The sequence below is a fragment of the Microbulbifer sp. ABF4_107 genome (genome assembly GCF_056312215.1).
Window position 1 is genome coordinate 985531 of record NZ_CM149983.1, and the last position, 57671, is coordinate 1043201.

General features: G+C 56.3%; 52 protein-coding genes and 2 tRNA genes (1 of these 54 running past the window's edge). 48 read left to right on the plus strand and 6 right to left on the minus strand.

The genetic code is table 11. The annotated features are described in order from the left end of the window. Positions 1-854, minus strand: partial view of an adenylate/guanylate cyclase domain-containing protein gene (locus ACYX4K_RS04025; protein WP_475093395.1) — the 5' portion only. Its footprint begins 541 nt before the window's first position; the window shows 854 of its 1395 coding nt (coding positions 1-854); its start codon is at positions 852-854; its stop codon lies beyond the left edge, outside the window. Positions 855-1186: 332 nt separating this feature from the next. Here ACYX4K_RS04025 and ACYX4K_RS04030 point away from each other — a divergent pair, with 332 nt between their 5' ends. Both ACYX4K_RS04030 and ACYX4K_RS04035 read left to right on the plus strand, forming a co-directional pair. Next, a complete protein-coding gene (locus ACYX4K_RS04030) occupies positions 1187-1747 on the plus strand; it encodes a nitroreductase family protein (protein ID WP_475093394.1) in 561 nt (186 codons plus the stop codon). Positions 1748-1993: 246 nt separating this feature from the next. After that, a tRNA-Ser gene (locus tag ACYX4K_RS04035) sits at positions 1994-2081 on the plus strand. Positions 2082-2314: 233 nt separating this feature from the next. Here ACYX4K_RS04035 and ACYX4K_RS04040 read toward each other — a convergent pair. After that, positions 2315-2632 (minus strand): hypothetical protein, encoded by a 318-nt coding sequence (locus tag ACYX4K_RS04040; RefSeq protein ID WP_475093393.1) that lies wholly within the window; start codon positions 2630-2632, stop codon positions 2315-2317. 164 nt (positions 2633-2796) lie between these two features. On the opposite strand from ACYX4K_RS04040, the gene ACYX4K_RS04045 reads away from it, so the two are divergent. After that, a complete protein-coding gene (locus ACYX4K_RS04045) occupies positions 2797-4074 on the plus strand; it encodes a Xaa-Pro dipeptidase (RefSeq protein WP_475093392.1) in 1278 nt (425 codons plus the stop codon). A gap of 85 nt (positions 4075-4159) precedes the next feature. Here the strand turns inward: ACYX4K_RS04045 and ACYX4K_RS04050 are convergent, their stop codons facing one another. Beyond that, complete coding sequence (locus tag ACYX4K_RS04050) at positions 4160-7324, minus strand: efflux RND transporter permease subunit (RefSeq protein ID WP_475093391.1); 3165 nt, start codon at positions 7322-7324, stop codon at positions 4160-4162. Between the two features lie 11 nt (positions 7325-7335). Further along, positions 7336-8511, minus strand: coding sequence for an efflux RND transporter periplasmic adaptor subunit (locus ACYX4K_RS04055; RefSeq protein WP_475093390.1), 1176 nt, complete (start codon positions 8509-8511; stop codon positions 7336-7338). Between the two features lie 267 nt (positions 8512-8778). Between ACYX4K_RS04055 and ACYX4K_RS04060 the strand changes: the two genes are divergently transcribed. From ACYX4K_RS04060 to ACYX4K_RS04100, 9 genes are all read left to right on the plus strand, one after another. Beyond that, a complete protein-coding gene (locus ACYX4K_RS04060) occupies positions 8779-11187 on the plus strand; it encodes a TonB-dependent receptor domain-containing protein (RefSeq protein WP_475093389.1) in 2409 nt (802 codons plus the stop codon). Positions 11188-11509: 322 nt separating this feature from the next. Next, positions 11510-12841, plus strand: coding sequence for an efflux transporter outer membrane subunit (locus ACYX4K_RS04065; RefSeq protein ID WP_476178766.1), 1332 nt, complete (start codon positions 11510-11512; stop codon positions 12839-12841). Positions 12842-12856: 15 nt separating this feature from the next. Beyond that, positions 12857-14359: an efflux RND transporter periplasmic adaptor subunit gene (locus ACYX4K_RS04070; protein ID WP_476178767.1), complete on the plus strand. Its 1503-nt coding sequence runs from the start codon at positions 12857-12859 to the stop codon at positions 14357-14359. Beyond that, positions 14356-15087, plus strand: coding sequence for an ABC transporter ATP-binding protein (locus tag ACYX4K_RS04075; RefSeq protein WP_475093386.1), 732 nt, complete (start codon positions 14356-14358; stop codon positions 15085-15087). The genes ACYX4K_RS04070 and ACYX4K_RS04075 overlap by 4 nt, the downstream gene beginning before the upstream one ends. Further along, positions 15074-16294, plus strand: a complete 1221-nt coding sequence (locus ACYX4K_RS04080) for an ABC transporter permease (RefSeq protein WP_475093385.1) — start codon at positions 15074-15076, stop codon at positions 16292-16294. The genes ACYX4K_RS04075 and ACYX4K_RS04080 overlap by 14 nt, the downstream gene beginning before the upstream one ends. A gap of 241 nt (positions 16295-16535) precedes the next feature. Continuing rightward, on the plus strand, positions 16536-17606 hold the full coding sequence (locus ACYX4K_RS04085; RefSeq protein ID WP_475093384.1) for an efflux RND transporter periplasmic adaptor subunit: 1071 nt from the start codon (positions 16536-16538) through the stop codon (positions 17604-17606). A 4-nt stretch (positions 17607-17610) separates the two neighbouring features. Next, entirely contained in the window at positions 17611-20751 is a 3141-nt protein-coding gene (locus tag ACYX4K_RS04090) for an efflux RND transporter permease subunit (RefSeq protein ID WP_475093383.1), read from the plus strand. A gap of 66 nt (positions 20752-20817) precedes the next feature. After that, a complete protein-coding gene (locus ACYX4K_RS04095) occupies positions 20818-22050 on the plus strand; it encodes an MFS transporter (RefSeq protein WP_475093382.1) in 1233 nt (410 codons plus the stop codon). A gap of 119 nt (positions 22051-22169) precedes the next feature. Further along, positions 22170-22868, plus strand: coding sequence for an alpha/beta fold hydrolase (locus ACYX4K_RS04100; protein WP_475093381.1), 699 nt, complete (start codon positions 22170-22172; stop codon positions 22866-22868). A gap of 10 nt (positions 22869-22878) precedes the next feature. On the opposite strand, the gene ACYX4K_RS04105 is transcribed toward ACYX4K_RS04100, so the two are convergent. Then, the gene (locus ACYX4K_RS04105) at positions 22879-24261 is read right to left on the minus strand and encodes a Na+/H+ antiporter NhaC family protein (protein WP_475093380.1); all 1383 of its coding nucleotides are present in this window, start codon (positions 24259-24261) and stop codon (positions 22879-22881) included. Between the two features lie 334 nt (positions 24262-24595). Here ACYX4K_RS04105 and ACYX4K_RS04110 point away from each other — a divergent pair, with 334 nt between their 5' ends. The 6 genes from ACYX4K_RS04110 (at position 24596) to ACYX4K_RS04135 (ending at position 30382) form a co-directional block, all read left to right on the plus strand. Then, positions 24596-25204, plus strand: a complete 609-nt coding sequence (locus tag ACYX4K_RS04110; protein WP_475093379.1) for a PepSY-associated TM helix domain-containing protein — start codon at positions 24596-24598, stop codon at positions 25202-25204. Between the two features lie 19 nt (positions 25205-25223). Further along, complete coding sequence (locus ACYX4K_RS04115) at positions 25224-25787, plus strand: DUF2271 domain-containing protein (RefSeq protein WP_475093378.1); 564 nt, start codon at positions 25224-25226, stop codon at positions 25785-25787. A gap of 75 nt (positions 25788-25862) precedes the next feature. Continuing rightward, the gene (locus ACYX4K_RS04120) at positions 25863-26693 is read left to right on the plus strand and encodes a DUF4198 domain-containing protein (RefSeq protein WP_475093377.1); all 831 of its coding nucleotides are present in this window, start codon (positions 25863-25865) and stop codon (positions 26691-26693) included. 60 nt (positions 26694-26753) lie between these two features. Beyond that, positions 26754-28328 (plus strand): NADPH cytochrome P450 oxidoreductase family protein, encoded by a 1575-nt coding sequence (locus ACYX4K_RS04125; RefSeq protein ID WP_475093376.1) that lies wholly within the window; start codon positions 26754-26756, stop codon positions 28326-28328. 73 nt (positions 28329-28401) lie between these two features. Beyond that, positions 28402-29310 (plus strand): dienelactone hydrolase family protein, encoded by a 909-nt coding sequence (locus ACYX4K_RS04130; protein ID WP_475093375.1) that lies wholly within the window; start codon positions 28402-28404, stop codon positions 29308-29310. 85 nt (positions 29311-29395) lie between these two features. Next, positions 29396-30382 carry an isoaspartyl peptidase/L-asparaginase family protein gene (locus ACYX4K_RS04135; RefSeq protein WP_475093374.1) on the plus strand — a complete coding sequence of 329 codons (987 nt, stop codon included), beginning with the start codon at positions 29396-29398 and terminating at the stop codon, positions 30380-30382. Between the two features lie 10 nt (positions 30383-30392). Here ACYX4K_RS04135 and ACYX4K_RS04140 read toward each other — a convergent pair. Then, positions 30393-30468: transfer RNA gene (locus ACYX4K_RS04140), tRNA-Arg, on the minus strand. 505 nt (positions 30469-30973) lie between these two features. Between ACYX4K_RS04140 and ACYX4K_RS04145 the strand changes: the two genes are divergently transcribed. From ACYX4K_RS04145 to ACYX4K_RS04290, 30 genes are all read left to right on the plus strand, one after another. Continuing rightward, on the plus strand, positions 30974-31147 hold the full coding sequence (locus tag ACYX4K_RS04145; protein ID WP_475093373.1) for a PA3496 family putative envelope integrity protein: 174 nt from the start codon (positions 30974-30976) through the stop codon (positions 31145-31147). A 344-nt stretch (positions 31148-31491) separates the two neighbouring features. After that, on the plus strand, positions 31492-31806 hold the full coding sequence (locus ACYX4K_RS04150; RefSeq protein WP_475093372.1) for an STAS domain-containing protein: 315 nt from the start codon (positions 31492-31494) through the stop codon (positions 31804-31806). Between the two features lie 16 nt (positions 31807-31822). Continuing rightward, complete coding sequence (locus tag ACYX4K_RS04155) at positions 31823-33631, plus strand: ATP-binding SpoIIE family protein phosphatase (protein ID WP_475093371.1); 1809 nt, start codon at positions 31823-31825, stop codon at positions 33629-33631. A gap of 33 nt (positions 33632-33664) precedes the next feature. Further along, positions 33665-34384 (plus strand): cytochrome c biogenesis heme-transporting ATPase CcmA, encoded by a 720-nt coding sequence (ccmA, locus tag ACYX4K_RS04160; RefSeq protein ID WP_475093370.1) that lies wholly within the window; start codon positions 33665-33667, stop codon positions 34382-34384. Beyond that, positions 34377-35105, plus strand: a complete 729-nt coding sequence (gene ccmB / locus ACYX4K_RS04165) for a heme exporter protein CcmB (RefSeq protein WP_475093369.1) — start codon at positions 34377-34379, stop codon at positions 35103-35105. Before ccmA ends, ccmB begins: the two co-directional genes overlap by 8 nt. Positions 35106-35172: 67 nt before the next feature. Further along, on the plus strand, positions 35173-35928 hold the full coding sequence (locus ACYX4K_RS04170; RefSeq protein ID WP_475093368.1) for a heme ABC transporter permease: 756 nt from the start codon (positions 35173-35175) through the stop codon (positions 35926-35928). 22 nt (positions 35929-35950) lie between these two features. Further along, positions 35951-36187, plus strand: coding sequence for a heme exporter protein CcmD (gene ccmD, locus ACYX4K_RS04175; protein WP_475093367.1), 237 nt, complete (start codon positions 35951-35953; stop codon positions 36185-36187). Positions 36188-36261: 74 nt separating this feature from the next. Further along, positions 36262-36711, plus strand: a complete 450-nt coding sequence (gene ccmE, locus ACYX4K_RS04180; protein ID WP_475093366.1) for a cytochrome c maturation protein CcmE — start codon at positions 36262-36264, stop codon at positions 36709-36711. After that, positions 36708-38708 carry a heme lyase CcmF/NrfE family subunit gene (locus ACYX4K_RS04185; RefSeq protein ID WP_475093365.1) on the plus strand — a complete coding sequence of 667 codons (2001 nt, stop codon included), beginning with the start codon at positions 36708-36710 and terminating at the stop codon, positions 38706-38708. Before ccmE ends, ACYX4K_RS04185 begins: the two co-directional genes overlap by 4 nt. A 55-nt stretch (positions 38709-38763) precedes the next feature. Further along, positions 38764-39345: a DsbE family thiol:disulfide interchange protein gene (locus tag ACYX4K_RS04190; RefSeq protein WP_475093364.1), complete on the plus strand. Its 582-nt coding sequence runs from the start codon at positions 38764-38766 to the stop codon at positions 39343-39345. After that, positions 39308-39901 carry an IMPACT family protein gene (locus tag ACYX4K_RS04195; protein WP_475093363.1) on the plus strand — a complete coding sequence of 198 codons (594 nt, stop codon included), beginning with the start codon at positions 39308-39310 and terminating at the stop codon, positions 39899-39901. The genes ACYX4K_RS04190 and ACYX4K_RS04195 overlap by 38 nt, the downstream gene beginning before the upstream one ends. 337 nt (positions 39902-40238) lie before the next feature. Beyond that, positions 40239-42740, plus strand: coding sequence for a glycosyl hydrolase family 18 protein (locus tag ACYX4K_RS04200; RefSeq protein WP_475093362.1), 2502 nt, complete (start codon positions 40239-40241; stop codon positions 42738-42740). An 87-nt stretch (positions 42741-42827) separates the two neighbouring features. Further along, positions 42828-44465 (plus strand): glycosyl hydrolase family 18 protein, encoded by a 1638-nt coding sequence (locus ACYX4K_RS04205; RefSeq protein ID WP_475093361.1) that lies wholly within the window; start codon positions 42828-42830, stop codon positions 44463-44465. Positions 44466-44880: 415 nt separating this feature from the next. After that, positions 44881-46167, plus strand: a complete 1287-nt coding sequence (locus ACYX4K_RS04210) for a tyrosine-type recombinase/integrase (RefSeq protein ID WP_475093360.1) — start codon at positions 44881-44883, stop codon at positions 46165-46167. 284 nt (positions 46168-46451) lie between these two features. After that, positions 46452-46658, plus strand: a complete 207-nt coding sequence (locus tag ACYX4K_RS04215; RefSeq protein WP_475093359.1) for a hypothetical protein — start codon at positions 46452-46454, stop codon at positions 46656-46658. A 124-nt stretch (positions 46659-46782) separates the two neighbouring features. Next, entirely contained in the window at positions 46783-47430 is a 648-nt protein-coding gene (locus ACYX4K_RS04220) for a hypothetical protein (RefSeq protein ID WP_475093358.1), read from the plus strand. Then, entirely contained in the window at positions 47417-48094 is a 678-nt protein-coding gene (locus ACYX4K_RS04225; protein WP_475093357.1) for a hypothetical protein, read from the plus strand. The genes ACYX4K_RS04220 and ACYX4K_RS04225 overlap by 14 nt, the downstream gene beginning before the upstream one ends. 9 nt (positions 48095-48103) lie before the next feature. Next, a complete protein-coding gene (locus tag ACYX4K_RS04230; RefSeq protein WP_475093356.1) occupies positions 48104-48325 on the plus strand; it encodes a hypothetical protein in 222 nt (73 codons plus the stop codon). Positions 48326-48530: 205 nt separating this feature from the next. Beyond that, on the plus strand, positions 48531-48713 hold the full coding sequence (locus ACYX4K_RS04235; protein WP_475093355.1) for a hypothetical protein: 183 nt from the start codon (positions 48531-48533) through the stop codon (positions 48711-48713). A 31-nt stretch (positions 48714-48744) separates the two neighbouring features. Beyond that, positions 48745-49185 (plus strand): hypothetical protein, encoded by a 441-nt coding sequence (locus tag ACYX4K_RS04240; RefSeq protein ID WP_475093354.1) that lies wholly within the window; start codon positions 48745-48747, stop codon positions 49183-49185. Between the two features lie 98 nt (positions 49186-49283). After that, positions 49284-49958: a hypothetical protein gene (locus ACYX4K_RS04245; protein WP_475093353.1), complete on the plus strand. Its 675-nt coding sequence runs from the start codon at positions 49284-49286 to the stop codon at positions 49956-49958. A 55-nt stretch (positions 49959-50013) separates the two neighbouring features. Continuing rightward, positions 50014-50433, plus strand: coding sequence for a hypothetical protein (locus tag ACYX4K_RS04250; RefSeq protein ID WP_475093352.1), 420 nt, complete (start codon positions 50014-50016; stop codon positions 50431-50433). A 109-nt stretch (positions 50434-50542) separates the two neighbouring features. Then, the gene (locus ACYX4K_RS04255; RefSeq protein WP_475093351.1) at positions 50543-51019 is read left to right on the plus strand and encodes a hypothetical protein; all 477 of its coding nucleotides are present in this window, start codon (positions 50543-50545) and stop codon (positions 51017-51019) included. After that, complete coding sequence (gene terL, locus ACYX4K_RS04260; protein WP_475093350.1) at positions 51016-52545, plus strand: phage terminase large subunit; 1530 nt, start codon at positions 51016-51018, stop codon at positions 52543-52545. Before ACYX4K_RS04255 ends, terL begins: the two co-directional genes overlap by 4 nt. After that, complete coding sequence (locus tag ACYX4K_RS04265; RefSeq protein ID WP_475093349.1) at positions 52542-53393, plus strand: hypothetical protein; 852 nt, start codon at positions 52542-52544, stop codon at positions 53391-53393. Before terL ends, ACYX4K_RS04265 begins: the two co-directional genes overlap by 4 nt. Further along, positions 53383-53682, plus strand: coding sequence for a hypothetical protein (locus tag ACYX4K_RS04270; protein ID WP_475093348.1), 300 nt, complete (start codon positions 53383-53385; stop codon positions 53680-53682). Before ACYX4K_RS04265 ends, ACYX4K_RS04270 begins: the two co-directional genes overlap by 11 nt. Before the next feature lie 4 nt (positions 53683-53686). Continuing rightward, complete coding sequence (locus tag ACYX4K_RS04275) at positions 53687-54619, plus strand: hypothetical protein (protein WP_475093347.1); 933 nt, start codon at positions 53687-53689, stop codon at positions 54617-54619. Between the two features lie 2 nt (positions 54620-54621). Next, on the plus strand, positions 54622-56613 hold the full coding sequence (locus ACYX4K_RS04280; RefSeq protein WP_475093346.1) for a hypothetical protein: 1992 nt from the start codon (positions 54622-54624) through the stop codon (positions 56611-56613). After that, the gene (locus ACYX4K_RS04285; protein WP_475093345.1) at positions 56610-56864 is read left to right on the plus strand and encodes a hypothetical protein; all 255 of its coding nucleotides are present in this window, start codon (positions 56610-56612) and stop codon (positions 56862-56864) included. The genes ACYX4K_RS04280 and ACYX4K_RS04285 overlap by 4 nt, the downstream gene beginning before the upstream one ends. Positions 56865-56917: 53 nt before the next feature. After that, on the plus strand, positions 56918-57349 hold the full coding sequence (locus ACYX4K_RS04290) for a hypothetical protein (protein WP_476178768.1): 432 nt from the start codon (positions 56918-56920) through the stop codon (positions 57347-57349). Positions 57350-57671: the final 322 nt, after the last annotated feature.

A 57671-nucleotide genomic window follows, 5' to 3' on the forward strand; every position in this document is an offset into this window, starting at 1 on the left:
AATACCACCATGACGGCATCACCAATAAACTTGTCGATGGTGCCACCGTAGTGGGCGACGATTCGCGACATTTCAGTCAAATAGCTATTCAACAGGCGCGTCAGAGTTTCCGCTTCCATCTCTTCGGTCAGCTGACTGAAGTCCTTGATGTCGGAAAAGAAGACGGTGAGCAGCTTGCGCTCGGTGACGATCTCTTTCTCTTTGCCGGTGGTTACCGCACGCCAGAGACGATTTGGGAGGTAGCGGGAGAGTTTGTAACTGGCGAGGTTGGCGATGCGCTGCTCTTTCTGCAGTTGTTCATTGTTGCGCTTGAGGGTTGAGATCTGCTTGAACATGTAAAACGCGTGGCAGCAGAAATAGGTAAACACACCAATCAGGCTTGCAGCACTAATATTCAGGTCCGCATTGACCACCAGCGCAGGGCGGTGCACCAGATAACCGATACCCACGCCGAGCAACATCGCGGTGTTGTGCTCGAACCAGCTCCGGCCGCCACCGAGGGTCAGCGCGTTGAATTGCACCATGGTCAGGAAAAGCAGGCTTGGCAGCAGGCTGAAGTTCGAAAGTGCCATGGCCATGCCGACCAGTAGCGCATCCGTAAACGAAAGCCAGCGGTGCACCTCTTCCTGGCTCTCTGGGGCTGCGCGGCGGGAAATCTGGTAGGCGATGGGAATATAAGCAAGCAGTAACACTGCCATGCCCAGCGGGAGAAGTGCGCCCTGCGAGAACAGCGAGGACCAGGTAATACTGTTCAGAAGCGTCCCGGAGGCCGCGAAACAGATTAAAGCGCGAAAATACAGCGGGTACCGGGAATCGGACTTTGTGCTGTTGGTTTCTTCAGGCTGGTTCTGCATGAACGCTGGGTCTTACTAAAGCTGTGCTGCAAAAAACGGATCAGGTGATAATCGTCATTTGCAGGAGTTAAATGGGAGCTTGTTGTTTTCTTCTTGTCCGCATCGGCGCTGGCGCCAGAGAACCCCATCTCTTTTTAGTTGGTACTGTTTTTATTAGAAATGCGTGGCTCAGGTCACTGACAGGCGCAAAGTTTACCCTTATCTGGTAGTGAAAGCGACGCTAAATGAGGGGGTGATCCTAAAGGTGGACGATCGTCCACGATAATGGTGGCCCGCCAATAGGGTAGAATCGCCTGTCTGCATTCATTCATTTGGTATTTCAGGAGGCACAGATGGACGCGTTGGACGCACTGCACAACCGGGTTTCGATTGGTGTATTGACCGAGCCCGCGCCCGACGGTCACCAGCGCGAAAGAATATTCCGGGCGGCCCTGCGGGCAGCGGACCATGGCAACCTTCGCCCCTGGCGTTTTTTAACGGTCGAAGGCTCCGCAAGGGACAGGCTAGGGCAGATTTATCTCGCCGCTAGCGAGGGGCAGGAAGAGCTGAGTGAGGCCCAGAAAGAGCGCATTTCTGCCATGCCGCTCCGCGCTCCTCTGGTGATCGTCGCCATTACCCGGCTCCAGGAGCATCCCAAGGTCCCCTTCAACGAGCAGCGCATGTCCACCGCGGGTGCGGTGCAAGCGATGCTTACCGCTGCATTTGCACAAAATATAGGCGCATACTGGCGCACCGGTGCCCTCGCTGAGAACCGGCAGGTCGCGGAAGCTTTGGGCCTGGCAGATAACGAAGAAATCAGTGGTTTCATTTATATGGGTACCCCCTCCAAGCCCGCGAGACCCGCACCAGACCTCGCCGTTGAAGACTTCTTTGCCGAGTGGAGCGGCGAGTAACCGCGCAAACAGAATCGCTTGGCGGGTTTTTTTGCCGAATACACTTGCACCCGCCGCCGCCATTCTGTAAAGTTCGCGCTCGCTGATCGGGGCGCTATGTTACTGATTAGCAAGACAATTTGGTGATGCCTCTGAATGGTCGAGCCGTAGCAAAGCGGAGACCATGCCCAACGGGCATCACGAGCACGCAGGCGTGCGGACTGGAAGCTCGTAAAAATTCCAGAAAGAAACGCAACAATCAGTTTTGGTGAGGTGTCCGAGTGGCCGAAGGAGCACGCCTGGAAAGTGTGTATGTCGAAAGGCATCGAGGGTTCGAATCCCTCCCTCACCGCCATATACAAAAAAGCCCAGCTATATGCTGGGCTTTTTTGTATATGGCGGTGAGGGAGGGTGAGAACCCTCCGGTTCGATTAACTCGCGCCAGCGAGTTAAGACCGAGGCGCAGCCGAGCCCGCCAGGGTTGAAACACGCCCTAGCGTGTTTCAAGTCCATCCCGACCAGAGCCCAATTCCCGCACCGTTTCCGCTATCCGCTATCCGCTATCCGCTATCCGCTAAAAGTCAAAAATCACTCCGAATACCCCTCCGCCACCGGCAAATACTCCTCGTAACTAACCTCCAACCCCTTCGTCGTATTTAAAGGCAGCAACGCCGGAGCAGTAAGCCCCGCACCCTCAAGACTCTTCATCAATTTCGCCTGCCCGATCGCAAGAGATCTCAACACTTCCTCAGGATCCCCTGAGTTTATGGCTGCGTCATAGAGCGCGATCCGACCAGGCGCGTCATATACGAGGAAGTTAACAACCCCCTTCTCATATCCATACCTGACACCAAACGCAAAAGAGGGGAGAGCGGTAAGAACGGCTGTGAGCAGGTATTTCCGCATGGCAGGGCTCCAAGTCGGGTTTGAGAATTCGGAGTATAGCCAAGTGGTAATCCGCAGCGGCTTCCGGCCCAGAATTTGCCTGTATATGCCCGGAAGGTGACACGTCCGGCAAAAGCCAGTAAAACACCTCAAACAATGTTTATAACTGAAACCTTAGGGATCCTATGTCTCGTCTCAACAAATTGCGCTGCACCGCTATTTTCCTAGCCCTAATCTCCACCCAGGCCCTGGCCACAACCCACATCACCGCCGATCGCATGATCGACGTGGAAACAGGCAGGATCATCGAAGCCCCGGTAATCACCGTCGACGACAACCGCATTACCTCGGTCACTGCCAATGGCGAAGTGCCGGAAGGTGCCATTCGCCTGCCGGGCAGCACGTTGCTTCCGGGCCTTATGGACATGCATGTACACCTGACCGGGGATGCCCACACCCACGGCTACCGCCGCCTGGCGGTCTCCACCGTACGCTCCGCACTCACTGGTGCCAAAAATGCGCGGATTTCACTCGACTCCGGATTTACCACCATGCGCAACCTTGGAGCGGGTGGCTACGCCGATGTGGCCCTGCGGGATGCAATCAACGATGGCGATATTCCCGGCCCGCGCCTGTTTGTCTCCGGCCCGGCGATCGGCATAACCGGCGGCCATTGCGATAACAACTTGTTACCAGTGGAGTACAAAGCAGAAGGCGGTGGTGTAGCCGATGGCCCCTGGGCGGTGCGCGCGAAGGTGCGGGAAAATTTCAAATACGGCGCGGACCTGATCAAGCTGTGCGCGACCGGCGGTGTAATGTCCAAAGGGACAGAGCCGGGCGCGCAGCAGCTGGCGCTGGAAGAAATGCAGGCGGCGGTGACGGAGGCGCACAATCGCGGCACCACGGTTGCTGCCCATGCCCACGGTACTGCGGGAATCAACGCGGCCATTCGTGCCGGTGTTGACTCGGTGGAGCACGCCAGCTTCCTGGATAAAGAGACCATCCGCCTGGCGAAGAAGCACGGCACCGTGCTCTCCATGGATATTTATGTCACCGAGTACATTCTGTCTGAAGGTGAAAAGGCCGGTATCCTGCCGGAAAGCCTGGAGAAAGAGCGCCGTGTCGGTGGCCAGCAGCGGGAGAGTTTCCGTGCAGCAGTGGATGCCGGTGTGAAAATGGTGTTTGGCTCTGACGCCGCCGTTTACCCCCACGGTCAGAACGCGCGGCAGTTTTCCCGTATGGTCACATTCGGCATGACACCGCTGCAGGCATTGCAGGCCTCCACTATTAATGCGGCGCAGTTACTGGGTAAACAGGATGAGCTGGGCAGTATTAAAGAGGGCAAACTGGCGGATCTTGTTGCGGTACCTGGCAACCCGCTGGAGGATATTTCCGTACTGGAGCAGGTGCAGTTTGTAATGAAAGATGGCGAAGTGTTTAAAAATACGGCCAAAAATTTCTAAGTCATTCCAGTAAACAAAGTCCAGTAAACAAAAAGGCCCGTGGATGAAAATCCACGGGCCTTTTTAGTTGGCGTTGGGTGATTCGTTAGTTGGACAGAGAGTTCTCGGCATGGGCGGGTTGCGATTGGCCGCCCAGCTTCCCGATCACTTTTGCTTTACTGCGCGTCGCAAAGCGGCTGATATCCACACCAACCACATACATCGCCGGCACCAGCAGTAGCGTAACAAAGAACGCCACAAACACCCCGAACGCCAGCGCCACCACGATCGGCTGCAGGAAGGCCGCCTGAATACTCCGCTCCAGCATCATCGGCAGCAGGCCCACGATGGTGGTGACGGTGGTGAGCAGGATAGGGCGGAAGCGTGCTACGCCGGCTTCCACCACGGCTTTCATCGGTTCCAACCCTTTCTCCCGCAGGCGATTGCAGTGGTCCATCAATACCAGGTTGTCATTGACCACTACGCCAGCGGCAGCGGCGATTCCGAAGTAGCTGAAAATCGCCATGGTCATGCCCATCACGCCGTGACCGAGAATGGCGCCGACGAAGGCAAACGGAATGGCAATCAGGATCAGAATTGGCTGGAAATAGCTGCGGAACGCCACCGCCAGCAGGCTGTACATGGCGAAGAAGGCCATGGTGTACAACCCGAGTACCTCGGCAATAAAGCGTTTCTCACCTTCCGCCTGACCGACCGCGCCGCGCACAATACCCGGGTAGCGCTTTTCCCATTCCGGGAAAAAGTTTTCTTCCAGGTCCTTCATGATGTCACCGCGCACATCGTCTTTCAGATCCGCCATCACCCGTGCCGCGCGGTTGCCGTTCCAACGCTGAATGCGCTTGATACCCGGCGCATATTCCAGGTCGGCGATAGCGAGTAGCGGAACCTCGCGGCCGTCACTGGTGCGCACGCGAAAATCCTTCAGGCTGTCGATGGAGCGGCGCGATTCCAGCGGGTAGCGCACCATGACTTTTACATCCTGGCCGGCGCGGGGCAGGCGTTGCACTTCTTCGCCGAAATAGGCCTGGCGCACCTGGCGGTTGACTTCCGCCAGGGTCAGGCCCAGTTTGGTGGCGCCGGGTTTGAGGTCAATGCGGATTTCTTCCGATGCGCCTTCGAGGTTATTGCGCACGTCGTACAGGCTTTCGTAGGTGCGCAACTGGGACTCCAGGTCCGATGTGGCTTTGCGCAGTATCTCCAGGTCCGGATGGCGGATGGAAAGCTCGAAACCGGGACCATTGTTGTTATTGGTGTATTGAACGGAAACTTCCTTCGCGTCCGGTACGTCGCCCAGCAGTTCGCGCAGGCGCAGTGCGGCGTCTTTTGCCGACATCTCGCGCGTTTCCGGCGGCGCCAGTTGTACGATGGCAATGACGCTGTCGCGGCGGGAGCGCGTGTACCAGTTTTCGATCAATGCGCCCTCGCCGGATTTACCCTGTTCGGCAGCGCGCTGATTGACCTCTTCCTCCAGGCGCTTTTCCGCGTCCTGCAGTTGCGCCAGTACTTCCAGGGCACGACTGTACGGGGCGCCCTCCGGCATCACCACATTCACAATAATCTGGTCGGATTCAATATCCGGCATAAAGCTTTTCTTCACCCAGCCACTGCCGAAAGCGCCGAAGCCGATCATCATCACCGCCACGAAAATACTGACGGTGAGGTAGCGGCGATTTACCGCCCATTGGCCGGCGCGGCGGTAATGGTTTTGTGCAAAGTGCACAATGCCGTTGGCAATGCGCTGTTGAATCCGGCCAAAACGACCGGGGTTAGTCTGCGGCTTCAGATTGTTCAGGTGCGCCGGCAGGATAAACAAGGATTCGATCAGCGAGAACAGCAGGGCAAGAATCACCACCCAGGTAATATGCCGGGTGAATTCGCTGGTGGAGCCGCTGATAAAAATCCACGGCAGGAAGGCGAGAATCGTCGTTAGTACCGCAAAGATCACCGGCTTGGCCACCAGTTGGGTGCCGATCACCGCGGCGCTCAGGCTGCCGCCGGATTTTTGATGTTCCGGATTGTGGGATTCGCTGTGAATGCTTTCACCCACCACAATGGCATCGTCCACCACGATGCCGAGTACCAGCAGGAAGGCAAAGGTGGACAGCATATTCAGGGATACGCCCACGGTAGGCAGTAAAACAAAGGCGCCGGCGTAAGCGGTGCCGATGCCCACGGATACCCAGAAGGCCACTTTCGGGCGCAGGCTGAAAACCAGTACCAGCAGCACCAGCAGCAGGCCCATCAATGCGGAGCCGCTGATGGTTTCCATACGGCCTTTGAAGTCTTCCGCGTTGTCGGTCCACAGGGTGAGCTCCGCACCGGCGGGCAGGGTCTCACGGCGGTCGGCGATCCATTTGCGAATGGAATCCGAGGCGGTGACGATATCCATGGTTTCGGTGCTCATCACCTGCAGCAGAACTGCCGGCTCACCGTTCAGGGTGGCGAGGATCTCGTTGTCCTCAAAACCGTCCACTACCTTCGCCACATCGCCGACGCGGATGGTGCCGCCGTCGGCGGTCTGGCGCACGATGATATTGGCAAACTCCTGTTCGCTGTCCGCCTGGTTCCGCACCTTCAGTTGGTAGCTGCCCACTTCGGTACGCACGGTACCGGCGGACTGATTGATGGAGTTTGCACGAATGGCTTCCGCCAGTTCCTGGAAGGTCATGCCGTAGCGGCGCAGGGCCTGCTCGCTGACTTCAATGGAAACTTCTTCCATGCGTGTGCCGAAGAGTTCTACTACGGAAATAGCGGGCAGGGTGGCTACTTCACGACGCAGTTGTTCTGCCAGGCGTTTCAGTTCGCGCTCACCCAGGTCGCCGTGCACGGCCACGCGGATAAACTCGTTGCGGTTTACCCACTGGTGCACCTGCGGCGGTTCAATATCGCGGGGGAAGGAGGAGATACCATCCACACGGATTTTCACGTCGTTCATAAAACGGGAAAAATCCACGGTAGTTTCCGCGAGGATATACACCTCGCCAAAACCTTCGGACGATGTGGATCGTACCCAGTCGATATTGTCGAGGTCGCTCACCGCTTCCTCAATACGCGCAACGATCTGCTCTTCCACTTCCTGGGGCGCAGCGCCGGGCCAGGAAACGCGGATTTCCAATCCAGGGAAACGCACCTGCGGGTCCATTTCCCGTTCCATGCTGAAGAAACCAATCACGCCGGCTACAAGAATGCCGACCATGGCGAGGTTGGCGGCGACCCGGTTACGGGCCCACCATGCAATCAAACTGTTCATGGTGTGTTTCCTTAACGGCGGGCCAGGTGGGTGATGGGCTGCACTTCCATGCCGTCCACCGGATTGGCGACGGTGGAGGTCACCACGCGCTCGCCATCGGTCACACCGGCGGCAAGTACCACGCGATTGTCGGCAGTGGACAGCACCTCTACCGTACGGATATCCAGGCGGTTGTCGTCATCCACCACGTATACCTTGTCGGCACTGCGCAGGGCCTCGCGGGGAACGACGATGGCGTTCTGTTGCGCAGTGGATTCGGCCTGTGCGGTAACGAACAGGCCTACAGCCAGCGGTACGCCATTGCTGGCGCCTTTGCCATAAGGATCATTCACTTCAGCGACCGCATATATCAGGCGGGTCTGCGGGTCGATACTGGCCTGGGTACGCACGATACGACCTTGCCATTGCTGTTGACGGTTACCTACCAGTGCAGAAAGCGTGACTTCCGGGCCCGATGTCTTTTTGCTGGCGACAAAACCCAGGGGGAGATCGAGCTCCAGCAACTGGCTGTCGGTCAGTGGAAGTCGTACTTCGACACGATCGGTGGCAAACACGCGGCCAAGCGTTGTGCCGGCCGTCACGTACTGGCCAACACCTACCGCACGGTTCACCACGCGGCCGCGATAGGGCAGGCGGATTTTGGTGCGAGCAAGGTTGAGTTCCGCGTCGGCCAGTTCGGCCCTGGCGGCACGCAGATTTGCTTCTGCCTCCAAGACCTGGGGTTCGTTTACCTGTAGTGGTGTAGGTTCTTTATTGGGGTTCAGGGCGAGCCACTGCTTGCGTTTGATTGCCGCGGCGGCTTCCGCTTGTAATAAAAGTACTTCGGCCTGTGCAACGCGGGCTTTTGCCTGTGCAACATCCAGTTGGAAATCGGCATCGTCCAGCTGAATCAGGGTTTCACCGGCCTGAAAACCCGCACCTTCCGCGAAGCTGTCGGCGATGGCAGTAATTCGTCCAGAAATTTGCGGGGTCAGTTCAATCGAGGTGTGCGCGCGCACCTCCCCCTGTGTAGTGACTTGCAGCTGCACCGGCTCCGCACGGGCCTGTGACGTTACCAGCGATACCAGGCGCTGCTCTTCTTCTTTTTTCTCCGGTTGCGGTTTTGCCGCAGACATCCATTGCACTGCGCCAAATGCCGCAGCCAAGACGAGTACCGGTGCCATCACTTTCAATGGTTTCTTGTTCATTGTTTTTTCGCAGTTTTGTTGCGTAGTTTTCGGGAGGGTTGCCAGATGGACGGGGTGGTGTACCGAGATGGATGCAGGAGGGTAGAAAAAAATTTCGCCAGCGTGGGGAACTTTCTCATATAGTTATTGACGGGCACCTGATAATCATTATCATTACGCATCAAGTTTACAGCATGTTCATCATGTTTTACGGGGTGGTCGATGACAGGGGGGCGAAGGCTGACTTGGCAGCGACGTGAAGGATGATTAGAAAAGGGGTTTGAAAGGATGAAGGGCATCAAGAGCCAGGGTTTTAAATGGAATTTATTGGCGACCGCTGTTGTGGCGAGTCAGGTGGTGGCGGTAGCGCATGCCGAGGAGACGCTTTCGACGGAGTCGGCTACCGACGCCAGCATGGAAACTGTGGTAGTCACCGCCACCGGTTTTGAACAGAAAATAACCGATGCGCCCGCCAGTATCTCGGTAATCAGCGCCGACGATCTGAAAACACGTCAATTCACAAATCTTCTGGATGCGGTCAAATACCAGGAAGGTGTGGATATCGGCAGCACGCGGGACAAGACCGGCCAGGGCTCTATCAGCATGCGTGGCCTCACCGGCGAGTACACCCTGGTTCTGATCGACGGCAAGCGCCAGAACAACCACGGCGATATCTACCCGAATAACTTTGGCGGTAACCAGTTCAACCATATTCCCCCTCAAGACACCATTGAGCGCATCGAAGTGATTCGCGGTCCTGCGTCCACCCTTTATGGTGCAGACGCACTTGGTGGCGTAATCAATGTGATCACCAAGCGCCACTCCGATGAGTGGGGCGGCGGCATGACCTATGGTCGTAGTCTGCAGACCAACGATGATTTTGGTGACGACATCACTACCGATTTCGATGTGATCGGGCCAATCGTTCCCGGCGTTCTGACCTTGGGTCTGCACGGAAGCGTGTACGAGCAGATGGCTTCCAGCCCCGAGTTCCAGCCCGCCGTTGACCCGAATGGCGATGTGCACGTGCGCTCCATGGGCTTCGGTAGCGGTGGCCGTACGGTTGACAGCACTAGCGAGCAATACGGCTTCAGCTTGTCCTGGACTGCCAGCGACAACCAGTTTGTGCGCTTCGACTACGACACCTCCGAGCAGTCCTACGACAACACTCCGACTTTCGATATCAATACCGGTGAGATCAGCTACCCGCTGGGAACCAAAGACAATATTGAGTCCGTATGGCGGGACAGCCGCGGACAGGTCCAGCCGCGCACCGGCTACGCCGCGGATCAGGTATTTACCCGCGACTGGTGGTCTCTGAGCCACGAGGGTGAGTGGGGCTTTGCCACCAGCAGTGTTTCCCTGAGCTTTGTTGACACCAATAACGAAGGCCGCACCCTGCCGTTCACCGTGGCCGAGCGCCTGGAGCTTCAGGAAATGTACGACGGCACCGGTGAATACGCCGGCATGGATGAAGATGCGCGCAAGGCACTGGCGGAAGCCACATTCCTGCCGCGCCCGCAGCGTACACTCGCCAGCAGCCAGTACACTCTGGATGCGCGTGTGGATGTTCCCCTCAGCAATATGCTGGGTGAGCACATGCTAGTGATTGGTGGCCAGGTCATCGACGGTGAGCTGGAAGACGATGTCTTCGGCATGGAAGACAATGCGGCTGGTGGTGTTCAGGAGCAGCAAATGTACTCGCTGTTTGTTGAGGACAACTGGACGCCGGTTGGCGATATGACGGTAACTGCCGGTATTCGCTACGACGACCACGACACTTTCGGAAGCCAGGTTTCCCCGCGTCTTTACAGCGTTTACTCCCTGACCGACAGCTGGACCGTAAAAGGTGGTGTGAGCACCGGTTACAAAACCCCGCAAACCACCGATCTCTACGACGGTATCACCGGTTTTGGCGGCCAGGGTACTTCGCCGTTTGCAGGTAACCCGGATCTCAAGCCGGAAACCAGCGTCAATAGTGAGATCGCGGTTTACTGGACGGCACCGTCCGGCGCGCACAACTTCAACGCGACCCTGTTTCAGACAGACTTCGAAGACAAGATCGCCCGCGGTGACACCATCTTCAGCTGTGAGCGCACCGGTGGTGTTCGCCCCTGTGTGAATCTGGGTGAATATGACTCTCTGGGGTACGAGTCCTACAGCCAGAAAATCAATGTGGATGAGGTGGAAATTCGCGGTCTGGAACTGGCCGGGCAGGTATCTCTGGCGGCAGACTGGTCTTTGCGCGCCAACTATACCTGGACTGACAGTGAGCAATTAAGTGGTCCGGAAGAAGGTCAGCCGCTTACCAACACCGCAGAGCATATGGCCAACGCCACCCTGGATTGGCAGGCGACGGGAGATCTCTCTGTGTATCTGCAGGCCGAATTGCGCTCCGACCGCTACCGCAGCTGGGACAATGTGCTCGACAAGCCCCTGTACTTTGAAAACTACGAGGTATTGAATCTGGGTGCACAGTTGCAGATTAACGAGTACGTCTCGGTCAATGGTCGCATCAACAACCTGCTGGATGAGGACTTCACCTCTTACAGCACTTCCTATACCGACCTCGATGGCGACGGCGTGTACACCTATGCATCCGGTCGCGGTGCGGTTAGTGAAGTGGTATTTACCGATGACTACAATGTGAAGGACAAAGCGCGCAGCTTCTGGGTGGGCGTAAACGTATCCTTCTGATTGTGCCGGATGACGTCCCGCTGCGGACGTTGCTGAAGCAATAAAGATTTCCGAACTCTCTAGTGGGGATAGGAATCAGCCAAAGGCTGGCGGTTGTTATGAACCGCCGGCCTTTTTTATGGGCGATTCGGCAGCGGTTGCAGCGAAACTTTTAACGTAATTTACATCGAGTTAACCCTTCTTTACGGATAACTCGGCCATCATGTATCTCTCTATATAGCGCTCTACACAGTGCTCTATGTATGTCTCCTTAACTCCTTTTGATAAGAACCCAATTATCACCGTGCGCAACATTCCACACCGTCAACGGACGACAGCCACCTTGCTATTTGCAATGGCCGCGGCAGCAACCTTATCCGCCACCCCGGTATTTGCCGAATCCCCCCCTTCGGCTGAGGTTCCGGTGGCCACTGATGCGACAGTGCAGGGCGATATCGCCACTGCCGACTGGTGGCAGCAGTTCGACGACCCGCTTATGGTCGACCTGATTGGCCAGGCGCTTGCCGCCAATCCGGATCTGCAAAGCGCCCAGGCCGCCCTGCGAGTCTCCCGCTCCCAGGCGGTGATTACCGGTGCCGCGCTAAAGCCGGATGTGGGCGGTAGTTCTTCGGCATCCCGCAACGACGAGCGCAGCAGCTACGGTGCCGGTGTGGATGCGGGCTGGGAGCTGGATATTTTCGGTGGCAACCGCGACAGCCTGCGCGCCGCGGAAGCCGATCTGGCAGCGAGCACCGCCAATCTGCAGGATGTGCAGATTTCCCTCGCCGCAGAAGTGGCCATCAACTACATCAACCTGCGTCAGGCCCAGGCCCAGGCCGATATTCTCGCCCGCAACCTCGCCGCCCAGCAGGAAACTGCGGAGCTGATTGAAGCGCGCTATAACGTCGGGCTCGACAGCGAGCTGGAATTGACCCAGGTCAAATTGAGCGTAGGGCAGTTGCTGGCGCAGATACCGGAACAGCAAAAGGCGGTCAGCCAGTCCATGCATAGTTTGGCACTGCTCGCGGGCGAAGAACCGGATGCCCTCACTGCACGTTTGCACAAGGTCACCGGCGTGCCCTATATGGCGGACCTGCACGGGAACCAGGCAATCGATGCGGATCTGGTGCGTCGCCGCCCGGATCTGCGCGCGGCTGAGCATGCAGTGGCTGCCGCAGGTCATCGCCGGGATGCCGCAGAGGCAGATCGCTATCCCAGTTTTCGCCTCGGTGGCGCGTTGAATTTCAGCAGCCTGGATGCCGCCGACCTGTTCGACTCCGCAAGTCTTGCCCGTTCACTGCTCGGTTCCATCAGTGTGCCCCTGTTTAACGGTGGTCGCCTGAAGGAGCAGGTCAAGGTGCGCGATGCACAGCACGAGCAGGCCATGAATCAATATCGCAAAACACTGCTGGCGGCCCTCGGGGAAGTGGCGGATGCCCAGGTGGATATGGCCAGCAGCGAACAGCGAATCCCGCAGCTCTCAGAAAATCTGGTCATGGCCCGGGATACCCTGGACTTGGCCTTTACCCGTTATCAGGCCGGTGCGGTGAATTTTCAGACGGTGCTCGACAGCCAGCGCCAGGTGTTAAGCGCCGAGGAAACGCTGTTGCGTGCACGGGCAGCCAACTCTCTGGCCGCAATCAATCTGTACCGCGCGCTCGGCGGCAGCTGGTAATACGAGAATAAAGATATGGAGAATCAATCAATGAGTGATCGTCACCAGTCGGTTCAGGAAATGCTGGCACAGTCTGCCAATAAACGCGGATTTTTTACGGGGCTGAAATCGGGAGGGTCGGGAGGGAAGGCCGCGAGTTTTTCTCGTCGCAGTAAAATCGGACTGGGTGTCGTCGGTGCGGCCGCATTGGCCTACTGGGGGTGGAGCAGTTTCTTTGGTGCGGGCGACGCGCCGCAGTTCAGCACCGCAACCATTGGCCGTGGCAATCTGGAAGTTTCCGTAACCGCTACCGGTAATCTGCAGCCGGTCAATCAGGTGGATATCGGCACGGAAGTTTCCGGTACCGTGGAAACCGTTTCCGTGGACTACAACGATCATGTGAAAAAAGGCCAGGAGCTTGCCCGCCTGATCACTGTGCAGTGGCAGGATCAGGTGCGCAAAAGCTCTGCGGCACTGACGTCTTCCAAGGCGCGCCTGCAGCAGGCCGAGGCCTCGCAGATTGAAGCCGCGCAAAATTTGAAGCGCCTGCAGGATCTGAAGGAAGCCACCAATGGTCGCCTGCCATCGCGCGCGGAACTGGAGGCCGCCCAGGCCATGGACCGCCGCGCCCGCGCCGACTATGCGGTTGCCGAAGCCAATGTGGATTCCGCTTCTGCGGATCTGGCATCGGCGGAAACCAATCTGGCCAAGGCCATTATTGTCTCCCCGGTGGATGGCGTAGTGCTGTCCCGCGTAGTGGAGCCGGGGCAGACGGTAGCGGCTTCTCTCTCCGCGCCGGTTCTGTTCACCCTCGCGGAAGATCTGTCAAAAATGGAACTGGAAGTCAGCGTGGACGAGGCGGATATCGGCCAGATGTCCAAGGGGTTGAATGCGCGGTTTTCCGTTGATGCCTGGCCCGGTCGGGAATATCCCGCTGCGGTGACCCGGGTGAGCCTCGGTTCCAGTATCGTCGATAACGTGGTGTCTTATTCCACCCTGCTGTCCGTGGAGAACCCGGATCAAACCCTGCGCCCGGGTATGACCGCCACCGCCACGATTACCACAGAATCCCGCGAGGACGTTTTGCTCGTCCCCAATATCGCACTGCGTTTTACCCCACCGGCGGAATTGATGCCGGAAATGCCAGCGCGTGGTGAAGGTGGTGAACGACGGGGCGAAAATGGTGAGCGCCCACGCCGCGAAGGTATGGGCCCCGGAGCCCGAGATGGAATGGGCCCGCGCCCCGAGCGCGCTGCGGGTCGAGAAAATCGTCAGAACGATGCCCCCGGTGGCATGTTTTCCCAGTTGATTTCCGGCCCTCAGCGTGGTTTCCGCGGTCCGCGCAATCGCAATCAGGGTAATTCCTCCCCGGCGATGCCCAATCGCGGGCCACAGCGCGTGTGGGTTATGGAAAACGGCGAACTGAAATCCGTGCGTGTACGTACCGGTATCAGCGATGGCCGCTACACCGAAATTATCGGCGGCCGCCTGGAAGAGGGCGTCGAGGTGATCACCGGAATGACGGGAGCGCGCGGATGAGTGCGCTGCTGGAATTTTCCGGGGTCACCAAAAGTTATGGCCAGGGCAGTGCCGCATTTCAGGCGCTGCGCGGTGTGGATCTGAAAGTGGAAGAGGGCGATTTTGTTGCGGTAATGGGGCCCAGTGGTTCCGGTAAATCTACCGTGATGAATATTATCGGTTGCCTGGATATTCCCACCACCGGTGGCTATCGCTTCCGCGATGTGCAGGTGGAATCCCTGTCGCGCAATGAGCGCGCCCTGTTGCGCCGACATTTTCTCGGGTTTGTTTTCCAGGGATTCAATTTGCTGGCCCGCACCTCCGCCCAGGAAAATGTTGAATTGCCATTGCTGTATCGCGGTGAACCAGCAGATGTACGCGCAGCTGCCGCCAAACGTGCCCTGGCTCAGGTTGGGCTTGCGGGGTGGGAGCACCACACCCCGGCCGAGCTTTCCGGTGGCCAGCAACAGCGAGTGGCCATTGCCCGCGCCATCGTCACCAACCCCACTTTACTGCTCGCGGACGAACCCACCGGCAACCTGGATACATCCCGCAGCCACGAAATCATGGAACTGCTGGTTTCCCTGAACCGCGACAGTGGCATCACCGTATTGATGGTGACCCACGAGGAAGAAATGGCAGCCTACGCGCGCCGTATGGTGCACTTTGTCGATGGCCGTGTGGCCCGTGACGAAACGCAGGAATCACGCGCGCGAAAAACTGGGGAGCACGCCAATGTTGTGGAGTAGTCTGCTGCTGGCGGTGCGCGAAGTGCGCCGCAATATCCTGCGCTCCTTCCTCACCGTGCTCGGCATCGTGATCGGGGTTTCGGCGGTTATCACTATGGTGACCCTGGGCAATGGCGCCACGGAATCCGTGCGTGAACAGGTGGAAAAACTCGGCAGTAATCTGCTGATGCTGCGCCAGAGCCGATTCCGCCGCGGCCCTCCCGGTAGTGCCGGTTCTGTTGGGCCGCCACCGTTCAAACTGGACGACATCGACGCAATTCGATCCTACGTTTCCGGTGTAGCTGCGGTGGCACCAGAGCTGGAAGTGAATACCACCGTTGTGGCCTATTCGAACAACTGGTCCACGGAAGTTGTCGGCAGCAATACCGAATATTTTACTGCGGCCAACTGGGAGCTGGATACGGGGCGCTTTTTCAGTGAGGAAGAGGCGCAGATGGGATCTACTGTGTGTGTGATCGGTTCCACTATCCGCAACGAACTGTTTGGTGACGCCGCGACTCCGGTGGGCGATATTCTGCGGGTGAAAAACTTTTCCTGCGAAATCATCGGTGTGCTGAAAACCAAGGGGCAGGCGCCCATGGGGGACCAGGACGACAAGGTGATTATGCCCCTGGGCGCGGTGCAGCGCCGCCTTGCGGGTAGCCGTCGCAATATCGACACCATTCTGGTCTCCGTGGTGAGTGCAGAACAGATCGATCAGGTGAAAGACGAGGTCACCCAGTTGATGCGCGAGCGTCGGCGGCTGTCGCCTGGAGAAGACGACGATTTCAATGTGCTCGATACCCGCCAGATTGCCGATGCGCTTTCCGGTACCACCCAGGTGCTCACCGGTCTGTTGGCTGCGGTAGCCTCCGTGAGCCTGCTGGTGGGTGGTATCGGCATTATGAACATCATGCTGGTGTCGGTGACCGAACGCACCCGGGAGATTGGTATTCGGCTGGCCATTGGCGCACTGGAGCGGGAGGTGTTGCTGCAGTTTCTGATCGAGGCGGTGGTGCTGGCGGCACTCGGCGGGCTGCTGGGGATCATTCTCGCCACGCTGGCGTCTGTGGTGCTTTCCGCGCTGATGGGGTTGCCCTACCAGTTTGATGTGGCCATCAATCTGATTTCCTTTGTGTTCTCCGCCGGTATTGGTGTGCTGTTTGGCTATATGCCGGCCAAGCGGGCAGCGCAACTGGATCCTATTGATGCACTGAGACACGAATAAGGCAACTGGTCATACAGGTGGCGGTGGAAAACCGCCACAGAAATGGAAACGGCAATAAAGTGCGGGTAGTCTTGGACGCCTGTACGACAGTGCTAACAGTGCCAGTCGTATAAATTTATTTAATAAGCCAGATTAAGCCTTTCTATAGATCTGTGGCCGCTGACTCTCTAGTTGAGTGATCTCATTTAGCGACCTTATTTAGCGGTCTCAGATAACGATTTTAAAAACAGGTGCCTGCTCAATGCCTTCTTCCTTTCTGCCCTGCCGCGTTTGTCGTTCGCTGGGCGTAGCCGCTGCGTTGCTGACTACCTCTGTTCTGGTCGGGTGCAACCCCGACGAGCCTCGGCAGACTTCCGGTAATGCGGCGCCCGCAGCGCAGCCGGTAGTGACTGAGGTGGTGGAGTGGCAGGCTCGCAAGGTGCGCATTGAGGCGATGGGTACGTCGCGCGCGCTCAAGAGTGTCACAGTGCACCCGGAAGTTAGCGGCGAGGTTGTGGAAGTGAACTTTGCGGCCGGTGACAAGGTAAAGGCCGGGCAGACCATTGTGCGCCTGGACGATCGCGACCAGCGTCTCGCGGTACAAATTGCCCGTGTGGAACTGGAAGATGCCAAGCGCCTGCACAATCGCTACCAGCGCACCCGCGGCTCCGGCACCGTAACCGAGAGTGTACTGGACGATGCGCAGAGTGCGGTTGAGCGCGCGCGACTCAATCTCGACCGGGCAAAAGTAGCGTTGGATTACCGCAGTATCGAGGCGCCTTTTGACGGTTACCTGGGTATCAGCAATATCGATCCAGGCTCCCGTGTAGATACCGCCACCGCAATCACCACCATCGATGATCGCAGCAAGTTGCTGGTGACGTTTCAGGTGCCGGAACTGTTTCTCGGCCAGATCCAACAGGGGCAGGGGATCGCTGTTGCCACCTGGTCCAACGGCAGCGCGGCTCACACCGGCCAACTGGTAGAAATCGACAGCCGCGTCAATCCAGAGACCCGTACCTTTGCGGCCCGCGCCCTGGTGGAGAACGTCCGCGACCTGTTGCGCCCGGGGATGAGCTTCCGCGTATCCCTGGATCTGGAAGCCGGACGCTATCCGCTGATTCCGGAAGTGGCCCTGCAGTGGGGCAATGACGGTGCGTTTGTGTGGGGTGTGGACGGCGAAAAAGTCACGCGCATTCCCGCCACCATCGTGCAGCGGGTACCCGGCGCCATTCTGGTGGAGTCCGATCTGCCGGAGGGTATGCAGGTAGTGACCGAAGGTACCCAGCGCATGCGCGAAGGGTTGCGCGTTACCAATATCGCGGGGCTTTAACACCATGCGCGATCAAAACACGCCCTCACAAGAACTCACCAACTCGTCGAACCACACCGGCAATGATCTGGCCTCCCTTGCCATTCGCCGCCCGGTGTTGGTGCTGGTGCTGAATCTGTTGATTGCCATTGCCGGTATTGCCGCATTCAGCGCGGTGGAAGTGCGCGAGCTGCCGGATGTGGATGTGCCCATCGTTTCTGTGCGCGGCACCTTGCCCGGCGCCTCGCCGGAAACCCTGGATTCCGAAGTCACCAGTATTGTGGAAGGCGCGGTGGCGCGGGTTTCCGGCATTCGCCAGATTGAATCTTCCAGTGAGGAAAACAGCTTCCGCATCCATATCGAATTCAATTCCAATGTGGATCTGGATACCGCGGCCGCCGACGTGCGCGAAGCAGTCAGTCAGGCGGAGCGCAACCTGCCCAGTGATGTGGAGCAGCTGACGGTCGTCAAGGCCGCCGATCAGCCGGAGCCAGTAGTGCAACTGGCGGTCACCAGCGACACCCTGCGCGATGAAGCGCTGACCTATATCATCGAAAAAGACATCGTTCCCGAGCTGATTTCCATTAACGGCGTGGCGGACGTGCCCATCTCCGGACAGCGCCAGCGGGTACTGCGGGTAGTGTTGGATCCGTTGCGCCTGACAAGCTTTGGCCTTTCGGTGAGCGACGTGGCAGACGTACTGCGCAACGCGCCGCTGGATGTGCCCTCCGGCAGTTTCAATTCCGTGGACCAGCAATTACTGGTGCGCACCGACGCGTCCACGGTGACCGAAGAGCAGGTGCGTGAAACCACTGTCCGCGGCGATATCCGTATCGGCGATGTGGCCCACGTTTCGTTTGGGCCGGAAGATGTGCAGTCACTGGTGTATTTGAATGATCGCCCGGTGATTGGTCTGGGGGTGGTGCGCCAGGCCCAGAGTAATACCATCGAAATCAGTGATGCGGTGCATCGCAAAGTTGCGTCCCTGAACAAGCGCTTCAACAATCTTTCCATCACCGTTACCGAAGACCGCGCCGTATTTATCAAGGGCTCGGTGAAGGAAGTGGTCACCAGCCTGTTCTACACGGTGCTGATTGTAATCGCCGCCATTTGGCTGTTTTTCGGCAATATCCGCACCACCCTCGTTCCCAGTACCGCCATTCCCATCGCATTGATCGGTACGCTGGCGGGCATCTGGATGATGGGGTTCTCCATCAACATCCTGACCCTGCTGGCCATTGTGCTGGCCACCGGTCTGGTGGTGGATGATGCGATCGTGGTGCTGGAAAATATTCAGCGGCTACGTGGAATGGGAATGGGCGCGCGGGCGGCGGCAGTGCTCGGCACGCGCCAGGTCATTTTTGCGGTGCTGGCCACCACTGCGGTTCTGGTGAGCGTATTTATTCCTATCGCTTTATTGCCCAGTACCGCCGGGCGCATGTTCCGGGAATTCGGCATGGTACTGGCGACAGCCGTTGCGCTGTCATCCATTGTGGCGCTGACACTGGTGCCGATGCTCACCGCGCGGGTCACCCGCAACGAGCAGTCCCGGGGCGGCAATCAAATCTACCCGCGGATTGCGGCACTGGGTGAACGCCTAGCGAACATTTATCAGCGCAGTCTGGAAGCCTGCCTGCGCCGCGGCTGGATCAGTTTTGCGGTAGCCATGTTGCTCGCAGTGGGCGCCGGTGGCCTGTACACGGTGATCGGCAAAGAGCTATTGCCATCGGAAGACCGCGGCATTCTCTACGTGAATGCCACCGGCCCGGATGGGGTGGGGCAGAACTATATTGCCCGTCAGGCGGAACATATCGAGGATGTGGTGCGGCCACTGGTGGAGCGTGGCGATATCACCGACATCATGACCAAGATCGGTCAGTGGGATCCCAACCGTGCACAGATTACTTTGCCACTGGCGGACTGGGATAATCGGACGGTTTCGCAGCAGGATATCAAGCGGGAAATCCAGGGCCCACTGGAGGCAATCCCCGGTGCCCGTATCCGTGTGGGCAGCCCCAATAGCCTGTCGATTCGCGGCGGTGGCGGCGGTATTGAAGTGGCACTGCTGGGGAATGATTACGGGCGCATTTATCAGGCATCCAGAGACCTGGCCCGCGCCATGGAAGATCGGCTGCCGCATTTCGGTCGCCCGGAAATCAGCTACCGTCCCACGCAGCCACAGCTCTCCATCGAAATTGATCGTCGCCGCGCAGCGGATCTCGGTGTGCCTCTGGACAGTATCGCGACCACGTTGCGCACCGTCGTGGATGGCCTCGACGTGGTGGACCTGAATGTGGGCGATCAGGCGGTGCCCATCATGCTGGAAACCTCCAACACCACCGTTTCCTCACCGGAAGACCTGGTCAATCTCTACGTGAAAAGTGAACGCGGTGACCTGCTGCCACTTTCCAGTATGGTGAAACTGCGGGAAGAAAGTGTCGCTGCCGAACTGGACCGCCAGGGCCAGCGCCGTGCCATTGAGATTGATGCGGGTCTGGAGCCGGGGTACCCCCTGGCAAGCGCGGTGGAAGATATCCAGAAACTGGCGGACGAGATTCTGCCGGAAGATATCGGCCTCGCGTTTCTCGGTGAAGCGGATTCTCTGGAAGAAAGTTCCCGTGAAGTGGCCATGACCTACGCCATTGCCGCACTGGTGGTATTCCTGGTGCTGTGTGCGCAGTTTGAAGGCGTGAGCAGTGCGGTGATTGTGATGGTCACCGTGCCCTTCGGGTTGGCCGCGGCGGTGTATGCGCTGTTTTTTACCGGCACCACCATCAATATTTTCTCGCAGATTGGATTGGTGATGCTGATCGGGTTGATGGCCAAGAACGGCATTCTGTTAGTGGAATTTGCCGATCAGTTGCGGGACAAAGGCCACAGTGTCTATGACGCCGTAACCGAAGCGGCGCGGGTGCGCCTGCGCCCCATCGCCATGACCATGCTCTCCACCGTGCTGGGTGGTTTACCGCTGATTTTAAGTAGCGGCCCCGGCGCGGAAGCGCGCTCCGCCATTGGCTGGGTAATGTTTGGTGGCCTGGGGTTGGCTGCGCTGTTTACCCTGTATCTCACACCGGTGGTGTACCTCGGCCTCGGCCGATTCCACAAAGCGCGATCGGTGGAAAGCAGTTTGCTGGATACAGAGCTTGAAGATGCGCTGAAGGGGTGATTTCGGGCTCGCTTGTGGCGGAAATTCGGTATGCTTCGAGTTTCTGTCAGGAATTAAAGCAATCCCATGGCCTTTGAGGTTCTGAAAGACCGCAATTACGCGCTGTACCTGGGTGGGAATACTGTCTCCTGGATTGGTACCTGGATGCAGCGCACCGCCATCGGCTGGCTGTCGTGGGAGCTGACGGAATCCTCAAGCTGGGTGGGCTTTATTGTGCTCGCCCAGTACCTGCCTCTGGTATTTATCGCGCCGCTGTTCGGTGTGCTGATCGATCGCATGGATCGCCGCCGCTACGCCATCGCCTGCCTGCTGGTGCAGATCCTGTTCAATACCGGGCTCTTTGTTACCCACGCCCTGGGTTTCCTCACTATTCACGCACTGCTCGCCTGTTGCATATTACTGGGTATTGGCAACGCCGCCTATCAGCCGATCCGGCTGACACTGATTCACGATATCGCCCCGCGGGAATACCTGACCCAGGCTATCAGCCTCAATGCCGTAGTGTTCAATGTCACCCGCGTGGTGGGGCCGGCACTGGGTGGTATTTCCATCAGTACCATCGGTGTCGGCGGTACCTTTCTGATCAATACCCTGACCTTTCTCGGTACCTTGTTTTCATTGCTGGTGGTGCACATCCGCCCCACCGCGCGCAGTAGTACGGGCGGAGGAGTCCTTTTCCAGTTGTTGGAAGGCTTGCGCTACATCCAAAGCGTGCCGAAGTTTCTTGAGCTGTTTGTGCTCTCGGTGGCCATTGCCGCCTTTGGTCGCGGTGTTCTGGAGCTGTTGCCGGCGTTCGCCGGTGGTGTCTTCGAGCGCGGCAGCAGCGGGCTCGCGACATTGATGGCGGTGGCCGGTGCCGGCGGCATTGTGGCGGGGGTACTGTTGTCCGGAACGACCAAGCGCAGCACCCTGGTGACTTTCATTTCTGTGGGCTGTGCACTGCAGGGACTGTTTGTGACACTGCTTGGTTTCTCCAGTCTGTTTTTGCTGGCCGCACTCAGCATTTTTGGCATCGCCGCCATGTCTACCCTTGCCAGTATTGGCATGCAGGCAGCACTGCAGGCGGATCTCGATAGCGCATTTCGCGGTCGTGTGGTCAGTATCTGGGGGATGATTACCGTGGCGGGCCCGGCGCTGGGAGCGTCGATCCTCGGTGCACTGGCGCAGGTAACAGGCCTCCCGGCAGTCGCAATAATTAGTGGCGTGTTGTGCACACTGATCTGTATTGGCGTGATGTGGCGCAGCCGCTTTTTCCCACTGGGCGGCCGCGGCCTGAAGCGCACATCTGCTGCGCCTTGACTCTAGGAAAGGGCGCCACTCTGTCCGTCGAGACAAGGCACAACAGCTGCACGCTTCAGACCACGTCAGGGGTATTTCGGTAGCCTGCTAAACACTTATATTTTTGAATGGAGAGCCCCGTGCGTACTGCCGCCCCCGCAATTGCCCTTATTCCCGGTTTTATGCTGGATGAAACACTGTGGGATGAATTTCGGGATTATCTGCCCCGAGACTGGAGTGTTCATACCGCATCCCTCGGTGACGGGCCAACCATTCGCGATATGGCGGCCGACATTGCCGACCGCTTGCCACAGCGATTTGTCCTGATTGGTTTCTCTCTCGGTGGCTATATCGCAAGACAACTGGCCGCGGATTTTCCGGAGCGGGTGGAAGCGCTGGTGCTAGTTGCCAGCTCCCTGCGTGACGACACCGCGCAGCAGAGGAAAACGAAAATGCAGGCGGTGCAAGCGCTAAACCCGGAGCGATTCCGGGGACTGAGCAACAGCACCATCGCCCATTCGCTGCACCCGGATAATGCTGCAGACAAGACTTTGATTGCGACGATCAAGGAAATGAGTCGCCGCTTGGGCTACCAGGCGCTGGCGACGCAATCCGCGTTGGATCGCTCTCAGGTTCCGGCGTCAGCAATTGATTGTCCGACACTGGTGATCGCCAGCGCAAACGATGCCCTGCGATCACTGGAAGAAGCAGAAGAGCTGGCGGCAGCCATTTCCAACGCCGAACTTCAGCTGATTGGAGAGTGCGGCCATATGATTCCGCTGGAGCAGCCACGGGCGTTAGCGGAATCCATCCGGCGCTGGCTGGATCAGCACAGATAACGAATTAGTTTTAGTGTGCCGCGGGCTTTCCTGTAGACCGGCTGCTGAACAGCCCGGTCAAAATGGAAATCAACGCACTGATCCCCAGTAGCCAGCAGTAGTGAATACTGCCCGCCAGTGCCAGCGGCGAGACTTTTGCCAGAGACGATGCCAGCAGTATCTGTGCACCGTAGGGTAACAATCCCTGCACGGTGCAGGAATAAATATCCAGCAGGCTGGCGCTGCGACGGAGATCCACGCCGTAGCGGTTGGCCATCTCTTTTGCGAGCTGGCCGGTTAACAAAATAGCGACGGTATTGTTGGCGGTGCAGACGTTGGTCAATGCCACCGCGGTACTGATGCCCAGCTCGCCGGTTTTGCGCCCGGGTTTACCGCGGCTGCAAAGTTGACTGACTCGGTCGATTTGTCGGCCCAGCCAGGCCAGTCCGCCACCGGTATGCATCAGAGCGCCGAGTCCGCCGATTATCAGCGACAGAATCAGAATCTCCTGCATACCGGTATAGCCCGCGTAAATATCCTTGGACAGAGCCGCGATGGAATAGTCCGGCTGCAGTCCCAGCCCAATGGCGCCCGCCAGCAGAATCCCGATAAACAGAACCAGCAGTACATTCACGCCGCTGACTGCCAGCACCAGCACCACGATATAGGGCAGCACCCGAATCAATTCATAGTCCCCCGGTGCCGTGACCTGCGCGGTCGTGCCGGAGAAGTACAGCCAGATCAATGCAACCACCGCGGCGGGCAGGGCGATCAGCAGATTCATGCGGAATTTATCCCGCATTTTTACGCCCTGGGTGCGGGTGGCGGCGATGGTGGTGTCGGAAATAATCGACAGGTTGTCACCGAACATGGCCCCGCCCACCACGGTGCCGATGGTAAGCAGCATCGGCAATTCCGTCGCATCGCTGAGGCCGACTGCGATAGGAGCGATGGCAGCGATGGTGCCCATGGAGGTGCCCATGGCCGTCGCCACGAAAGCAGTGATCAGAAACAACCCGGGCAGAACCAGCGTGGGTGGAATGACACTCAAGCCAAAATTCACCGTGGCATCCACACCGCCAACGGCCTTGGCCACACTGGCAAACGCGCCGGCGAGCAGGTAGATCAGCACCATGGTGATAATGGTCGGGTCACCAACACCCTGGATAAAGGTATCGATACGTCGGCTCAGGGAGCCGTGGGCGAGCAGGATAGCCAGGGCAATGGCCGGCAGAATCGCCACCGGTGCGGATACCTGATAGAAGGCCATCTCAATGCCCTGGGACTGATACCAGAGGCCGGCCCCAACAAACAGCGTGAGGAACAGAAGTAGCGGCAGCAGGGCAAGTGCCGATGGGGTGGGGGACAAAGTGTTAGGGGAGGCCGGCGCCTGCTCCACGGATTGATATGTCATTGATACCGCTTTGACAGCTGGATTTGGTGGGGGCGATCGAAAGGGTGCGGATTCTAAACAGTATAGAGGCCTCGGGCTAGGAACTTACCGCCTTCGGCTGGTCACAATTCGTTATATAGGAAAACTGGAATCCGGTACGGATCTTGTCTTTACAGAATTTTACGATTTTGTGGGCCGCTACGCTTTGAAGTCGTTAATGAGATCGATTATCATTTTGAGTTTGCGATAACTTCTTGCAGAGCCCTCGATATACGCGCCCCATCACGGGAGTGCTATCGGGGCAGATTTACAAAACTTCGTATAAAAATCGGGCAGTTTCGGGGGCGAAACCATAGTGGCTATTTCTTTTGGGTCGGTGCGGCAGTGGCACTGGATCAGTTCCGCTGTCTGTTTGGTCGGTATGCTGCTGTTCGCTATCACCGGGATCACCCTGAACCACGCCGCTGAAATTCCCGCGACGCCAAAAATCGTTAGCCATGAAGGCCAGGTGCCTGATGCGCTATTGCAGGAATTGAGCGCGCTGAACGCCGAGGACGGTGAGAAGCTGCCCTTGCCGGTGTCCCTGAAAAAGTGGCTGGCATCGGAATACCAGATTCATGTGCCGCGCACGCGTGCCGGCGAATGGGACAGTGGCGAGCTTTATCTCGCCATGCCACGGCCCGGAGGTGACGCCTGGCTCTCAATGGATATCGAGAGCGGTGAGCTGATGTACGAAAGCACCGACCGCGGCTGGATTGCCTATTTCAACGATTTACATAAAGGGAGAGATACCGGCACCGCCTGGCGCTGGTACCTGGATATTTTCGCGGTTGCCTGCGTGGTGTTTTGCCTGACGGGGTTCTGGTTGCTGTGGCAGCAGTCTTCCCGACGAGTTTCTACCTGGCCGATTACGGCACTGGGGGTATTGATCCCCCTGGTAATTGCACTGGTTTTTATTCACTGACGGTTAATTTGGAAAAATCATGGAAAGAAAGTTGTTTGAAAGAGCGCTGATTAAAAGAACGTTATTTAAACGCCTGAGCGGCATCGCGGCCTTCGGAGCATTGTTCCTGGCCATGGGCGCACAAGCGCAAAGCCTGCAGGTAAGCATTGAAATTCCGCGTCTGAACGTGGCGGAATACCACAAGCCGTACGTGGCGGTTTGGCTGGAAGATGAATCCCGCAGCGCAACCCAGATTGCCGTGTGGTACGACCTGGAAATGCGCAATAACGAAGGCGAGAAATGGCTGAAGGATCTGCGCCAGTGGTGGCGCCGCGGCGGCCGCGCGCTGGATGTCCCTGTTGACGGTATTACCTCCGCAACCTACGGCCCCGGCGAGCACGCACTGGAAGTGGCCATTGCCGAGAGCGATCTCGCCAAACTGGCACCGGGCAAATACCGCTTGCGGGTTGAGGCAGCCCGTGAAGTGGGCGGTCGCGAGCTGGTGGAAATCCCGCTGACCTGGCCGTTGGAAAAATCCAGCCTGCCACTCTCGGCCAAAGGTAGTGAAGAACTGGGTAACGTGCGTGTTGTGCTGTTGCCCTAATGCTCCGGATGTTTTGAGCGAAACCTACTCCGAATAGTTAAGACTGAATCTTTAAAGACTGAAAAGGACATACACATGAAAAAGAATTTCACAGGCGTACTGATCGCAGGCCTGATGGCCGCCGGCGTTGCCATGCAGGCTGAAGCGCACCGTGTATGGATTCTGCCGAGCAGCACCGTGCTGTCTGGTGATGATCCCTATGTGACTTTCGATGCGGCCGTTTCCAACACCATTTTCTTCCCGGATCACGTAGCGATGGGTGTTGATGCCGTTACCGCGACCGCACCGAACGGTGAAAAAGTGGCTCTGGAAAATGCCGCCAAAGGCAAATACCGCTCCACCTTTGACGTGCAACTGAAGGAAGAGGGTACCTATAAGATCGGCCTCGCTTCTTCCGGCCTGCGCGCCTTCTGGAAAGATGCGGAAGGCAAACGCAAAATGTGGCCGGGCCGCGGTCAGCAGGCCAACGACGCCGAGTTCGAAACCGCTGTGCCGAAGGATGCGAAGGACCTGCGTGTCACTCAGAGCTCGCGCCGTATCGAAACCTTTGTCACTGCCGGTGCGCCCACCAACGACGTACTGCAGCCGGAAGGTGTTGGCCTGGAGCTGGTACCCGTTACCCACCCCAACGACCTCTACGCCGGCGAAGCGGCGAGCTTCAAGCTGCTGATCGATGGTGAGCCGGCAAAAGGTGCCGAAGTGGTACTGATCCCCGGTGGCAGCCGTTACCGCGATACCCAGGAGGAAATCAAAGTACAGGCGGATGCCAAGGGGCTGTTTAATGTGACCTGGCCGAACGCCGGTCAGTATTTTATGGAAGCGGAATACGAAGACTCGAAAGCCAATGCACCGGCGACCGTGCGCAGCGGCTCTTACTCCGCGACCTTTGAAGTCCTGCCGCTGTAAAGCAGCGGTAGAAAGAGCGGTAAAAAGAGCGAAAGATATAGAGGTGATGGGAGCCAGCCAGTGACCGAAACTCAGCGCATCGCACTTGCCTTTGGCTGCACACTGCTCTGGCTCCTGTGGGTTGTATTTCTGTATGTGCAGCACCGCCGCGCATTACATAGCACTCGTTGTCAGCAGCAGTCGCAAGCAGACGGCGGTGTTTTGATTGCGTACGCCAGTCAAAGTGGCACCGCCGCCACCCTGGCGCGCCAGAGTGCGGACCACCTGAGCGCATCGCAACCGGTGACCGTACTGCCGCTCAGTCAGGTTTCTTCAGAAACCCTGCAAACCGCGCGCAAGGCGCTGTTTGTGGTGGCCACCTATGGTGAAGGGGAGGCGCCGGACAACGGCCAGCGCTTTGCCCGAACATTCCTGGCAAAAGGCAACCTGGCCGGTGGTGGGGCGGCACTGGACCTCTCCCACCTCTCTTATTCCGTTGTCGCCCTGGGTGACAGCACCTACGAGCGCTTCTGTGCCTTCGGACAATTGATGTTTGATGGCATGGCGAAGCTGGGGGCAAAAGCCCTGGAACCGTTACATAAAGTCGACAGTGCCCTCGATGACACCAGCGGTGTTGCCAGCGCCATGCCCGCCTGGTTCCGCCAGTCATCCGCCACCGAGTCCGCCGTGATTGAGCCGGTTCAAAAGCCGGTTATCTGGTGGCGTCTGGCCGAACGTGTATTGCTGAATTCCGGCAGTCCCGGTGCCCCCCTGTTTGAACTGACCCTGCGTGCCGTTAGCGACTGGCCCAAATGGCGTGCCGGTGATGTTTTTGAACTGCAGCCACGCCAGCCTCGCGCGGTGGTGGCGGACTGGCTTGCCCAGCAGCAGCTGGATGCCAATGAATGGATCGTGGTTGGCGGGCGTGGCCAGACACTGCAGGCCTGGCTGCGTGAGCGCGCGCTGCCGGATGGGAGTTTTAATCGGGAAAAATTGCTGTGCGGCGATTTCTCCGAGTTTCCGCTGTTGCCGATGCGGGAGTATTCCGTTGCTTCGGGTCACTCCGAAAAAGTCCTCAAGCTGATCGTGCGTCAACAGTCCGATGTCAGTGGCAACCTCGGTTTGGGTTCCGGCTGGCTGACGGAGTTTTGTGAGTCTGGGGAGCTTTTCGGCGGGCGTTTGCGGGAAAACAGCAATTGCCACACTCCGGATCACAGTCGCCCACTACTGTTGATCGGCGCCGGCAGCGGTCTCGCCGGACTGCGTGCGCAACTAGCAGAGCGAGCCGCACAAGCGCGCTCTTCGTCCTCGCAGGGAAGTATTGGCCCGGTGTGGATGGTGTTTGGCGAGCGCTGCCCGGATGCGGATCGCCCGCTAGCCCGCGAGGTGGAGACCTGGCTGAAGCAGGGCACGCTTGCCCGTTGTGATCGAATTTTCTCCCGCGCTGACACCGATGGCCCCGGTTATGTGCAGGATTTCCTAGCTCAGCAATCGCCAGAATTGCGTGGATTTATTTCCCGCGATGCGGATATTTATATCTGCGGAAACCGCAGCGGCATGGGCGAGGGCGTGGATGGTGTTCTGCGGCAACTGCTGGGCGACGACGAAGTGGAATCGCTCCTCGACAGCGGTCGCTACCGCCGGGATCTGTACTGAGTTCGGTATTTCCAGTAGGGTTCAGTGAAATCAATAACGGCCACTCTCAAGGCCATTTGAAAGGGAGTCGGGTATGTGTGACGAGCTGAACACCAAAGATGCAGAGGCCTATTTTCTGCAACACGGACTCGGCAAAGGGGTAAGCCGCCGCGGATTTGGGCGCCTGGGTATTGGTGCTGGCCTGCTGGCCATGTTGCCATGGTCCGTCTCTGCCGAGAGCAGCGTAAAAGTCAGCGAAAACCGAGTCACTGTGCCGACACCGGATGGCGAGGCCGACTGCTATTTCGTACACCCCACCGAAGGCCGCCATCCGGCGGTCATCCTGTGGCCAGATATTTTCGGTATGCGCCCAGCTTTCCGCGAGATGGGCAAGCGCCTGGCGCAGTCCGGTTACTCGGTGCTGGTGGTGAATCCCTATTACCGCACCATGAAAGGCCAGTTAGTACCGGACGATGCGAAAATCATCGGCCCGGAACTGCGCAAAGAAATCTTCCCCAAAGGTCGCGAGCTGGCCGGCACGCTTTCCCCCGAGACCTGCGTTACCGACGGCAAGGCGTTTATCGCCTGGATGGACAAGCAACCGTCGGTCGATCCGGCGAAAAAAGCCGGCACCGCGGGCTACTGCATGACCGGCTCCTACACCTTCCGCCTGGCTGCCGCCATGCCGGATCGCTTCGGCGCCGGGGCTTCCTTTCACGGCGGTCGCCTGGTGACGGATGCTCCCGACAGCCCGCATCGCCTGATCCCGGAAATCAAAGCCGGGTTCCTCGTGGCCATTGCCGAAAACGACGATGAGCGCCAGCCGGAAGCGAAAGACGAATTGCGCAAAGCCTTTAAAGCGGCAGATGTTGATGCCACGGTGGAAGTCTACGCGGGCGCCATGCACGGCTGGTGCCCACCGGATTCCATGGCCTACAACCAGGCCCAGGCGGAGCGCGCCTGGGAAGAAATGCTCGGCTTATTCGCCAAGCGTCTAGTCTAGTTTGGGTTAAGTAACCCCTGGAGGCTGAAAAGTGATGCGGCAATGCATAAATTGTTTCGTGGTAGTTTCGGTATTGTTTAGCGCGATGGCCTGGGCGGAAAAGCCCGATGCTGCGCCATTTGCCATCGCCATCCACGGCGGCGCCGGTACCATTGAAAAATCCTCCATGACTCCGGAGAAGGAACGGGCCTACCGCAGTAAACTCGAGGAAGCCATCAATGCCGGCTACGGAGTACTGGAAAAAGGTGGCTCCAGCCTGGATGCGGTGGTCGCCGCCATCAATATTCTCGAAGACTCCCCCCTGTTTAACGCCGGTAAGGGCGCTGTCTACACCTACGACGGCACCCACGAACTGGACGCCTCCATCATGGATGGCCGCGATCGACAGGCCGGCGCTGTGGCCGGGGTTAAGCATATTGCCAACCCGATCAACCTGGCGCGGATGGTGATGGAGGATTCCCCCTTTGTGATGTTGGCTGGGCAGGGCGCCGAGGATTTTGCCAAGAGCCGCGGCGTGCCCATGGTCGACAACAAAACCTTCGATACCGAACAGCGCCGACAGCAGCTGGAGCGGGCCAAAGAAAAGCTGGATAAGGAAAACAAGCAGGACAAGGATTATCGGGCCGCGGTCGAAGCCCTGCCAGAACCTTACCGCATGGGCACCGTAGGCGCAGTCGCCCTGGACAAGGAGGGCAATCTCGCCGCAGGCACCTCCACTGGCGGCATGACCGCCAAACGCTACGGCCGTATCGGCGACTCCCCGGTGATCGGTGCCGGCACCTTTGCCGACAACAAATCCTGCGCAGTCTCCGCCACCGGCCACGGGGAATATTTTATCCGCTACAACGTCGCCGCAGATATCTGTACCCGGGTGGAATACCAGAACAAGTCCGTGGCCCAGGCTGCAGACGAGGTGATCAACGATATTCTGCTGCCGGTAGGCGGTACCGGCGGGGTGATTGTACTGGATGGGAAAGGCAACATCGCGCTGACCTTCAATACCAAGGGGATGTATCGGGCCAGTCGGGTGGCGGGTCAGGACCCGGTCATCGGAATATTCGAAAAAGACTGAACGCGAGAACTGGCGCCCCCGGCAGGACTCGAACCTGCAGTCCGGACTTAGGAGGTCCGTGGTTTATCCTGTTAACCGACGGGGGCGTTTGTTTTGGTGTGCCAAGCCTGGATACTGAGAGTGTCCGGCTGGAAGGGTGGCCATTCTAGCGGCTGTTGGCGGTTCTGTCATGGCGCTCGCCTGATGCCTCTGCCGGTCTTTGGCGAGGAGAAGCCATCCCTTGGATCCGTGGTGATACCTCGGATCAATTTTGCTCGGCAGTTATACTGTCACCTAGCGTAACGCTTTTCCCAAATAGAGTTACCTCACTGCTCCCTTTTCGGCCGTTTCCGAACTCTGTGAAAACTGCGGAAAAATTTCGCAAATTGGTAACAATTTGCCGTTATTTTGGCGCCAGCTACCCAGGGGAGAGGATCGCTCTTCTCACGGCTTTGGGTATCGCCAGGATGGCTGGTGTAACCCGAGGAAAAACCTTGCTGAGTAGCTAAAAAGTTGCTTGACCGGAAAAGCCGGAGCTGGCTAATCTGCGATTGCACAACAAAAACAGACAAAGAGTTTCTGCCCTGGCAGATCGAGATTGTGGAGTTTTCTATGAGCGGCAACGTTATCGAAAATGACATGGATTTTGATGGATCTGATTCCTCTCTTGAAGAGAGTCTGCTCTATACCCCAGAGAGTCCCCGTGACGCACGTCGGCTGGTGGAAGACCGGCTGGAAGAAATGCGTCTGCGAAGGGAGTTGATGGACTACCAGTACGACTTCTGATCGGGATCGGAATCTCAGGCCAAAACCTCGCACCGGGATCTTCCCGGAATAGATGATCATCCCTGCTTCGCTGCATGGTGCATGAATTGAGCAGGAACCGCCAAAGGGTGCCATTGGCACCCTTTGGCTTTTCTGGAGGCAGGGCACTTGAAACGCGCAGGTGGCCGCGCCTGTCTGGCGTTGTGTGTCGGATATGTGCGACTCAGGTATGAGTCGACTCGTTCGCAACCAGTTTGCACGCTCTGCGGCGGGGTGTATATTGGCGGCAACAGGTTCTGCAACAGTCAGGATGCAGCAGGATATAGGGCGTTCAAATGGTGATTTCCGAAAGGTTCGAGAGCCGTGTGAGCTCGGAAGTTTCCGAAGGTGGCGAGGAGCTGGTGATTCGTATCACCGGGAGCTTCGACTTCAATATTCACCGGGATTTTCAGCGGGCCTATCGCAATGCGATCCCCGTACCCAAGGTCTTTCTGGTGGACCTGGCGGCCACAGATCATCTCGATAGCGCCGCCCTCGGTATGTTGCTGCTCTTGCGTGACTACTGTGTAGAGGCCGGTCGAGACGGGGAACAGCCCACGGTTGAGCTGATGAACGCCAACGCTCACGTTGCCCACATTCTTACCGTTTCCAACTTTGACCGTATATTCAGCATCCGCTGAATGCCGCACTTCTGTCATGCCCGCCTTCCGCATACTCATCATCGAAAGCGACCAGCAAGAAACGGGTGAGCTGCGGCAATTGATCCAGCACTGGGAGTATCGAAGCTCGGCCGGGTGTGTGGTGCCGGCCTCAACGTTGTGTGTGTCCGGTGCCGAAGCGGCCCTGCGTGCGTATGATGAATTTGTCCCCCATCTTCTGATTTTTGGGCCAAATGCGGCACGGGCGACGGAAGCGGAAGCCGTGCGCCAGTTGCGCCAGTGTATGGGGGTGGAACCTGTACCAATTCTGGCGGTGCAGGGGATGCAGGATTCGGATTCCGGCATTGTCAATCTGGCGGATTGCGACGATGTTCTCACCAAGCCCTACAGTTCCCGCCTGGTACAGTTAAAACTTGCTTCCATCCGCCGGTTCTGCGAGTTCAGCCGCTCGCTGATGGCCCAGCGCGACCGTCTGCGCCGGCACCATGCGGACTTCTTGCAAGAGCAGGCCAATGCCCGGGAAATTTTTGGCAACCTGGGTAATGAGAGTTGTCTCGACGACACCCCGGCCATCCGCTACCACCTTTCCCCCCGCGCCGTACTGAACGGGGATTTACTGGCAGCCACTTACGCCCCGGACGGCAAGCTGGTGTTGATGCTGGGCGATTTTGCCGGGCATGGTCTTGCCGCCGCGGTGGGTGCGGTACCGCTCACCTCGATCTTCTATTCGATGATTCCCCGAGGTTTCTCGTTTGGCCGAGTCGCCAAGGAAATCAATCGCAAGCTGTACGATATTCTGCCTCGCCAGATGTTCTGCTGCCTGGTGATGCTGGAGTTTGATCCGCGGCGCCAACACCTGCGTCTGCTCAATGCCGGTATGCCGAGCCCCTGCCTCAAGCGCGCCAATGGGAGCTTGCAGTTACTGGAGTCCCGGCATCTGCCTCTCGGGGTCCTCTCCTCAGATCAGATCAATTCGGCGATCGTAAATATTCGGGTGCTCCCGGGAGACCGGTTGTTCCTGTGGAGCGATGGTATTCATGAGGCGCGCAATGGTAAAGGCGAGCACTTTGGGGAGTCGCGCTTGCTGGCACTGCTGCGAGACAGGGGGCCCTCTGTTGGTGACTCCTACCCGCAGGCTCAGGTATTCGAGCGGATTCTTGTGGCCGTCAACGCCCATGCCGCGGAGCAGCACGACGACCTTTCCCTGGTGGAACTGGACCTTTCTGACCCGAAACTGCGCCGTAGAGGGTGTCCGGCTCAGGAGGCGTCCGGCGATCGCAAGGGAGGCCGAATCGGTGACTGGTCAATTCAGTTTCGGCTGTCTGAGAGTGAACTGCGCGAGACCGATCCGTTGCCGCACTTACTGAGTGTTTTGGGACAAATGCCCGGTGCCGCCCGCTTTCAGGAAGATCTGGCCATTGCGCTGGGGGAGCTGTTTCGCAATGCCCTCGAGCACGGTGTGCTGGAACTGGATTCCTCCATTAAGGGTGCAGACGATGGCTTTGTCCGTTACTACGACCTTATGGCGGAACGGAGAAGCCAGCTGAGTGCCGGGTGGGTGAGTATTTCGCTGTGTTGCCGTGAATGGGAAGGCGGCGGTCAATTGACACTGGTAGTCGAGGACAGCGGGCGCGGCTTTCCCGAGGTGCGGGAGTCGGGCTCCATCTATTCGGGTCGAGGCCTGGATCTGTTACACACCGTATGCTCCAAAGTCCGCTATTCCGCAGGAAGCAGCAGGGTGGAAGCGATCCTGCCTTGGGGGGAGGGTTGTACCTCTGCCCCTGGTGAAGATGAAGACATCGAATCGCAACACAATGCCATGCAAACCCCGCCAGTACCGGTATAATTGCGCTCAGTTTTTCATCAACGCCGGTGCTAAATGACCCTAATTGCCCATGAATCCACGCTTGCCGCTGGCAGCGAACTCCTGTCTGTACAGGGGTTGTGCTGTGAGCGCGATGGTCGGCAATTGTTTGAAGGCTTGAGTTTTTCAGTGAATAGCGGTGCTGCGGTGCAGGTGGAAGGGGCTAATGGGGCTGGCAAGAGCACCCTGTTTCGCACTTTGATCGGCAGTGCCTCGGACTTCAGTGGCGATATTCGCTGGCGGGGGAAGGCTTTTCCCGCCGGGTTATCTGCGATGCGTGCTGAGCTGCTGTATATCGGTCACCACGCTGGCGTTCGCGGGGGGCTCACGCCTCTGGAGAATCTCGCCTGGTATGGTGCCGCTGAGAGCGAGGCCTATGATGCGCTCGAAGCGGTAGGTCTGTACGGGTTTGAGGACCTGATGTGTCAGCAGCTCTCCGCAGGACAGAATCGCCGCGTGGCGCTGGCTCGTCTGTACCTGCCCAATTCGGCTCGCTTGTGGATCCTGGATGAGCCACTGGCAGCGCTGGATGTGGCTGGTGTCGAAAGCCTAGAGTCCCAAATGCTCAGGCACCTGGAAGCTGGCGGCAGCCTGCTGTTGACGTCTCACCAACCGGTCGATATCCGGCCGATGACCAGGATCAATTTGGCGGACTTTCAGCCCCGTCACAGCGATTTTTTCGACGAAGATTCTCTGTCGGCAGGTGCAGGGAGTGCCGGGGTGCGCAATGACTGAGGCTTCAGTAATGCCTGTGCGCGGCACAATCGATGAGCTGGCAACGTCCAGACTACCGGGCTTTTTCACCCTGTTTCGCACCGAATTCAAACTCGCGGTGCGGCGCCGTTCGGATATCGTCAATCCGCTGCTGTTCTTCGTTACTGTGCTGGCGATGATGCCACTGGGAATCGGCCCTGAGCCCGAGATGCTGGCCCGTATGGCACCCGGGCTGATCTGGGTGATGGCGCTGCTGGCGACACTGTTGTCCCAGGAGTCGCTGTTTCGCAACGACTATGAAGACGGGTCTCTTGAGCAGCTGGCATTGCAGCCCCAGCCACTCTATTTCGCGGTGGTGTCCAAAGTCTTGGTGCACTGGCTGGTGACCGGGCTGCCCCTGGCACTCTTGTCTCCGTTACTGGGAATGATGTTGAACCTGGAGCAGGCGGGATATTGGCCGCTGGTTATATCCCTGGCGCTGGGTACCGCGAGCCTGAGCCTGATCGGTGCAGTTGGTGCGGCGTTGACCGTTGCCCTGCGGCGCCCGGGTTTGCTGTTGGCGCTGATCATTATGCCACTGTATGTGCCCGTGTTAATCTTCGGCACTGGAACGGTGCAGGCGGCGCTGGATGGGTACGGTTTTGGGCCGCAATTAGCGATCCTTGGCGCCATCTTGGCAGCATCTGCGGCTCTTGCGCCTCTGGCGTCCGCGGGAGCCATCCGAATCAGTCTCGAAAACTGACCTTTCCCCAACAGTTTCCATAAGCGGTGCGGGAATTGGTTGAGAGAAGGGCATAGGAGTACGTATTTTGTCCTGGCAATGGTTTCACAGATTGGGCTCGCCCCGCTGGTTCTATCAAAAGTCCAGTGCCTGGCTTCCCTGGCTTGGCGCGGCAGCGCTGGTACTGCTTTCTATTGGTATTGTCTGGGGACTCGGCTTTGCGCCGCAGGACTCCAAGCAGGGTAATAGTTACCGCATTATTTATATTCACGTCCCCGCGGCTTTTCTCGCCCTGGCGGGCTATTACATCATGGCCATTTCCGGCGCGATCGGTCTGATCTGGAAGATGAAACTGTCTTTCGTGGTGATGCGGGCGGCGGCGCCGATCGGCGCAGCACTGACGTTTATTGCGCTCTTTACCGGTGCCGTCTGGGGCAAGCCGACCTGGGGTACTTACTGGGTATGGGATGCCCGTATCACCTCCATGTTGATCCTGTTCTTCCTGTACCTGGGTGTGATGGCTTTGTCCGGCGCCTTTAGCCGCGAGCAGTCTGGCGACAAGGCCAGCGCTTTGCTGGCACTGGTGGGCACGGTCAATATCCCGATCATCTACAAGTCCGTTGACTGGTGGTTCACCTTGCACCAGCCCGCCACCCTCAAACTGACCGAAGCGAGCACCATCGACCCGAGCATGTTCTATCCGCTGATTACCATGATTGCGGGCTTTTATCTGTTTTATGCCTGGGTTCTTACCTTGCACACCCGCACCATGATATTGCAGCGGGAAGGGCGCACCCAATGGGTTCGGGAATTGATGGGAGTGTCAGCTCCGGCCAGGGGCTGAGTGGTTAACGAGGATTCGAGCGATGGAATTTCAATTTGACAGCCTGGCCGGTTTTTTCCTGATGAATGGCCATGGCCCTTATGTGTGGGCATCATACGGGGTTGCGCTTCTGGTTCTGGTAACTCTGGCTGTCGTGCCACTGCAACGTCAAAGGGTGCTGCGCAAAGAGTTTGCTCGTCAGGTGCGTCAGGAAAATGCTCGCCGTCGCGCAACAAATGTGGCGCATGCGCCCCAGGCAGAGCCAGAGCTGGCTGACTGATGCCACCTGCTCCGCGGGAGTATTTTCGGCGGAGAGAACTAGTACAACGAATTGCGATTGAGAACAGGACAACCATGCACCCAGCCCGTAAACAGCGACTGATTCTGGTCGTTCTACTGGTGGCGCTCTCGAGCGTTGCAGTGGGATTCGTGACCTATGCCATGCGTGAAAACATGGATTATTTTTATGCGCCCAGCGCCTTTGCCGCTGGTGAAGTACCCTTTGAAAAGCGTATCCGCGCCGGTGGCTGTGTCGTTCCAGGCAGTATTGTACGGGACAGTAGCTCCCTGGATGTCCGCTTTGCAATCACCGATGGTGAGGCGGAGCTGGAAGTGGTGTTTGACAAAATTCTGCCGGATCTGTTTGCCGAGGGTGAGGCGGCGGTGGTCACTGGCAAGCTCCATCAGGACGGATATGTGCGTGCCGACCAGGTGCTTGCCAAGCACGATGAATCCTACACGCCGCCGGAAGTGGCCGAGACCATGGTGAACAAAGCGAGCTGCCAGGGAGATGCCAAAATATGAGTCCTGAACTCGGGCACTTTGCTCTGATCGTCGGCTTGCTGCTGTCGATCGCACTTTCGGTAGTTCCTATTCTTGGAACCTATACCGGCCGCGTGTTGTGGATGGATACCGCGCGCCCGCTGTCACTCGGCGTGCTCGCGTTTACCGCCCTGTCATTTGTGTGCCTGACGCTCGCATTTGTGAACAGTGATTTCTCGGTGGCCTATGTGGCGCAGAACTCCAATAGCATTCTGCCCATGGTGTACAAGGTAACTGCGGTTTGGGGTGGGCACGAGGGCTCGATTCTTCTGTGGTTGTTGATGCTGGCAGGTTGGACCGCTGCAGTTGCCGTATTCAGTAGACAGTTGCCAGACGTGCTGGTGGCGCGGGTACTGTCGGTTATGGGTATGCTGCTGATCGGCTTTTTCCTGTTTATCCTGCTCACGTCCAACCCGTTTGATCGCATCCTGCCGTTCCCGCCCGGTGATGGCAGTGACCTGAACCCCTTGCTGCAGGACCCGGGGATGATCATCCATCCGCCGCTTCTTTATATGGGGTACGTGGGGTTCTCGGTGGCTTTTGCGTTCGCCATTGCCGCGTTACTTGAAGGGCGCCTGGACAGTGCCTGGGCCCGCTGGGCGCGGCCTTGGACTGCCGTGGCGTGGGCATTCCTGACCCTGGGAATTGCGTTGGGTAGCTGGTGGGCGTATTACGAACTTGGCTGGGGTGGCTGGTGGTTCTGGGACCCGGTGGAGAATGCGTCGTTTATGCCCTGGCTTGTCGGTACTGCGCTGCTGCACTCGCTGGCGGTGACCGAAAAGCGTGGCCTTTTCCGCAGCTGGACCATCTTGCTTTCCATTTTTGCGTTCAGTCTTAGCCTGCTGGGTACCTTCCTGGTGCGCTCCGGCGTATTGACCTCGGTGCACGCATTTGCCACCGACCCACTGCGGGGCGGATTTATTCTCGCTTTCCTGGCGGTCGTGGTCGGCTTGTCCCTGCTGTTGTTTGCGCTGCGTGCCCCCACGGTGAGCGCGGGAAGTGTGTTTTCGTTCCGCTCGCGTGAAACCTTCCTGCTGGGTAACAATGTTTTGCTGGTCCTGATTATGGCCGTGGTACTGACCGGCACTCTGTACCCGCTGTTAGCCGATGCATTGAACTGGGGCAAGATCAGCGTGGGCCCGCCGTTCTTCAATATGTTTTTTGTTCCTCTGATGCTGGTGTTGTGTGTCCTTCTGGGAATGGGTATTCATGCCAACTGGAAAGACAGCCAGACGAAAAAGCTGTTGAAGTCCTGGGGCATGCCGGTCCTGGTTGCTGCTATCGGTGCTCCGTTGCTGACTTTGATGGCGGGTGACTTCCACTGGGGTGCGGTGTTGGGATTGTTTGCCGGACTTTGGGTAATTGCTTCCAGTGCGGCGGATATCCTGGCCAAGTCGCGCAATGCAGACAGTCTGATCGCGGGGCTCAGGCGCCAGCGCGCGAGTTATTACGGAATGCATCTCGGCCACATCGGTCTGGCGGTTTCGGTATTGGGTGTGGCGTTAACCACGGTGTACAGCGTGGAAAAAGACCTGCGCATGTCGCCCGGCCAGAGTGCTGTCATGTCTGGTTACGAGTTCACCTTCGAAGGTGTGCGACAGATTCGCGGTCCAAATTACCGGGCATCGGAAGGGGTGATACTGGTGCGTGATAACGGTCGCCAGGTGGCGGAGCTACTGCCGCAGAAGCGCAGCTATTTTTCCGGCGGCAATATCATGACCGAGGCCGCCATCGATACCAGTTTGTTCCGGGATCTCTATGTCGCGTTGGGTGATCCCATGGACAAAGACAATCTCGGTGGCGACTGGGCGGTGCGCCTGCAGTACAAGGCGTTCGTCATCTGGATCTGGTTGGGTTCTGCACTGATGGCCCTGGGCGGAGCAATCGCAGTGGCTGATAAGCGTTACCGCAAGGTGCGTGCGGCGCGCGCAAGTAAATCCGGTGCGAAAGCGGACGGCGGCGCCCTGGCCGGCGCCTGATTGGCAGACTGATTTTTGTTGAACGACTGAAACGATAGACGGATTTACCGATTACATGGCGAGACTCAAGCTGTTCCTTCCACTGATTGTATTTGCTGCGCTGGCGGTACTCTTCTGGCGCGGCCTTTCACTGGATCCGCAGGAAATGCCCTCGGCACTGGTGAATAAACCGGTGCCGGATTTTGCGCTGCTCGATGTGGAGTCCAATCGCGAGCTGAAAAAAACAGACTTGCCCAGTCGACCGCTGCTACTGAATGTCTGGGCTACCTGGTGTATTTCTTGCCGGGTAGAGCACCCGTATCTGAATGAGCTGGCGGAGCAGGGCGTGCCGATTGTCGGCATCAACCTGAAGGACGACAACGAAGCGGCGCAGAAGTGGCTGGAGAAATTCCAGAACCCCTACGTTTTTTCTGTATCGGATATCGAAGGGCGCCTGTCGCTGGACCTGGGAGTGTTTGGCGCCCCGGAAACGTTCCTGGTAGATGCCGGCGGTACTATCCGTTGCAAGCATGTCGGGGTGGTGGACGATAAGGTCTGGCAAACGAAATTGCAGCCGCTGTATCAGCGTTTACAGAATCAGGATTGGGACGAATTTTCTGGTGAGCTATCAGATTCCCTGCTCGCCCGTTGTCGCTGAGACGGAAGAAAAAAAGAGCCGCTTTATCTGCTGGCTGGGGCCGGTGACCGATAAAGCGGCTTTTTTGCATACCCTGGAAATAACCCGGGAGCGTTATCCGGATGCTTCCCACCACTGCACTGCGCTGGTGATTGGCAATCCTGCCAATCCGGAGGTGATGCAGAGCGATGATGACGGCGAACCCGGGGGTAGCGCTGGCAGGCCCATGCTGGAATTACTGCTGAAGCAGGAAGTGGGGAGCGTCGGCGCTATTGTTACGCGCTATTTTGGTGGCACCAAGCTGGGCGTTGGCGGCTTGATGCGCGCGTACCGCGGTGCGGTGGGCGCGGCATTACAGATGGCGGAGCTCGATGTCCATGTGCCCCTGGTCGATGTGCAGCTCACTTGTGACTTTTCCGGAGAATCCCGAGTGCGTTTCCTGGTAGCCCAGCACCGAGGCCTGTGTGGCGATGTGGAATATAGCGATTGCGTACGCATCGCAGTGACACTTCCTCAAGATCAGTGGCCGTCCCTGAAGGAAAAGCTCGCGCCGGAGGGCTTTTCATTCTCTTTGTGATAGCGCTGACCTTCCTTTTCGTCGTTTCTTTTTTTCATTCCCCACCCATTCCCACCTGTTTCCGCACCCGCTCGTGGAGATACTTGGCAATCTCTGCATTAAGTGGCGCCGTTCACTTCTATCTGTTTGACAGCGTTGTCAGGTGGCGGCTAGCTTGATCTGGCTAGTTGACAGCGCTGTCGGCTAAGGGCCGGTGGTGGCTTCCTTTTCAATCACTCCTCCACAAGAGGGGGATTCTTTCCTCTAGCGTTTTCTTTCCTGCGGTACAGAACCATTCATGCCGGCGGAATTACCCGCCAGAAAAATACCGACTCTTCGACTGGGAGAAGAAGAAAACATGAAAAAAACAACAATAAAAAGGATGTTGAATACCGGCGCCGCACTGCTTGGCCTCTGGGCGGCGGCAAATGCATCGGCTTACGATTGTTCAAGTACACCTGAGTATATTGACGGCGCCAGCTATGCCAGCGGTGCTGCCGTTCAAAGTGCCGGCGTTGCCTATCGTTGCGACGTCGGTGGCTGGTGCAGCCAGGGCGGTGCCTATGCTCCAGGTAGTGGCTGGGCCTGGGAGCACGCCTGGACAGGGCTCGGCAGTTGCGATGCGCCCGGCTCGAGCAGTTCCAGCAGCAGTTCTAGTAGTAGTTCCAGTAGTAGTTCCAGTAGCAGCTCCAGTAGTTCCAGCGGTGGTGGGAGCAGCAGCTCCAGTTCTGGCTCCGGAGGATCGTCTGGCGGTGGCGGCTCCTGTCCTGCCTATGTGGCGGGAAGCGGTTACGCGGCCGGCGATATCGTGACAAACAGTGGTGGTTATTACGCATGTTCCGTGGCGGGCTGGTGTTCATCCGGCAACTCTGCCTACGAGCCAGGCGTCGGTTGGGCCTGGGAAAATGCCTGGACCAGTAGCAGTGAGCAGGCCTGTTCCGGTGGTGGCAGTAGCAGCGGCGGCGGTAGTGGCGGTGGCACTGTGCCGGATGAATTTTTCTGCGCCGCAGAGTGGCAAACGGGCACCTTGTACACTGAAGGCACCGTGATTGCCTATCAGGGAATTGCCTATCGCGCACTTGTGGATACCCACTCCATTGCGCCGGACAACACCGCCTACCCGGGACAGTGGGAAACCGCTGGTTATCCCGACGATGCACTCTGCCCGGTACCCATTCCCAACAGCATTGATTACGGAGAAGCGCAACCTGTTGACGGTAATCTGAGTGCAGGGGTGGTCAATCCCACCGGTGCAATTGCGCCCGCGCGGATTGCCGATACCCAGTCCCCGATTTCGGGTTACCAGGGGGGCGCTAATCCGGCGTCTGATAACGGTGGAGACCACGGTGGTCTGGATGTGGACAACGGAGCCCGCGGTACCAAACTGGTGCCGGGAAACCTACCGCTGCAGCACAATACTTATAGCTTGAGCTCAGGGACGGAAATCGTTACGTATATAGGCGACTGGGCAATTTACGGCCGCCAGTACGATTTCACGCAGTTACCGGCGGCCAACTTGCACCGCATTGTCTATGGCTTTGCCGGAATCTGTTACCCCGATGCGAAGAATGAGCAGGATGGCGGGTTTCCCACATCTGCTCCGGCAGCGGTGATGCGAACCTGTAACCAGAGTTCGCTACCTGACGGTGCCATGGCAGTGGCGGATTTTGAAGCGGCCTTCGTGCGAGATGTGGGCGTTGCGCCGCAAGGGGTTGTGGGTACGGAGAGTATGTATGCGCTCAACAAAGACAATGTCGGCGGCGTGTTCGGAGTACTCTACCAGCTCCGTGAGCAAAACCCGCAGTTGAAGCTCGACCTTTCCATCGGTGGCTGGACGCTGTCGGAAGGATTCCCGTGGATGGCGCATGATCCGGTAAGGCGCAAAGCTTTCGTCGATTCCGTTGTGCATTTTCTCGAGCGCTATGACTTCGATGGAGTGGATATCGACTGGGAATACCCCGGTAGCGATGGTGCTGTTGTGGGAATGGCGCGGGAAGACGATGGCGAAAACTACGCGACACTGATTCGTGAACTTCGTGCGGGTATGGATTGGTTGAGCGAGAAAACCGGCAAGCCTTACCGCCTTTCCTCCGCAATTCCGGCAGGGCTGGGTCGTCTCGAGAAAATCGACTGGTCTCAGGTGCATCCCTATATGGATCGCCTGTATGCGATGACCTACGACCTCACCGGTGCCTGGGAGCGGGAGCTCTCGCATCACACGCCGCTTTATATCAATCCGATGGCGGTGGGCTCTTCTGCGGGAACGTCGGCTAACTGGACTCTTACCTACCTTCAGAGTCTCGGTGTGCCGGCAAATAAGTTGATGATCGGCGGCGCGAACTATCACCGTTCGAAAGCGACCAATCCTAGCGATATTTCCGAGTTCACCTACGGCGTTACCGGAAATACCAGTTACGGCGATCCCAATTGGAGTGGGCCGGATTTGATTCTCGGTATTGCCGGACTTGGATCCTGGGAGGCCGGTGTGATTGAGGGGTACGATCTTTACCAGAACTATCTCGACAGCAACATGCTGCCGCGCAACGGGTTCTGGTTGTACACCGACAAGGAGTCCAATGCGGATTATCTGTACAACGACTCAATTGGTGCGTTCATATCGGTAGAAACGCCGCGGACAGTGGCGTTAAAAGCGCAGTACGCCAAAGACAACGGGCTGGCCGGAATCTTTTTCTGGATGGCGGAGCAGGACAATGGCTACAACCTCAATACGGTTAATCATGTTCTGGGGAATAGCCTGACGGCGGACCAGTCTGACGGCGATCCTGCCGATCAGATTCCCGTTTGTGGTCGCAATATCACTGCTGCGGAATGTGAGTCATTGATTGCCACCCTGCGCTAACGTCGCTGCGTTAGTCGAGGCCCACCCGTGCCACCTGCAGTGGCATCGGTGGGCCAACAATTACTGAATAAAAATAATGGGTATTTTATGAAAACGAGATTGTTCTCAGGGGCGATACGCTGGCTGCTGTGTATCGCTGGTCTGATAAGTAGTGGTGCCGCATTCGCCGTGGATTGCTCCGACCTCGCAGTCTGGAACAGTAGTAACGCATACAGTGGCGGAGCCGAAGTTCAGCATATGGGCACTGCATACAAAGCCAACTGGTGGAGTCAGGGTAGCGACCCTGCGCTGCATTCCGGCCAGTGGCAGGAGTGGTCGGTCATCGCTCAGTGCGACGGTGGGAGCTCTTCGAGTTCTTCGTCCAGCTCCTCCTCATCGAGTTCCTCGTCATCGAGTTCTTCCTCGTCAAGCTCATCATCCAGCTCGTCTTCGGGATCTTCCTCTGGCGGCGGTAGCTGTAGTTCCGTGCACTATGTGGCGGGTACGAGTTATGTGGCAGGGCAGCTGGTGCAGAACCTGGGTAACGAGTTTGTTTGCGACATCGCCGGCTGGTGTTCTTCCGAATCTGCCTGGGCGTACGCACCGGGTGAGGGGACATACTGGGAGCACGCGTGGACTCAGGTGGCCAGTTGCGGCACTTCTTCCAGCTCCTCTTCTGGTGGGTCTACTTCCAGCTCGTCCAGCAGCTCGTCCAGCAGTTCGTCCGGTGGTTCCAGTGGTGGCAATAGCAGTCGCCTGATTTCCGGTTACTGGCACAATTTCGATAATGGTTCCGGGGTTATTCCCATTGCGGATGTTTCCGATGCGTATGACGCAATCAATGTTTCCTTCGCGGAGCCTACTGGCGCTGCCCCGGGTGAAATTGGCTTTGTATTGGACCCGCTGTTTAACGAGCAGGACTTTATTGCCGGTATTCAGGCCAAGCAGGCGGCCGGGAAGAAAATCATCATCAGCATTGGCGGCGCCAATGGTCAGGTTCGCCTGGAAAGTGCCGTGGCTCGCGACAACTTTGTTGCGTCGATGATTGATATTATCGACCGTTACGGATTCGATGGTTTGGATGTGGACTTTGAAGGTCACTCACTGGAGTTGAATGCCGGTGATGTGGATTTCCGCAATCCAACGACGCCGGTAATTGTCTACCTGATTGAAGCGCTGCAGGCCCTGACATCCCACTACGGGGATGATTTCATGCTCACCATGGCCCCTGAAACGTTCTTTGTGCAACTCGGCTACAGTTTTTACGGAGGCTCCTGCTCCGGTTGCGACCGTCGCGCCGGCGCCTACCTTCCTGTAATTCACGCGATGCGCGATAGGCTGGACTGGCTACAGGTGCAACATTACAACTCTGGTTCGATCATCGGGCTGGATGATCAGTACCACAGTATGGGCGTGGCAGATTTTCATATTGCCATGGCGGACATGGTGTTAACCGGGTTTAACGTTGGTGGTAATTCTGCGTACTTCTTTCCGCCACTGCGTCAGGATCAGGTTTTGATCGGCTTGCCGGCGAACGTGAATGCCGGTGGTGGTTTTACTTCGGTCAGTGAGGTGCACGCCGCGCTCAACTGCCTGGTGAAGTTGGAGGGATGTACGACCTACACGCCGCACACCAGTACGGGCTGGACTGGATTGGGTGGGTTGATGACCTGGTCGATCAACTGGGACAAGTTTAATAATTTCGAATTTTCTACCGAGCATCGGGAATTTCTGGATGCGCTGTAATATCGGTTCGCGGAAACGAAAAGTGATGGACAGGGAAAAGTAGGCAAAGTGAGGTGCAGGGTGCGGCCGGGACTGATTCGCGGCTGCGCCGCTCACCCTGCGGGCGCCTGCGGCGTCTTAAATTGCTGCGCAATTTGATCGAACGAGGGTTCTCGTACGCCGATCAACCGCATACAAAAAAGGCCCTCACTTTCGTGAGAGCCTTTTTTGTATGTGGCGGACCGGACGTCCCTCTAACACACAAATATCTTCGCGAATTCTTGCGAAATGTACCATTTTAAATGCCACTCAAAGCCTTGTTTTATAGGGTTTAGGCCGCTATATTCCCCAAAACAGTGACTCTTACACGAACCGATGCGAAGGGTTATAAATTTTTCAACCTGTACCATTTGCTGTGCCATTTTCTGGGGGAAGTATGCTGACCAAGGCCGAAATTGAGAGAAAAGTCCGCGAGGGAAAGAAGAGTATTCAGGTAGCCGAGGGGCTGATTCTGTCAATCAATGGCCAGTGGGAAACCGAGGACGAAATCAGGGGAAGCTGGAAGGTTCGCTATACGTGGGAAGGCAAGACCGTAACCAAGTCCGCTGGCAGTGCTGACATATTCGGCAGGAAGAAAGGCAGAACCCCCCGGCAGGCGCTGACCGTCGCACAGGATATTCAGCGAATGGCCGCTGAAGGGATTGACCCCAAGGAAGCAGGCAAGGCGGCTAAAAAAGAGTCAGCGGCAAAAGTGACCATAGGGCAATTAGGGCTGGAACACGTAGAGAACAACAGCCCGGTTTGGGGTGACGAAAACATTGCGGAATGGAACCGCCATCTGCGCGACCACATTCTGCCGAAAATGGGACACATTGCCCCGGCAGACTATTCGCACCAAGAATTAACAGACGCCACCACCGCAATGTTGAAGCCGGTTTGGATGAAGCAGAAAGAATCCGGTGAACGGGTAATGTTCAAAATTCGGGCAATCTTTGAGGACGCCATAGCCTTTGGACACATACCCGGCCCCAACCCTGTCACAGCAGCAATCAGGAAGTTGCCCAAACGCAGCCGCTACCAAGACACAAAAAAACAGCCGTCATTGCACTGGAAGGAAGCGCCCGAATTTTTCGCTTCAATCACTGATGATAATGCGGCCTGTGCCCCCTTGCGTTTCCTGATGCTGACAGGCGTTCGCACGTCCCCTGTCCGGTTTTCTCAATGGGACTGGCTCAAGGATGGCGCAACCGTTTGGCGCGTCCCTGCAATGTATATGAAGCTGCGCAAGCTGGATAAGCTTAAGCCAGAGAATGACCACCTTGTACCAGTTAGCAGCCACATGCAGAACGTACTGGCCGGATTGGATAAATCTACAGAGTTCATGTTTCCCGGTGAGCGCGCCGCCAAAATCAACGAGAACGCTATTACTGACCTGTGCGACCGGATGCACAAAACTCGATTGGAAGAATGCGCCAAAGGATGGGTAGACCAAGAGACTGGTGATCGAATTGTGGGGCATGGCTTCCGCGCTACATTCCGCACTTGGGTATCAGATTACAAAGGCCCGCACTATGCAGCTATTGCGGAAATGGTTTTATCACACGCCAGCAGAGACAAAACCATAGCCGCCTATGACCGTTCTGAAATGCTGAAATACCGGCTGGAATTACTGGAAGAATGGGGGGATTACCTGACAGGGGGGAATAACTGGCAGGAAATCTAACCAGAGTTTCACAGAGTTTTTCACTATCTAAAGAGCGCGCCACCCGGCGCGTTTTCTTTTTTTAATCAATCATTTAAACGCTGGCGCCAATGTGTTTCGTTGCATTCTTCCCTGTGTGCGGCGTTAGAAATCAATAGCTTAGCGCCATTTCCGGTTGGCGCAGCCGATAATTTTGGCTTATAAACACTAGGCATTTGCAAACAGATGCAAATGTAAAAGAATTTCTCTTTCACAGGGTGGAATTCTGCAAATCAACAATTTTTCAAATGAATAAGGATGTTCAAATGAAAAACGATTCAACGCTGCCTGCATGGCACATTCTCAGTATGAACGAGCAAGCCGCCAGTGCCGGTGTAACACGGCGCACCATTGAATTATGGGAAAAGCGCGACCCAACGCTCGAAGAAATAGCCCCCTCAATCAAACTCGGAAAGCGTAGACGTGGACGCCGCAGTGACCAGTTTCTGGAATATCTGCAACAGCGCCAGTAACTGGCAAAAAAAAGCCACCGCCGGGGGGCGATAGCTTCGGAATAATCCAACACACGGGCTGAATTATAGCCTCACGCTATTGAATTTCTACCCCGGCGCCATTTTCTGAAAAAGGATTTTCAGGATGGACGCTATTCCCGATTGGTTTGAGGGTGCTTTGTCGCGCCTCGAAAATGTAAGGCACGTCAAAGAAAACAGTATCCGCGCCAACTGTCCACTGTGCGGCGGCCATAAGCTCACAGTGACTTACCGTGACGAAAAAATAATTCTGAAGTGCTGGCACCACTGCGACAGCGCCGCAGTGCTTGAACACTGGGGAATCGGGTTTCAAGACCTGTATCCCCCAGAGCAGCGCTATAGCAATCAGGTATCGGAACCGGAAAGGCACGCATTCAGTGAAGCACTGAAAATTCAAAAATTGAATGTCATTTGTTCTGAGGCGCTGCACTTTGAAACTCAGAAAGTGCGCTTCTATATGGGTGTCGAATCTAATGGTGAAGACCTGACCGCGCACCAGCACGGCGAATATGCAACGGCAGTGAAGCGGCTGTTAATGGCTAAGGGGCTCATGCCGTGGCAACCAGAGTCCGCCGTCTGGCATTACCGGGCGGACATTGGCGCACTGATTAAAGCGCGCACGTTGCAAGATCACGCCCACCAATGCGCTCAGGTCACGGCAAACGCCAAAACCCGGCAGGAATTTGAGGTCGAGGCGATTTGGGCAATGCGAAGTAGCCCATTTCAGAAGGTGCGCGACTATGCCGATAGTTGAATGCACAGCCGTTGAGTTTAATCGCTATTGCCCGATTGAACATTGCGAGGATGAAGCCAGGGAAACCAAGACCGCCCCGAAGCTGATAATGACGCTAAGGGACATTGAAACCGGCGAAATATATGCCTGCTATCTCAATGTATCGGTGGTTCGTGAGCGCAATTCTAAATACGGCCAAAAAGGCGAACCGTACAAAGACCAAAAGCAATTCATCCCGGGAAGAAATGGCACCGCTTGGAAGCTGTTTAAGCAGGCTGGATTGAGCACGCGGCATGGAAGCCGGACGGATTTTTGGGAATGTTGCGGGCAGTTTGTCGGCGTTCTGTTTGTCGTTGAAAGCCTTCCACCGGTTAAGGTGATTCGTGGCACTGATTTAAACGTCTACCGGTTAACGACCGGTTATCGACCGGTTAAGCACCGGTTAACGACCGGTTATCAGAACCAAAATTTACCGGTTAAGGAATCGCTACAGCCCGCAAAACAACCTGGGCTACAGCCAGATTCAACTAGGGGGGTAATCCAACTAGGAAAAGAGGACATTGAGAAGATAAGAGAAAAGGACATACACCCAGATTCTAAAGTTTTGCACAGAGCCAAAGTGGGTATCTGCCCCCGTTGTGATGGCGAGGGATGCCGCCATTGTGAAAGCCAAATGATCCATTGAGGGAACGGAATGAAATTGTTTGTGACGGAAGACGAATTCAAACGCCTCTATGGCTATACCGATAGCGAATACAGAGCAGCACTGAAAGCTGGCCGCCTTGCCACCCCAATGTACAGCCAATTGGAACGGGCACAGGGTTATTGGTTGCCCACTGAGATTGTGGAACGACTCAGAGAAAGCCCGAAAGGAATCCAGAACCGGCCACAAGTACCAGTGACCGATAAGGCCTAATCGAACTGGCGGCGTTGAGTCTGCCCTAACCGTGAGGCGGGCGCGGTATTCCTTCCCGCTGTGAGGACTCAACGCCGCCACCTATCAGTGTGTAAACGCTATACCGGGTAGTCAGTAATGGTCACGGATTCCGCTACCCCAAAATGATGATTTTTGAGACAATAGTCACATTAAAACGACATATTCAACACACAGAAGTACCGCTATGCAGGCCCTCAAAAAGCGCTTTCAAGAACTACAGCTCACACTGGAATACCAGATAGCCAAAACCCTATTCGGGATGCTGGCCGTTATTGTGCTGCTGGCAGGAAGCGTTTTCTTCTTCGGATGGATTGGCATTGCCTACCTGTTTGGCTTCTTTGTGCTGGTGAATCTGCTCACTTCCTGATCTCAATGTACCAACATGCAAAGTAACGATAATGAAAAAATTAGCCTCGATCGCCGCATTGGCCCTGTTCGCTTCTAATGTCACCGCAGAAGACCAGCCCTCATGGCTATGTATTGCAGATCAAGCTACTGGCTTTTATTGGACTGGAACTGACTGGCAGATCACGAACTTCAGTGTAGATGACAGCCGTTTTCTGATACGCCCTCTCAAAGATTCAAAAGAGATACCCTCATTCGTCGAGCCTGACAAGACTCACCTTATCACTAGGCTCGGTGCCAAAGAGCCGACCTTCTACTGCAAGTATGTTTCAAGCACAGGGATTCAGTATTTGTATTGCCCCCCATTACAGGGGGAATTTCGATTTAATCCTAAAGATCTGAAATTTGTGAGAACGTACACGCAAGGCCATGCATATGGTGGCAATGAGGGCAACACCCCACTAATCGAACTCGGAAGTTGCTCACAGCTGTAACCCCACATAACCCGTCTCAGAGCGGGTTTTTTAATGCCCTTCAATTATTCAGCGAATCTGTATATCTTATCCGTTGAATAAACTGCCACGACACTACCATGTATCAAGAATTAACCACTGTAACTAATTTATTAAAAGCATTATCAGAGTTTGGAACCACTCTAAGCGGCTTCATGGTTGCTGGCACCGCCATATTTATGGCAGTCATCGCTCAACAAGGCCTGACTACTTGGCGAAGAGAGCTAAAAGGAAAATCCGAATATACGTTAGCAAAAGAAGTGCTGGCAGAAGTGCATAGATTCCACCACGTATTGATACAGGCAAGGATCGGCGAATCCTTTAAGCATGAGCACCCTGAAGGCATCTGGTATAACGGGCATGGGCAGCTCGAAGGTGACGACAAAATCTGGGTGGAACTTCAAGTGTACAAAAACAGGATCGACAGGCTCGATGACAGCTTGAAGGCGCTACTGGAAAAAGTGATCGAAGCCCAGGTCGAATGGGGTGGTGAACATATTCTCAAACTTTGCGAGCTTCAACGCCTTCGTGGGATTGTGGTGAAGGCGCTCTTTGAGCATATCCACCACCTCGAAGATCCGCAGTACCAGAAACAACATATCGAGGGTTATGATCCAGAAGACATTCGAATGGGTGACGGCCCTCAAACAAGTAAATTCAATACTGAAATAAGACGTCGTATCGACGCATTTGAGCACTGGTTAAGACCCCATATCGACCCCAAATGGAAACCTGTAGACAAGGCTAAGAAATAGGCGCACCATCGCTCTATGTGCAACTTGTTGCATATGCGGAAAAGGAATTCCGATTATGAGTGATTTGGCGTCAAGTGAAGAAGAGTTGCTTTCAGAGGGAAAGAAGCGCCCCGGCCCCAAGCCCGGTGGGTACAATCCCGGCGCGTTTAAACAGAATGATCCCCGCATTCTGAAGGGCGGTAGGAATAACCCGGTTTATCAGCTCAGGCAGGCAGCAACGGCTGAATTGATTCAGAAAGCCGTGGACGCTTACAGCAAAGTCCTTTCCGATCCGACCCACAAGGATTACGCCAGCGTTGCGAGGGACGTTCTGAACCGCAATGAAGGCTCACCCATTACCCAACTACAGAAACGCGCTCAGGAAGCCGTAGAGGCCGGTATAAACCCCAAAGAACTTTCCGACGAAGACCTGTTGTCATTGCTACAGGGTGAAGCTGCTATCGACGGGGAACTAATCGACGCTGAAGAAGGTTAGGCGGACATACCGTCCGGCTAGTTGGCGCGTAACTTATTGAAGAATAAATAGAAATAAATGACGCCATAGGAAATGGCACAGTATCTGACACACACAAAAGGAAAAGCACATGGATTGTGTAAACCAACAAAGACTATTGGCTCAGGCATTGCGCGACTGTGCGCCGCCAAACCCATTGGCCACTGCACTTCGAATGGCCAGCGCAGAAAATGACTGGAATATACTAGGAAGACTGCGTGCCACAGGGGGCAGTGAAGAAGACGCTGAAGAAGAATCGGGATATGGCGGCGAATATGAAGACGCCCCCCCACCCCCTTTGAATTCGAACCGGGAAGACTTGAGCTTAGCCCCCAACAAAATTTCAAAATCCCCATCCCCGCTGACGCCAGATTCAACCGGAAACAACCGAAAGGATAAGCCCGCCACTGAATGGCATGTCCCTTTGCCCCCATCAACGAATGCCGAACCGGGCACCAAGCCAACTGCACGCATTGAGGCTTACCCTAGCAATGTAAAACCCGCTGTCATCCTGACCCACCTCGCGGCAAATGAGCCGATGGCGGAAGTGCTGGAATTTCCCACATGAACAGAGTGGTTCAGGAAGCCGCGCAGGAACTACTAATCAGGCGCCAAGCACGAAAAAGCATTTACGCCTTTTTGGACTTGATGCGTGAATCAGAATTGCCGGATTTCACTGTTAAACCAGCAAAGCATCACCGCCTGATGATCGACCTGTTCGAGAAAATGCACGCTGGCCGCGAAGACCGTGCCAGTGTCGCCATGCCCCCCGGTGCTGCGAAGAGTGTTTACGGCTCTGTAATCCTGCCCTGCTGGCTTCTGGCCAACGACCCAACGTGTCAGATTTTATGCGTGAGTAATTCTGAATCTCTTGCACAGAGTTTTTCCCGGCGCAGGCGTGCCGCGATGTTGACCCCAGAATGGCGAAGAATAAGCGGCACAGAGTTGCTATCCGATGCAAAGAGCCTGGAATTTCAGGGAACCCCCCAAGGTGGCGGAATTCGGTGTGTAGGTGCTGGCGGTACGGTGACGGGTTTCCGGTGTGATTGGTTGATTATTGACGACTTGATCACCGGCCACGAGCAGGCGGGAAGCCTGACCCAGCTCGACAAGTTCTGGAATTGGCTGTTGTCCGAAGCGCGCAGCCGGTTAAAGCCCAACGGAAAGCAACTGGTAGTCGGCACCCGATGGGCGCAGCAAGACCCCATAGGCCGCCTGTACGAGCTGTACGACCAAGAGGTGGAAAACTGGAAGCACATTCGCCTTCCAATGTTATGCGACAGCCCTCACGACCCGTTAGGCCGGGAACTGGGTGAACGACTGTGGCCGGATTGGTTCACCGAGAAGATGGTCAGGGATGCCCAGCGCGACCCGTTGATTTGGCAAACCCTCTACCAACAAAATCCAATGGATTACGAAGGGGCATGGGTAGAACATGAGCACTTCAAAATCGCCCGAGACATTCCCCGCAATGTAAAATATTACTTTGGGGTGGATATAGCGCTATCCGTAGGGAAAGGCGATTACACCGTCATTGCAGTTGTAGCAATGGATTCCCGCAAGGGACTGTATGTGGTGGACGTATATCGCGAACAGGTTTCCCCGGATGAATCAGTGGTGGCTCTATATAAATTGGCAAGTAAGTACCCCCCTGCCGGGATATACCTTGATAACGATTCACCGTCAAAAATGTGGTGCCAGCTGGTTTGGCAGCAAGGGAAGGAACAGCACAAATCCCTTCCCCTAATTGCCGTACCCACCGGAAATAAAGATAAAGAAACACGCAACGCCCCGTTGCGCGCGTTTTTAATTCAAGAGGCGATTGTATTTAAGCAGGCCTTATGGAATGGCGCCGTTTTCGATGAACTGGCCAAATTTCCCGGGGGCCGACACGATGACGTAGTGGACGCCATTGGTATTGTATGCCGGCAATTCCCAAAACTTTCCAGCCCTACCAATGCCGCACAGCAAGCAGCAAATAATATTCAGCGCCAGTTAGTTCCGTATGGAAGCGGATATGCGATTAACGGCACAGTCGATGAACTATTCGACTTGCGCGACCAACACAAAGCATGGAACAGAGGACGGATATGAACAATCTAATCGCATACAAAAATGTATTGGTAAATCAGCACGCAACGTTAATGGCAGTAGCGGCAGAATCGCAACGTCGCGGTCAAACGATTGACCCGAATATAATCAGCCATATTCGAGACATCGAAAATTTTGCGCGCGCCAATTACAACCGATTCCAGATCGAACAAATGATGCGCCAGAGTGATCAGCGTCAGCATGACCTGAGCATTCAAATGAAAGATGCACACAACAGCCAGGAATATCGGGCTATTGCTGACAAGCTGATCGACCGCACCAAAGAAATGACGCGAAATATGGGGCCGTCCGATGGATTAACCCCTGCCGAACTATCGAAATATGCGAAAGGGGAAAAAATCACTCGCCGCAACAAAGATAAACACCACTGGAACGAAGAGCGAATCGCGAAAGCGTACAACACTACGCCCCAGATGATGCGGCGCCGGGAAAAAGCACTTGAACACCTGAAAGAAATCGACCGAATGGCCGCAACACAAAAGGATTACGACCGCTTTGACAAAACCTTGCGGCGTTACGGCGAAGAATACGGGATTTCGAAAGACGACTATAAAAGCTGGCGCAGAGGTGGTGACGTTGCTATCGAGCTTGAACGGCGTATGGCCAAGCAGACCAAAGACTTACCCGACGAGGTTGAATACGAACCGAGCGAAAGCGATAAGCGCCGCGCACAAATTTACGAATCAATGATTGAAAAAGATCCGAATGCTTTCGAGGAAACATCAATTCACGAAAGTTATTTTGATACCACCGTTGAGAATCACAAAGGTGAAGAAGTTCCCGACATACGCGCCCATGTAGCAATGGCCGCAAAAGAGCATGGATGGTGAAAAAATGGCTATGAATTTTGCACTCGCGAAACGCGCGAAAACCCCAGAAATTCTGGACGCTACCTACGGGCAGGCGAAACTACAACAGGCCTACGACATTGCTGAAGCAGAACGCGAAGCACAATTGCAATCCGACATTATGGGCCTCGGCACAACAGCACTCGGTTCCGTCGCAAAACCAGCCGCTGCTGCTGCAATGCAAGGCGGGTTAAGTGCTGGACTCGGCGCCCTTGGCCCTGTCGGTTGGGCAGGTTTGGCAGCGCTCACACTCGGGTCACTAATGAGGTGATGAAATGGAAGATTATCAAGAGGTGGGGGGCTTGCGAGTCCCCACACTAACCCTGAATAAAATTCGGGAAGGTATTCGTGCAGAGCAGAAGGCGGAAATGCTGGCAAAGCAGCGCGCTAAAAATGAAAGAGGCCGAAAGCAATTAGGCGGACCCCGGGGCAAAGGCTTGTCATCTTCTGCGCCATCCATCTTTAAAGCTGCCGATGTTTTGTTAAGCAACTACAACGCCGACGAAAAAGACGCGGCGCTTAGGGCTGAACAGGAAGCCGCCAGCGATAAAGCGGCAGAGCTTAGGGCCATGCAGGCAATGTACAAACTAGCTCGTACACCCGACAAGGTAATATCTGTTGGGGATGGAACCGTGTATGACCCCAACAAAAAGGAATTCTATACAGCGCCCGGATACAAAGACACCAAGCAGTCGCCCGCAGAAAAACTGGAAGACCAGAAAGAGCTGAAGCGTTTTGAAGCAGGGTTGAAAGAAGAAGCCGCAGACAAGAAGCGTCAATTCGACAAGGAAAACGACCAGCTCGAAATGGCGAAAACATACAACGCCTACCGCACGTCAATGGATGCGCTTAAAAGCACTTTAGATGACGTTTACACGGGGCCAGTCTGGGGAATGTTGCCCGCCGCCACCGAAGATTCCCAGAAGTTTGAGGGCGCCCGCGCAAATATGGCCCCGGTTTTAAAAAGTCTGTTCAGAACGTCCGGCGAAGGTACGTTTACGGACAAGGATCAGGAACTGCTGTTAAACATGATCCCAACCAGAAAGGACAGCCCAGAAGCCGCCAGATTTAAAATTCATAGCTTGAATAATCTTGTGGAAGCAAAGCTGGGTATTTCATCAGGCCCGCAGGGAAATTCAGGTGTGACCCGCGGCGTGGTGGATCGTTCAGACGAATTTGAAGCAAGAGCCGCTAAATACGGAATGTGACAATGGCAGACTTACAACGGATTGAAAGTCTACTGAAAGCCGCGCTCGATGCAGGCGAAACGGAAGACGCGGAATTTTTTCAGCGCCAAATGTACGCGCATCCAGATTTTGAGACGCGGCGATCACAACAGCTGAAAGCGGTTGACCAAGATTTAAACCCCACCACTAACCCGCTATTGGGTGCGGCACGCAGTGGCTTACAGGGTTTAACGTTTGGTTTTTCTGACGAACTGGCTGGCGGCTTGAAATCTGCTGTAGCGGGCGCAATGGGCGACGATCCCATTAAGGCATACCGGGAAGCGCAATCCGAATTGGATAAAGAGCAGCGCCAGTTCACAGAAGAAAACCCCGGCCTTTCCATTGGTGCAGAGTTAGCCGGTGGAATACTCACAGGCGGGGCAGGTTTGGCCCGCAGTGGGGCCACTACAGCCGGAAGAAGTGTTGCGGGAAGGTTGGGACGTGGGGCCGGTGTAGGTGCGGCAGAAGGCGGTTTATATGGCGCCGGAACGGCACGGGAAGGCGAACGCACAGGCGGGGCAATAGAAGGCGCAGCCGTGGGCGCAATTGCAGCCCCAATTGGCGCAGCCGTTACCCGTTTAGCCGGGGAAGCCCTTTCACCAACGGCGGATTATTTGGGTAGAAAATTTTTAACCACCCCAAGACAAAACGCCGAACGCTATCTATCCCAAGGATTGGCGCAGGAAGGCGTAACGCCAAGCGCCCTTGCCAGTGCCCTAAGAAATATGGGGCCAAATGCCATTCTTGCGGATACGTCCACCTCAGCCCGCAACGCTTTAGAGGGCGTGATTCAGCAGGGCGATAATCCGGGCATAACCAATCAGGCGGAAGCCCTATTCAAAAGGCGGCAATCAGGCCAACAGCCGCGCCTGATTAACAATCTGATGGAAGGGTTAGGCGTACCGGAAGGCACATCGCTACAACAGACCGTTAAGGCGCTACAGCAGCAACGCGGGAACATTGCTGGCCCAATGTATCAGGAAGCTTTCCGGCAGCCTTTGAGGCGCACTCAGAAGCTAGATTCACTAATGCGCGCGCCCGCCATTAAACAAGCACTGGCAGGCGCCCAGACGATTGCGGCAAACCAGAGAATTGCAGGGGATCAAATATCCCACTTGCGCCTGTTCGATTTGGCGAAACAGGATTTAGATGACCAAATAGGCCGCGCCATAAATTCCGGCGAACGCAGCAAAGCCCGTGACCTGATGCGATTAAAAGCCGATATGGTCAATGAGCTGGACAGCCAAGTCCCAATGTACAAACAGGCACGGGACGTATTCGCCAATCAATCCAATTTGATAGATTCCGCCCAAATGGGCCGCCGCATACTGCTGGAAGATGCCGATTATATGGACGATATGCTTAAAGGCATGAGCGAATCTGAAAAAGAAATGTTTCGCATAGGTGCGGGTAAAGCCATTCGGGACAAATTCATGCAGGCCGCAGAATCCGGTGACGCCACAAAACGCATAAATTCCAGTCTGCTACGGGAACGGATAAGGCGGGCATTCCCCAGTGAAGAAGCGTTCAATGACTTTTTGAAACAGGTAGAAGTGGAAGCCGATATTTACCGAACAACGGCAATACTCGGCAATTCCCGCACAGCGGCCCGCCAGCAAGAATTTAAACGACAGCAAGGCATGGATATACCCGGCGCAGAAGGTGGGGCAACAGGAATGGCCGTGGGGCTTATAAAGCGGATTTTGGGCACTGGCTTAAATGATGAAGCCAAAGAGGAACTGGCGCGCCTTACTATGCAGCGTATCGGGGATATTGATTTAAATGCCCTGAATCAGAGCATAAAAAAATCTGCCCTGTCCGATAAAAACAAAGAGTGGGTAATCACCCGGCTACCAGAGTTTGGCGCGGTAATGTCCGCCCCAGCTGGCGCCGCAATGTACAACCAAGCATTCAACCAAGACCCCGCAATGCGTCAGCAATCCATGATAGCGGAAGCGTTGAGGGCTGCGCCGTGAAAATTGATTCAGAAACCGTGCGGGCCATGATGGGCGGGATTGCGGAAGGCTTCGAAGAATATGAAGAAGCCGGACTTCCCCTGACGCTGGAACAGGTGGCCCTCTGTCTGCCCTCAATGTTTCTTCAGACCATTTTCTTCGATAGCCAACCGCCAGCGGAAGCCGCCATATTGCGTGAACAGATCATGCAGCAGCTACAGGCAGGCATTGAGCGCATAGACCGCAATGGCCAACCAGTGAGGCTGAACTAATGGCAAAGAATAGACCGTCAAACCTACCGGCAGAACCGAGACTAACCCCCAGAATGTCAGAATTGGCCAACCCCACCTTGGCAGACTTAAGTGGCGGCCTGAACCCCGGCGGCAGTAACAGCAATGCAGATGGCGTTTTTACGGGCAACTACAACCTTGCGCAGTCCGTCACTTCGGGCTGGTGGCGTCAGGTCTATCCCGACAACCAGATGGGCCAGCATATCGGTATAGGCCAGAGCGCCCCAGAAGACTACGTTTTGGTGCAAGGCATCCAATGCCGTTTCATTCAGGCCAGCGCTGACATTCCGGTAGGCCAACAAGACCCCACCACCGGCCTATACAACGCCACAGGGCAAGTCGTACCGCAGGGTGCATGGTTCTGGGGTATGGCTGACTATGTGAGGGGCACCCGTATTTCTCTACTTTCAACAGGCGTCTTTGAACGGATCACCGGCGATGGTGATTTGCGCGAGGTGGCATTGTGAGCGACTACCCGACCGGGTTGGAAGGCTGGACGCCAGAGCGGGCTGCATACAGTGGCATTGGTCGTGCCCAGAAGCCTTCAGAGGGGCCAATCTTTCAGCCCATTCAGCGGCACTGGGAACCGGACCCGGAAGACCCCAAGCGGAAAAGAAAGTACAGCCACTATAAAGGTGTAATAGTGGGGCCATACTGCGCGGTGGCTATGCAGTGGCTAAAAGGTGTCCACAAGAGCGAGCCAGGAATTGCCCCGCCAACGCACCCAATCGGCAGCTAGATACCCAGCACCAGTTTGTAGTTCGACATTTGGACGATAACCCGCTCTGA

Excerpts from the sequence above, each read along its gene's own strand:
- ACYX4K_RS04030 (WP_475093394.1), top strand. The coding sequence starts at position 1,187 with ATGGACGCGTTGGACGCACTGCACAACCGGGTTTCGATTGGTGTATTG.
- ACYX4K_RS04040 (WP_475093393.1), bottom strand. The coding sequence starts at position 2,632 with ATGCGGAAATACCTGCTCACAGCCGTTCTTACCGCTCTCCCCTCTTTT.
- ACYX4K_RS04045 (WP_475093392.1), top strand. The coding sequence starts at position 2,797 with ATGTCTCGTCTCAACAAATTGCGCTGCACCGCTATTTTCCTAGCCCTA.
- ACYX4K_RS04050 (WP_475093391.1), bottom strand. The coding sequence starts at position 7,324 with ATGAACAGTTTGATTGCATGGTGGGCCCGTAACCGGGTCGCCGCCAAC.
- ACYX4K_RS04055 (WP_475093390.1), bottom strand. The coding sequence starts at position 8,511 with ATGAACAAGAAACCATTGAAAGTGATGGCACCGGTACTCGTCTTGGCT.
- ACYX4K_RS04060 (WP_475093389.1), top strand. The coding sequence starts at position 8,779 with ATGAAGGGCATCAAGAGCCAGGGTTTTAAATGGAATTTATTGGCGACC.
- ACYX4K_RS04070 (WP_476178767.1), top strand. The coding sequence starts at position 12,857 with ATGGAGAATCAATCAATGAGTGATCGTCACCAGTCGGTTCAGGAAATG.
- ACYX4K_RS04075 (WP_475093386.1), top strand. The coding sequence starts at position 14,356 with ATGAGTGCGCTGCTGGAATTTTCCGGGGTCACCAAAAGTTATGGCCAG.
- ACYX4K_RS04080 (WP_475093385.1), top strand. The coding sequence starts at position 15,074 with ATGTTGTGGAGTAGTCTGCTGCTGGCGGTGCGCGAAGTGCGCCGCAAT.
- ACYX4K_RS04085 (WP_475093384.1), top strand. The coding sequence starts at position 16,536 with ATGCCTTCTTCCTTTCTGCCCTGCCGCGTTTGTCGTTCGCTGGGCGTA.
- ACYX4K_RS04090 (WP_475093383.1), top strand. The coding sequence starts at position 17,611 with ATGCGCGATCAAAACACGCCCTCACAAGAACTCACCAACTCGTCGAAC.
- ACYX4K_RS04095 (WP_475093382.1), top strand. The coding sequence starts at position 20,818 with ATGGCCTTTGAGGTTCTGAAAGACCGCAATTACGCGCTGTACCTGGGT.
- ACYX4K_RS04105 (WP_475093380.1), bottom strand. The coding sequence starts at position 24,261 with ATGACATATCAATCCGTGGAGCAGGCGCCGGCCTCCCCTAACACTTTG.
- ACYX4K_RS04115 (WP_475093378.1), top strand. The coding sequence starts at position 25,224 with ATGGAAAGAAAGTTGTTTGAAAGAGCGCTGATTAAAAGAACGTTATTT.
- ACYX4K_RS04120 (WP_475093377.1), top strand. The coding sequence starts at position 25,863 with ATGAAAAAGAATTTCACAGGCGTACTGATCGCAGGCCTGATGGCCGCC.
- ACYX4K_RS04130 (WP_475093375.1), top strand. The coding sequence starts at position 28,402 with ATGTGTGACGAGCTGAACACCAAAGATGCAGAGGCCTATTTTCTGCAA.
- ACYX4K_RS04135 (WP_475093374.1), top strand. The coding sequence starts at position 29,396 with ATGGCCTGGGCGGAAAAGCCCGATGCTGCGCCATTTGCCATCGCCATC.
- ACYX4K_RS04145 (WP_475093373.1), top strand. The coding sequence starts at position 30,974 with ATGAGCGGCAACGTTATCGAAAATGACATGGATTTTGATGGATCTGAT.
- ACYX4K_RS04155 (WP_475093371.1), top strand. The coding sequence starts at position 31,823 with ATGCCCGCCTTCCGCATACTCATCATCGAAAGCGACCAGCAAGAAACG.
- ccmA (WP_475093370.1), top strand. The coding sequence starts at position 33,665 with ATGACCCTAATTGCCCATGAATCCACGCTTGCCGCTGGCAGCGAACTC.
- ccmB (WP_475093369.1), top strand. The coding sequence starts at position 34,377 with ATGACTGAGGCTTCAGTAATGCCTGTGCGCGGCACAATCGATGAGCTG.
- ccmD (WP_475093367.1), top strand. The coding sequence starts at position 35,951 with ATGGAATTTCAATTTGACAGCCTGGCCGGTTTTTTCCTGATGAATGGC.
- ccmE (WP_475093366.1), top strand. The coding sequence starts at position 36,262 with ATGCACCCAGCCCGTAAACAGCGACTGATTCTGGTCGTTCTACTGGTG.
- ACYX4K_RS04185 (WP_475093365.1), top strand. The coding sequence starts at position 36,708 with ATGAGTCCTGAACTCGGGCACTTTGCTCTGATCGTCGGCTTGCTGCTG.
- ACYX4K_RS04190 (WP_475093364.1), top strand. The coding sequence starts at position 38,764 with ATGGCGAGACTCAAGCTGTTCCTTCCACTGATTGTATTTGCTGCGCTG.
- ACYX4K_RS04200 (WP_475093362.1), top strand. The coding sequence starts at position 40,239 with ATGAAAAAAACAACAATAAAAAGGATGTTGAATACCGGCGCCGCACTG.
- ACYX4K_RS04205 (WP_475093361.1), top strand. The coding sequence starts at position 42,828 with ATGAAAACGAGATTGTTCTCAGGGGCGATACGCTGGCTGCTGTGTATC.
- ACYX4K_RS04210 (WP_475093360.1), top strand. The coding sequence starts at position 44,881 with ATGCTGACCAAGGCCGAAATTGAGAGAAAAGTCCGCGAGGGAAAGAAG.
- ACYX4K_RS04215 (WP_475093359.1), top strand. The coding sequence starts at position 46,452 with ATGAAAAACGATTCAACGCTGCCTGCATGGCACATTCTCAGTATGAAC.
- ACYX4K_RS04220 (WP_475093358.1), top strand. The coding sequence starts at position 46,783 with ATGGACGCTATTCCCGATTGGTTTGAGGGTGCTTTGTCGCGCCTCGAA.
- ACYX4K_RS04225 (WP_475093357.1), top strand. The coding sequence starts at position 47,417 with ATGCCGATAGTTGAATGCACAGCCGTTGAGTTTAATCGCTATTGCCCG.
- ACYX4K_RS04230 (WP_475093356.1), top strand. The coding sequence starts at position 48,104 with ATGAAATTGTTTGTGACGGAAGACGAATTCAAACGCCTCTATGGCTAT.
- ACYX4K_RS04235 (WP_475093355.1), top strand. The coding sequence starts at position 48,531 with ATGCAGGCCCTCAAAAAGCGCTTTCAAGAACTACAGCTCACACTGGAA.
- ACYX4K_RS04240 (WP_475093354.1), top strand. The coding sequence starts at position 48,745 with ATGAAAAAATTAGCCTCGATCGCCGCATTGGCCCTGTTCGCTTCTAAT.
- ACYX4K_RS04245 (WP_475093353.1), top strand. The coding sequence starts at position 49,284 with ATGTATCAAGAATTAACCACTGTAACTAATTTATTAAAAGCATTATCA.
- ACYX4K_RS04250 (WP_475093352.1), top strand. The coding sequence starts at position 50,014 with ATGAGTGATTTGGCGTCAAGTGAAGAAGAGTTGCTTTCAGAGGGAAAG.
- ACYX4K_RS04255 (WP_475093351.1), top strand. The coding sequence starts at position 50,543 with ATGGATTGTGTAAACCAACAAAGACTATTGGCTCAGGCATTGCGCGAC.
- terL (WP_475093350.1), top strand. The coding sequence starts at position 51,016 with ATGAACAGAGTGGTTCAGGAAGCCGCGCAGGAACTACTAATCAGGCGC.
- ACYX4K_RS04265 (WP_475093349.1), top strand. The coding sequence starts at position 52,542 with ATGAACAATCTAATCGCATACAAAAATGTATTGGTAAATCAGCACGCA.
- ACYX4K_RS04270 (WP_475093348.1), top strand. The coding sequence starts at position 53,383 with ATGGATGGTGAAAAAATGGCTATGAATTTTGCACTCGCGAAACGCGCG.
- ACYX4K_RS04275 (WP_475093347.1), top strand. The coding sequence starts at position 53,687 with ATGGAAGATTATCAAGAGGTGGGGGGCTTGCGAGTCCCCACACTAACC.
- ACYX4K_RS04280 (WP_475093346.1), top strand. The coding sequence starts at position 54,622 with ATGGCAGACTTACAACGGATTGAAAGTCTACTGAAAGCCGCGCTCGAT.
- ACYX4K_RS04290 (WP_476178768.1), top strand. The coding sequence starts at position 56,918 with ATGTCAGAATTGGCCAACCCCACCTTGGCAGACTTAAGTGGCGGCCTG.